The following is a 56,650-nucleotide window of genomic DNA, read 5'->3' as shown; positions in this document are numbered from 1 at the left end:
GATGGGGCTTATGAGCTTATAGGCTGATTGCTGGTGATAATGTGCGGATGGTGATAGTTGCTAACGTAATGGTGTGGCTCCGGTGAACGGCATTGATTATAAGGTAACCACCTTCCCGCCTCCAGCCCACTTTCCAGGAATTCAGGGGTCCTTTGCTCCTCAGTTCTGCCACTCTGACCGCCTGTACCATATTTAGCGGGATTTATCCCTTTGAATACTCATTCTACGTGTACATTAAAAAAAGCCCCACAAGCAACCACCTTTTATAGTGGGCCGCTTGTGGGGAAGTCTGGGGGGAGAACAGAAAGGTTAGCTAAGTTAGCTCACTTACAATTACATGCTCTTGGTCAGTGTAATGGACTGATCGGCGTTACCCCATTGTACGTTCCAGCCCAGTAATTCGGTGATGAAACGAAGGGGAACTACGGTTCTGTTGTCGTCGTTCACAAAGACCTTGGCGCCGACGGATTTCCTCATGCCGTTGACTTCCATGAAGTCTTTGTTCATCCAGAATACCAGGGTGTCACTGCCTGCGGTAATGGTAACCTGCTGCGCCTGCTTATCCCATTTCACTTCTGCCCCGATGCCTTCACTCAGGTAGCGAAGCGGGATATAGGTCATTCCGCTCCAGATGAACGGCTTGGTATCCATTTGAGTTACTTGTCCGTTAATGTTCAGGACGCCGCTGCCCACCTTCATCCAGACTTTCATCATGGAAGCAGGATCTGCTGGTGTTGCAGGTGCGGGTGCTGCTGCATCCTGGAACTTATCGTTGAACTGCGTAACAATCGCATTGCCCAGCGCTTGGCCTACCCCGAACATCGTCTTGTAGCCCTCGCGGTTCGTCTTGTACGATGCGTCATAGTTGCCCGCTGCATATTGCGTAAGCACCTGCTGCACTTGATTCTCGTGGGTGGTCAGTGCGGATTGCCCCGCCGACTTCGGCAGGTTGCCTGCTGTAGCCGAATCAAGGAAGGCTGCAAATTCAGTGGTGAAGCCTGCGATACGCGCTTCTACTGCTGCTTTTGCCGCTGCATCATTGTTCTTCACTGCCGCTGTGAAATCAGCCTGGGCATTCACATGATTCGTGACCCAGATCTTCTCAAAAGCCGCTGCCCCGTCTGCACCATAGATGGAGGCAATCGCTGCTTTGAAGTCGGCTGTATTCATGGCTTCGGCTGTAAGCAGCGCACTGGAAGCGGCTCTTCCGTCATATTGCTCCTGCATTTGCAGGACGGACAGAGCGAAGTGTTCACCCGCTAACTGGTTGAGTGCGGATCTCAGATCAGCAGCCTTGGTATCTGCCTTGGTATTCTCGAATTTAGCAGGCATTTGCGTAGTAATTGCACTGGACAAGGCCTTGCTGATGCTGAACATCTCAGCATACCCCTTACGGTAGGCTTCATAAGCGCCCTTGTAATCGCCGGCTGCATAATCCTCGAACACTTCCTGGACATGGTTCTCATGACTGCGGATAACCTGCTTCGCGGCAGCTGCCGGAAGCTTGCCCTCTGTTGCCGTGCCGAGGAAATTCCCGAATTCGTCTACAAAACCGCTTACTTTATCTTCTGCAGCTTTGACGGCTGCGGTGTCCTTGTTCTTCGTCGCCTTCACCAGATCGTCGGTGTACTTGTTATGAGCGCGGAAAATCCGTTCAAATTCAGCTGCACCTGCATCACCGTACAGTGAAGCAATAGCGGGCTGCATATCGAGCGCGTTCTGATCAAGCGCCTGGTAGGCCGCTGCCGCATCCTTGGTCCCGTCATAGGCCTTCGTCATTGCGGTTACGGCAAGGGTGAAATGCTCGGAGAGCAAATAATCCAGGCCCGCTCTCAGCTCAGCTGCCGGTGTATTCACCGAAGCCTTCATCACTGTGGCTGCCGGAGCTGCCTCTGCACCTGCCAGCGCAGGGATCATCAGGGTCAAGCTTAACATCGGAACGACTAGCTTCTTCATCTTCATCTCACTTCACTCCTTGGGTTGGTGTAATATATTGTGTTCACGTTGCTTGTCTGCCTGTTTGCCTGTACATACACTGAAACGCAGGGGATTCAGGTTTGGATCACCATCCCGCAAAAAAAAGCTGCCCGCCGGTATAAAGCACCGGAACGGGCAGCCTCTTGTAATGATATAACCTGCCAGCAGAACGCTGGTTAACCCAGCAACGCGCGTACGCCTTCACTCAGCGGGGTAAGCGGACGGTTCAGCAGCTTCGCAAGGTCGCCACTCTCGATATTCAGCGCGCCATCACGGATAGCTGCCTGAATGGCAACGACGATCGGCAGCGCCGCTTCCGGCACGCCTGCACCTGCCATAATCTTCGCATAGGCGGTGTCATCCACCTGCTGCACGGCCACCTCCTGGCCCAGAACCTCGCCGACCACCGCTGCCAGCTCTGCCTGGGTAAGCGGGGTGCCGGATAATTCGTAGATGACACTCTCACGGCTCTCTCCAGCCAGAACAGCCGCCGCCGCTTCAGCATAGTCGCTGCGCAATGCCCAGCCTACCTTGCCGTCTTCGGCAGAGGTCAGCCATGGAGCGCCGGCCTTCACGGCCTGAATGGAGCCGACTTCGTTCTCCAGGTACCAGTTGTTGCGCAGGAAAGCATACGGAATGCCGGATTCACGGATGAACTCTTCTGTCGCACGGTGTACCGGCGCCAGGAACAGGGAGCTGTTATCGGCATCGCCTACACTGGTATAGACGATGAAGCCTACACCTGCACGGACAGCTGCGTCTACAGCTGCCTTATGCTGGCGGATACGGGTGTCGTTGTCGAGATCAGCTGAGACGATCAGCAGGCGCTCCACTCCGGCAAAAGCGGTGTCCAGCGTCTCCGGCTGATCGAAATCACCATGACGGACATCGACGCCGCGCGCCTTCAGGGCTTCTGCCTTCTCCGGGTTTCTGACACTGGCTACAATATTCCCAGCGGGTACGGTCTTCAGCAGAGTCTCTGCTACGATGGAACCAAATTTGCCTGTTGCTCCTGTTAATGCGATTGTCATCTCATATTCCTCCATTTGGGTTCTTGTATTTCAATCTCAGCTATAAGCTCTCGTTGACATCGGTAATCATCACTCATGTAACCATTGTAGTTACAAGTTGACCGGATGTCAAATAGATTGTTCAAGATTCACCCCACCGTCTTGAAATAGCGGTAGATCTGCTCCAGCTTCTTGCTATGTTTCCCCTTCTTGCTCTCCATGTTACCGAATTCGAAGAACTTCACCTTACGGATGCCCACGTAGTTGAACAGGGCTTTGCGCATCAGCATCTTATGCGAGTTCCCCAGCCATAGCAGCGGGTAGTGGGTCGGCCCCTTCATGCTGGAGATGCAGATCACGCTCTTCCCCTTGAGCAGCCCCTCCGGCAAAAGTCCGCCCTTATCCCGGTAGGCGAAGCCCGATGCAAACATCCGGTCGATGTAGCCCATCAGCATCGCTGGCGGGCGTCCCCACCAGATCGGATAGACCAGGACGATCTGATCGGCCCACAGCAGCTGCTCCCTGTACTCTGCCAGCTCCGGTTCCCGGTACATATCCCGTCTGCGCCGATTCTCATTGAACATGAGAACCGGATCGAATCCGGCCTCATACAGATCAAGCACCTTCACTTCCGTAATCTTCGCATTCTCCTTGCTGCCGCGCAGCACCTCCTCCAGGAAAGCGTAGCTCAGGCTCTTATGGTTCGGATGGGTGTAGATCACAAGTGTATTCATCAGTGGTATTCCCCTTTAGTTGTCATTTGATAACCAAAACATAGCACAGCCGCGAATTACTTGTCAAATGATAATTGTTTTTTGATAATTATTCTGGTATCGTGACCTCTGAGGTGATCTTATGGACAACAACCATCTATTCCAGAAATTCATAGCCTTCACTGCCGCCGTCCATCAAATAACGAACAATATTTCCAAAGATGTGAATTCGGACGGCTTAACGCCGCTGCAATATAAGATTATCGAATATATCGCCGTCAGCCAGCCCGTTACGCTCAGCGAGATCAGCGACTGCATGAACATGTCGATGCCCAATACGAGCCGGGAGCTGAAGAAGCTCAGCGAAAAAGGACTATGTACCCGCATCACCGACCCCGCTGACCGCCGCAGGCAGGGAATTACGCTCTCCGCCGCAGGCGAGGCGTTGATGAATGAGGCATTCTCGCAGATAGCCGTGCGGTTCGAGCAGCGCATCGCCGGCCTGAGCGCTAAGGAACGCAAAGAGACCGAGCGGGCGCTCGATCTCTTACAGCAGAAGGTATTTTATTTGAGCTGAGGAACTATCCTGTCTCCATATTCCTGCCAACAATTGGCACAAAACCAATTCACACCAATCGCGTCTAACTGGAGAGAGTTAAATCTATCCATAAGGTGATGAATCCATGACAACAAGAACGACTATGCTGCTGTCTCTGCTTGGACTGGCCCTGTTATTGCCAGAGCGCGTCCATGCAGATGCAGCCCCTTCACCCCAGCCCATCTCCATCTACCTGGACGGGCAGCAGCTCCAGCCGGAGACCCGGCCGCTGAACATCAGCGGGACTGTACTGGTTCCTATGCGCGGGCTGTTCGAAGCCCAAGGGGCCGAGCTCTCCTGGGACAATGCAAGCAAGACGGTAACTGCCGTCAAAGGCGGCACTGCACTCACCTATACCTTAGGCTCGTTCACAGCTCTGCTGAACGGGAAGACCTCCCAGCTGGCTGTACCGGGACAACTGTCGCAAGGCTACAGTATGATTCCCCTGCGCTTCGTCAGTGAAGCCCTGGGCAGCGAGGTGAGCTGGGAGCCGGCTTCGGGCTCCGTCCTTATCTCCTCGGCGGCTGCCTATGAGACCTCGGTCACCTGGGGGGTCAACCTGCGCAGCACCCCGGATGCCGGGAGCAGCGCCACTAGCTTAGGCCTGCTGCCCGCCGGAAGCAAGGTTCATGTCATCCGTGAGATTGATGCCCTCTGGCTGGAGGTGCGGACCGCAGATCATTTGAGAGGATATGTATCTTCCAAGCCGAAATTCACGGATTACAGAAGCCCCTCGCTGCTCCAGAAGCAGGGAGAGGCAGTGATTAAAGAGGGCCGGAAATACCTGAATACCCCTTATGAATTCGGCGCTTCTCCTGACCAGACGGATACGTTCGACTGTTCTTCTTTTGTGAAGCGTGTGTTCGGGGATACGCTCGGGATTGAGCTTCCCCGCGTCTCTTACGATCAGGCACAGGAAGGCCGGAAAGTTGGCGTGGGCGAGCTGCGCACCGGAGATCTGCTGTTCTTCACCGCCAGAGGTCTCGACATCGGACATGTAGCCATCTATGCCGGAAATAACCGGATCCTGCATACCTACTCCAAGGAACAGGGTGTACATATGGAGGATTTCAGCAGTAAGTGGAAGCAGCGGTTTGTTACCGCGCGGCGGATTCTATAACGGGGGAGAGATTAGGCAAACCATGTAACGGTTGGTTTTTCTACACTTGCTGTTAAGCAAATGCCCCATTCAGGAGTGACAGTTGGAAAAAAGGCACTTAATCTGACCAAACGTGGCCGATTCTATGAGATTCGGTGAATCAGGTGTACTTTTTCCAACTGCTTCTTCATATGACTCCATTCCGCCAGAAATAAGTGCCTTATTTCCATCTCTTCCGCCTGCTTCATGCTATGCCTTGCGCACAAACTCCGATTTCAGCTTCATTGCGCCGAACCCGTCGATTTTGCAATCGATATCATGGTCGCCTTCCACCAGACGGATATTCTTCACCTTGGTGCCTATCTTCAGAACGGACGAGCTGCCTTTGACCTTGAGGTCCTTAATCACCGTTACGGTGTCCCCGTCAGCCAGTACATTTCCGTTAGCATCCTTAACTACCTTCTCTTCTTCACCGCTTGCACTTCCTGCATCCAAAGACCACTCATGTCCGCATTCCGGGCAGACCAGAAGCGTTCCGTCCTCATAGGTGTACACAGAGCTGCACTGCGGGCAATTTGGCAATTCATTCATGATTTCTTTTCTCCATTCCTGCTTAAGCATGTGTTATAGGGATAAGTCTGTCTAAGTTTAACATATAACTTGATTTAACTCCGCCCCCTGCCTGATTCAACCTGATAACCAGATGGATGTCTACGGGAAGCAGTTTGGATGAGCGATGGAAGTGGTAATAATTAGAAGATAGCTTGTATACGTTATAAATGACCGTGAAGGAGTGAATGAGGGCATGAATGAATCGGAATCGGAGCACAGCAGCAGCCAGCCTGCCGCAGACACCGGGGAGCATACAGCGCTTGCCGCTGAGGCTGTAGATGCCATAGAGAACCTGTCCGGTATCCATCCCGGATACCGCCGCGCCCATGCGGCGGGAGTCTGCTGCCGCGGCTTCTTCCGGCCGAGCGGGCTGGGAATGGAATTCACGGAGGCTGCGCATCTTCAGGAGCAGCAGGTGAATGCCATTATCCGCTTCTCGGGCAGCTCGACTGATCCGGCACTTGCGGATCTGCTATCCCCTGCCAAGGGGATGGCTGTCCAGTTCATCCTGCCGGATGGCGGGGTTACGAATCTGGTTGGAGTGACCGTCCCTGTCTTTTTTGCGCGGACCCCGGAGTCCTTCATCGACATTGTGCATATGGCCCACCGGCTGCGGACCGGGACACTCGGACCGATTGAGCTGATGAAGGAAATTGTCAGCCACTTCAGCGAGAGCAAGGAAGCTCTGCTTGCTGTGCGGCGGCTGAAGCCGCCTGCCAGCTACGCCGAATGTCATTACTACTGCATACATGCTTATGTGCTGGTCAATGCAGAGGGCAGGCAGCAGCCTGTCCGGTTCGAGTGGGTTCCCGAGACGGGCGTGCGCACACTGACACTGGAAGAGGCTGCGCAGCAGCCGGACCGCTATCTGGAGGATGAGCTGGAGCTGCGCTTCAAGGATGAGCCGGCTATCTTCCAACTGGTCGCTGTTCTTGGAGAGGAAGGCGATGCTACGGATGATCCTACCCGCGCCTGGCCGGAGGACCGCCGCAGAATCGATCTCGGGCGGCTGCATATTTCAGAGATCTGCCCCGATCCGGCATATCTGCTCATGGACCCCACGATCCTTACAACTGGTATGCTCCTCTCGGATGATCCGATTCTTAAGTTCCGCAGTGCGGCCTACGCCGAATCTTATGGGCGGCGGATCGAAGGAAGATAGCTTCTGCCCGCTGTGGCAGCTATACACCGGCCCAGCGCCAAAGGGACACTGCGCCCTTTGGCGCTTTTGATTCAAACGCTATACTTAGTTGGTTAATGGATATTAATCCGGTTACAAGAGAGAGGAGTGCAGTATGCAGCAGGCCATGGTCATCATGAACCCGTCGTCCGGCAAGGCAGAGGCGCGGGATTATATTAGAGCAGCGGAAGAGGTGCTGCAAGGCGCAGGGTATCAGGTTACCGTCCAGGAGACCGCAGGGGAAGGAGATGCAACCGCCTTCTGCCTCCAGGCCTGCGCCGAGTGCTATGATCTGGTGGTTGCCATTGGCGGAGACGGAACGCTCCACGAGACGATGAACGGCCTCACAGATCAGCAGCACCGCCCTACACTTGGCATTGTGCCAATGGGCACCGTCAATGATTTCGCCCGCGCGCTACAGATTCCGCTTGTTCCTGAAGAGGCAATCCAGAGCCTGGCTTCGCCCCGGACCCGAAGAGTCGATATGGGCCGGCTGAATGACCGGCTGTTCGTCAATGTGGTGGCCGCAGGCTCTCTGGCAGGCTCCCTCTCCTCGGTTAGCTCCGAAGACAAGAGCCGGCTCGGGTTCCTTGCTTATCTAAAAGAGGGCATTAAGGAGCTGGCCAGCAATACTGCACATACCCTGACGATTACTCACGACGGGGAGATCTGGGAAGGCTCCTCCCCGCTGTTCATTGCTGCACTGACGAATTCCGTGGGCGGCTTCGAGAAGCTTGCCCCTGCCGCTGCCGTAGATGACGGCCTGCTCCATTGCTTCATCGTCAAGGACCTGCACCTGCTGAATTCCGTTACGGTCAGCATCTCCCTGCTGCTCGGCAATCTGCGGAATCATAAGGATGTCATCTACTTCACAGCCAAGGAGGTCACCGTCCGATCCGCCGAGCCGGTACAGACGAATGTGGACGGCGAGCAAGGTCCGCCGCTGCCGATCCGCTTAAGCACCATTCCGCGCCACATTCAGGTCGTGGTGCCGGAGGACTGAGCTGCTCCGGCGCCTCAGGTGCTCCAGGCTGCAGAATACAGGAATCCGGGAGAAGCCTCTTCCTTAGCCGATTCCGTGCAGCTCTGCGAAGTCCTCACCGAGTGTCCATTCCAGACGTCTGACCCATTCACGCTGCACCTCCTTGGGCGCGATCTGCAGGCGGTGCAGGATATTCCATACCCTGTACAGACTCGCCGCCTTCATCTGCTGCGGCGTGAAGGAGAACGGGTTAACAGACAGATAGCCCTGCATGAAGGCAGTGTTGAGCAGCGAGGATTGTACGGGATAATGGTGCTTCGTGAACCAGCAGACCCAGGCTACATCATTCAGCGGGCTGCCCCATTCCGCCCATTCCCAGTCCAGCACATGCAGCAGATCATCGGCTTCACAGAGCAGATTATGTACTCCGTAATCGCCATGGGTCAGGACCCACGGAAGCTCCCCGGCCTCCGCCGCAGACAGCAAGTGAAGCGACTGCCTGCCGAGAGCGGCGGGAACGAATTCCAGCTTCTGAATCACCTGACTCAGTGCAGACCTGTTGCTGAGCCGGATCTCTGTCTCTTGCGGCTGATAAGGGCGGGAATGAATCTGGGCAGCCAGCAGCTGCCCCATTCTGCTGTAGATCCGCTCGGCTCTTGTCCAGTCCCTGGCATCCAGAACGGATTGGGCGTTCCCGCCCTGCATGCAGTCCATGATGATGATGCGCTTCCCGTCCATCTCTGCCACCTCATGCACCACCGGGGTATCACAGCTTCCCTGCACCAGCTGCATTACCTGAACCTCATTGAGCGTATCTTCATTGGACAGATTTGTTATTTTGGCTACAAGCGGCGGCTCGGCCCCCGCCATCAGATAGGTGAGATTCGTATATCCCCCTGTCAGCCGTTCCAGCCGGCAGGCATATCTTGCTTCCAGACCTCTGATGATGTTCTCAATCATGATATGAATCCCTCTCTTTTTCCTTCTGTAAGCCTTTATTCCAAGAATATCACATGCTCCATTTCATTACAGATTAAGCTATTCTGCACAAGCAGATCCATGCTGGCGGCCCTCACTGTATGTATGACAAAGAGACCGGCGAGAGAATCCGGCCAGTCTGCTGGAGCCATGCCTCATAGCGGCATAGCGGTCTCCTGCACAGCCAATGCCTGCCCTGGAAGGGGCTTATGCTTGTGGCCTGGCCGGGACGTACAGCTTGTGGATCAACACCATTTGACCTATATGATAGGCATTATGAGTTGCCGCATTGCTGATGATCTCCCACCATGCAGCCGGTACCGGGAACCCGTTCACCTGCTCCTCCAGCCCTTCCTCAGACAGCAGGCTCTGCCAGTTCAAGAGCGTCTGCAGCAGCCTTCCGCGCAGCTCGCTGAACGCAATATCTGCCGGAAGCCTGAAGCTGAGGTTATTATCCTTCACCGGAGGCACAGCGTCCATACGCCCCTCGCGGTACCGGCTCTGCCAGGCTTCATTCCAGTACAGCAAATGCTGGGTAAGCTCAGCTATGCTGCTGACTCCTTCACCGGGCTTCCAGAACGCTTCCTCCTCGGTCACGTTCTCCACAGCCTGCATATAGGGAAGATGCCAGCTGGGATCGTTGGCCCCGGCAAGCAATTGATTGGCAAGCACATCCTTGGCATGAACCATTCCTTCACTCTCCTCTTCTTCGCATTCCGTTATATTTGAAGTGAAGCCCCCTTCCCTACCGGGAACGAGGACTTCTCTACTGGCTGGAGGGCTTGTATTCGCTCAGCTTACCGTAATAGACCAGATGCAGCCGGTCGCTCTGCCGGAAGTCATCCGGGGTGACGAGCGCAGGCAGCTTGTTCCACAGCTTAATGCCGGAGCGCTCCAGAATCTCGGCCACGAACTGTGAGCAGAAATACGAGTTGCTGAACTCTACCGGCTCCTTCAGTGCAATGCCGATGACACCGAGGATATTGTAGAGATATTTCTGGCGGCTGCGGATGAAGACCTGGAGCACCCGCTTCATTTTCTCAACCTCACGGTCCGTAACCTGAAGCTCGTAGATGACGCAGGTCGTCTCCGGGTATTTACTGTAGGTGCCTGTGCGGATATCCTCCTTCACGAACCCGCCGTTCAGCGGATTGGCCGGATGCTTCCTTCCAAAGCTGTATAGCTCGGACAGCTCCCGGTTAAACGAGATCGAGGCATGATTATACGGCGCTTTGGTATAGCCCTGAATGAGCTTCGTGAACAGCGTTCCCGTATTGGTGAGCATGATGTACACCGATGGATCTGCTGACATTTACAATATTTCCCCTTATCAAGTCGGTTGTTTTGCTTCATAATAAGCTGGACGCTCTGTCTATTTTAGCATAAAATCCCTATATTGAAATGATACCCGAGACAAGTTGGTGATTGTAATGAACCGTTCTTTATTCACACTAGTTCTGATCTTTGCAGCTCTATCGGTGATCCATGTGCTGTATCTTGTGGTCAGCAAATTACAGAAGGACAAGGATTATACCGGAATCGGCTTCCGTATCCGAACCTGGTGGGGTATGCTGTTCATCTTCTGCCTGGCTACCCTGTCCAACGCCCTGGTCTCTCTGCTCTCCCTGATGGTCCTGAGCTTCTTCGCCCTCAAGGAATACTTCTCCATGATCCGTACCCGAAAAGCAGACCGCAGGCTGTTCCTCTGGGCGTACCTGTCCATTCCGCTGCAATTCTACTGGATCTACGTGGAATGGTACGGGATGTTCATTATTTTCATTCCAGTCTATGTGTTCCTGCTGCTGCCGATTCCCCGGCTAATTAACAAGGGAACGCTCGGCTTCCTGCGCGGTGTCAGCGCGGTGCAGTGGGGACTGATGCTGATGGTCTTCGGGCTTAGCCATCTGGCCTATTTCCAGTTCGCCACGCCGGAATACGGCGCAGGGCTGGTTCTCTTCCTGGTGGTGCTGACCCAGCTCAATGATGCTGTGCATTATCTGGCCTCGCTCTACATCGGCAAGCACCGGATCGTCCCGACCGCCAATCCCCATCTGACCTGGGAGGGCTTCGTCTGCGCATTCGTGGTGACGACAGCGGGCTCTTACCTGATCTATTCTCATCTTACACCGCTGAATCCGGCCTTTGGCTATCTCTCCGGCATGCTGATCAGTCTCAGCGGCTTCTTCGGCAGCCTGACAGTCTCCGTCCTGAAGCGGGACCTGCTGATCGGGGACGATGACAAATTCGCTGCCCTTAAGCAAAGCTATCTGAGCCGCGTAGACAGTCTTGCCTACACCGCACCGGTATTCTTCCATGTGATCCGCTACTATTTCGACTTCATGTAGCCGATGATTACAATCGTTCTTGTACCAAAACAGAGACTATCCGCTAATGGATAGTCTCTGCTCTGTTGTCCCGCTTAATTCGTGCTTGTACCTGCACTGTCTGGAGCTGTAGTGCCTGCATCGGCCGGCTTCGTGGTGCCCGCGTCGGCTGGCTTCGTGGTGCCAGCGTCCGCAGGCGGCGTTCCTCCCTCTCCGCCTGGTCCGCCTCCGGCTCTGTTGCCTCTGCCGCCGCCGAAGCCTCCCGGCCCGCCCATACCGCTGCCGCCTGTGGTTACACCCGATGCATTCACCCAGGTCACTGTACTGGTGATGTCAAAAGCAACGAATTTGCTGCCCCCGCTGTACGTTCCGCCGGTATACAGTCCATCCGCAGCTGTTCCAGTAGAGCTGCCTCCGGTATAGACGGTATAAGAGCCGTCCTTCAGCTCTGGTGCGCTGACCACTACGGTCTGGAAGCTCTTCGCCGGAGCGAAGGTCAGAATGGTATTACCGTCAGCGTCTTCCAGATGAACCATCGTTCCGGCCTGCTGAGTAGCTGCGAATTCCACGCTTACTGAATACTGGCCGGAGTCCTCGCCCGGAGCCTGTGCCATGCCGGAAGCGCCTGCGGCTACCAGGAATCCGCCTGTGATGTTGAAATTCCCGTCATAATCCAAGGCTCCGTTGCCGGAGTTCTCGGGGCCATTCACAATGACGTTGCCCCCGGTCATAGTTACCGAGTCGTTGGAGTCCAGACCATCGCCTGCGGCATCTACAATCAGGGTACCGCCGCTGATGGTCAGCAGGTTGCTGCCGGTGCTGCTGAACGAATCCTGAGCCCGCGTTCCTGCTGCCGTATTGGTATCGTTGCCTCCGGCCACATTGACGCCATCGTCTGTAGCTGTCACATGGATCTCACCGCCGGATATGGTGATGTCCGCCCCTTCTATCCCTTCATAGCTCCGCGTAATATTGACGGTGCCGCCCGATATCGAGACCAGAGCATCGGCGTGAAGCCCGTCATCCCCTGTAGCGATCTGGAATTCCCCATCCGTTACAGAGAGGCTGCTGTTGCTGTGCAGCGCATCATCTGCGGCGTCCACCGTGAAGCTTCCGCCGTTCACCGTCAGGTTGCCGCCTGCCTTAATCCCTTTGGCGCTGACGGATTCTGTCTCCGCCGCTGCTGTGGTGTCCGTCTGTGCCGCTGAAGCGGTGTCTGACTGCGCCACGGCTGCGGTGCCACTCTCCGCTGCTTGGGGCTGGTCAGCCGCCGGCCCAGCATCCATCGCAGGCGGCGTACCCCCTTCTTCCCCGGGAGCAGGGAAGGCTCCACCCTCCGGACGCTGGCCGAAGCCGCCGCCCATTCCCGGCCCTCCCTGATCGCCGGTCTTCACTTCGGCATTCACATAGCCGCCGCCAGTCACCAGCGTATAGGTGCCGCCGTCGATGACAGCAGCGGTCTCCGCTTGTATCCCGTCATTACCGGCCGTAATATCAAAGGTCCCGCCTGCAATGGCGATGAAGCCCTTGGCGGCATCCTTATCGTTGGTTGATTTGATGCCATCCCCTGCTGCTTGAATCGTTAGATTGCCGTCCTGAATGGCAATCATGTCTTTGCCGACAATACCGTCATCTGCTGCCTGCACTTCGAGGGTGCCGGACATGATTTTGAGATTATCCTTGCCGGTGATGCCATCGTTATAGTTGCCGGTGACCGTCAGCTTGCCGGTGCCGTTAATCGTCAGGTCTGCTTTGCTGAAGACCGCAGCGCTTGGCTCATCCTCAGCTCCGTCTGCGAATACATACGCAGCTCCATCTGTCACACTGTTATCCGTGCCGTCCTGCAAGGTGATGACCACTTTGCCGGCTTCCTTGATGTAGACCGGGGCACTATCGCTGTCCGTCAGGTGAGCGCCGTTCAGCACCAGCCTTACGGTCCCTTTGGCCTGCTCATCTACGATAATCTGGCCGTCACTCAGTGTGCCGCTAAGCACATAAGTGCCTGCTTCCGTAATGGTTACTGTGCCTTCTTGCGCTGTGGCGCCTGCACCGTCCACCACAGCAGCAGTGCCAGCCAGAGTTATAGCGGTCGAATCTGCTGCCGTCCAGGCGGTTACAGCATCCTCTTCCTCCCAAGTCACAAGATCTGCCGCCTTCACACTTGCCGGCTGCACAGCGGCAGAGGAACTGCTCTGCACGGCCGCAACTGATGTACCCGCGTTGTTACTTGTATCTGATGGCGTAGCGGCTTTTGCACTGCATGCCGACATGACTGCGGCGCATAGCAGCATAAGTCCGATTTTACCGGCTGTTAATCTGTTCTTCATCAGTCATCATTCCCTTCCTGTAGCGGATTAGTATTCATTCATGACAGGTGCCATGGTTAGTGAGAGATCCAGGTTCCCGTTACGTGTGCGGATGGCGTCCAGCAGCTCCTTCTGGCTCGTCTGCTCATTAATCGTTACTGCGTAGACCAGCTCATACAGGCTGCCCAGCTCCGTGGTTCTGATCTTCTTCAGCTCGTAGGCGACATTAAAGGTATTGAAGACCTCCGCGAAGGCCTCCTCATAGCCCAGATTCTCAGGGATCGTTACCTTCAGTGTCTTGTGCATCGACTTCTTAAGTCCAAAGCCCGTACGGTTAAGCACGGCCATCAGAGCGCAGAGGATAAGGGTGAAGAAGACCGCGTAACCGAAGGCCCCTACCCCGCAGGCCAGCCCGGAGGCCATGGTGAACAGGACAAAAGTGATATCCTTCGGATCGCCGGGAGCGCTTCGGAACCGGATGATCGAGAAGGCACCCGCCAGGCTGAAGGCCCGGGCCACATTGCTGCCAATGAGCAGAATAATGATAGCAACAATCACCGGCAGCAGAACCATGGTCAGTGTGAAGCTCTGTGAGTATCCGGCGGGGCTCGTCTTCATGTAGGTGAAGCTGATTAGCCCGCCGAGTATAATGGCGATGACGATGGTTAAGGCAGCATTCGTGAACGTTAGTTCTGAAGTAGACTCCGCTACGGCAAAAATCGAATCAAGCATATAGAACACTCTCTCTTTCTGATTGGCTGTTTCGCAGCATCTTTTTATATTCGTTGCCGTATTTGGAGAAGCTGGTGCGGTACATCTGATGCTCCGACAGCATCCTGGCCAGCCAGACCGGAATGGTCTTCTCCGCCTTCACTTCCATCAGCCATTGCCCCGGCTCCAGCAGCTCTTCGCCATACACGCCGTGCTCCAGCTTCAGATCATACCGGCGGCAGCGGATGTTAGTGTCGAAGGTGATGCGCAGGTCCCTGTTATTTTTACAGAACATAGCCTTACGGTCATAGGACAGATACAGCTTCGGCTGCAGATCATAGCGGGTCAGCAAGTACTTGATCTCTTCGATCACCTGCTTGTTCATATAGCTCTCGAATTCAGGCTCTCTGCCGCTCTCGATGAACGCATAGGCCTCTTTCAGCGTCAGTGAGGTTCTCCTCTTGTTGACCAGACCCAGCACCTTCTTCTTGATCTCCAGATAGACTCTGGTGTCGCCTTCAGGAATGCCGTAGGCCCGGATGCGGAGCTTCTCCCTATACTTCGGCTTCGCCAGGCTGCTGCGGATCAGGGAATTCTGCGGGGTGTCATAATACAGATTGGTGATAGAATAAAATTCGTGCTGCTTGTTGTATGCATCGGGCTCCATATATTCCAGCAGTTCGTCATAGAGCTTCAGATAAGATTCGTGGTCGAACAGATACTTGTTCTCGTAGCGGTTGAAGACCTCGATCGCCATAGGGTTCAGATCCTTTCGGGTGAGTATGGGGTGCACTTGCTTATGAATGTATCTTAGCCCCCGAACCTTTAACGAATCTTAAATGGGTTAAGGTTGATTAAAGGTCCCCTTGATATAATGGCACCAGCAGCAAGTACCTTACTTAGGAAGAGGATGAGCCATCCCATGAGAATATTAATTGTAGAAGACGAGGTCCATCTGGCGGAGGCCTTAACCCAAATCCTCAAAAAACACAATTATTCGGTAGATGCGGTGCATGACGGCAGAGCCGGTCTCGATTATGCGCAGAGCGGGATCTATGACCTGCTGCTGCTGGATATTATGATGCCGGAGCTGGACGGAATCAGCGTGCTGAAGACCCTGCGAAGGGACGGAGTCTCCACACCGGTCATTATGCTTACCGCAAAAGGGGAGATCACCGATATGGTGACCGGACTCGATCATGGAGCAGACGATTATATCGCCAAGCCGTTCGCTTCAGAGGAGCTGCTGGCCCGTATCCGGGCTGCGCTGCGGCGTAAGGGCGAGGTGATTCCTGACGATGCCCTGAAGTTCGGGGATCTGGAGCTGAATACGGCTAACCCGAAGCTGACGGTGAAGGGCAAGGAGATGAAGCTGAATCTCAAGGAGACGGAGCTGCTGGAGCTGCTGATCCTAAGGAAGCAGGCGGTCACCTCGAAGGAGCAGATCATTGAGAAGCTGTGGGGGTTCGATTCCGATGCGGAGCATAATAACGTGGAGGTCTATATTTCTTTTTTGCGTAAAAAGCTGGCCTTCCTGAACTCGGAGGTGCGCATCAGCACGATTAGGGGCGTAGGGTACGTGCTGGAGGGGAGTGCCTGATGTTCAATAAACTCCGAACCCGGTTCCTGATTGTCAATCTGGTCACCATCTCCATCATCATGCTGGCGGCCTTCGCCGCCATCTACATCTTCACGTACCGCAATGTGCAGGGAGACATCGATATGGCGCTCCACCGGATTGCGGATATGCAGCAGCGGGGTCCGGGCGACGGGCAAGGTCCGCGCGGTCCGGGAGGCGGCGGGGGGGCCAGCCCCATGGATAAAGGGCCGATCGACCCTTACCAGCCGGAGCGTTCCGTCTCGTTCACGGTACAAACAGATGCCAGCGGCGCGATGACCGGCAAAGAATCGAAGTTCACGATGGACGATGAACTCTATACCGCCGCACTGAAGGAGGCTCAGGGTATCGGCAAGGATACCGGCCGGTTCACGCTGGACGGCAGCCGCTGGATCTTCATGGCCAAGCCTGTAAGCAGCGGACAACAGTATGTCTTCATGGACATCACCGCCCAGCAGCAGATCCTGACGAACCTGATCTATACCTTCGCGGCTGTCGGCCTGCTGACGCTGGTCATCCTCTACTTCACCAGCCGCTACTTTGCGGGGCGTTCGATTGCGCCGGTGCGGGAGGCTTTTGACAAGCAGAAGCAGTTCATTGCCGACGCCTCCCATGAGCTGAAGACGCCGCTGACGATTATTAACACCAACGCGGATGTGCTGCTGGCGAACAGTGAGGATACGATCCGCAATCAGGCAAAATGGCTGCAATATATCAAGTCCGAGACGGAACGCATGACCCGGCTGACTAACGATCTGCTGTACCTGACGGAGATGGATGACTCCCGGACCGGGAAGCTCCACAGCCGGTTCAATATGAGCGAGGCAGTTGAGAATATTATTCTGACCATGGAGGCAGTCATCTTCGAGAAGAATCTCTCCTTCGACTACGATATTCAGCCCGGGCTTACCGTGCTGGGCAACAACGAGCAGATCAAGCAGGTGGTCATGATTCTGCTCGATAACGCAGTGAAATATACGAATCCCAAGGGCTCTGTACACATCTCGCTCTATAAGCAGAACAGCGATGTCCTCCTCTCCGTCTCGAATACAGGGGAAGGCATCGCGGCGGAGCATCTGGCGCGGATTTTCGACCGCTTTTACCGTACGGATACCTCCAGAGCACGCAAGCAGGGCGGCTACGGGCTGGGTCTGTCTATCGCGAGGTCCATTGTGGACCAGCATCAAGGAAGGATTTACGTAAAAAGTGTGGTTGGAGCGTCCACGACGTTCTATGTACAACTGCCCAGAATGGCGTAAAGTCTATAATTCCATAAACCAGCCACTTCCTTACGGGAAGCGTGCTGATTTATGGACTATCCTTAAAGGTAGGGGTTCCTTGTTAACCCCGCTGCCGGCATTGTGCACTCTTCTGCCTCCGCCCCGCTGGTGCGGGCCGAGTCTTCAGCGGCACTCTCGTCTGTCTTCATCAATACAATCATGAATTCGCCGATCCCGGGAACGTAGATCCGGGATACAGAATTCTCCCGGTCCATGCCCGACAGCTGTATCATGATATCTTCGGGTGATGTTATTTCCATCCTATGAGTCACCTCGCTCGTTAAGATAATAGCCTCAATTGGCATGGCACTGGATTCCTGTTCCTGGCCTCCTACGGATTGACGCCCACGGAGAACGGACGCGCACCGACCGGTATGACACTAATTACAGCCTGGGTGACCCCATCAATGACCGATACCGTATTATCATCCTGATTGGTAATATAGATGCGGTTCGTCAATGGATTAGCGCCCGCGCCGTTGGGATTATTTCCAACTGGAATGGTAGTAATCACCGTATTCGTTAACCCGCCAATCACCGATACATTGTCGTCATCCCGGTTTGGTACATAGATGGCATTGGTAGAGATGTTCACTCCCGGCTCAGCCGGAGTCGTGCCGACAGGCACGTTGGTGATCACCGTATTGGTCGCACCATCAAGAACGGATACGGTGTTGCTGGTGAAGTTCGCGACATAAATCCGGTTCGTCAAGGGATCAACAGCCAAACGGAACGGGTTCACCTGCACGGGAATCTGGGTAATAACCGTATTCGTAGCCCCATCAATGACGGTAACGATATCCGAGTTGAATTCAGATACATAAATAGTATTGGTTAAGGAATTCACACCGATCCCCGTTGGAAAAGGAGAACCTCCGGCGGGAATAATGGTAGTCACCACAGTGTTGGTTAATCCGTCAATGACAGTGACCGTATTATCATTGAAATTAGCCACATAGATGGCATTGGTAGCGGTATTCACCGCAACTGCGCCCGAACCATCCCCGGCAGGAATGGTGGCCAGCACCGTATTGGTTAACCCGTCGATAACGGATACATTGTCACTGTTCAAGTTAGCGACATAAATGCGGTTGGTTAACGGGTTCACAGCTATTCCAGCAGGATTCACTCCTACAGGGATGACTGCGATTACTGCACCTGTAGCACCGTTGATCACAGAAACATCATTGCTGTTGAAATTGGCAACATAGATACGGTTGACGGAGCCTGTGACTCCCCCCTCTTCAGCACCCAGCAGCTCGGCTGAGACCAGACGGTGGGCGGTAACCAGCTGTCCGGCAGAATCCTTGCCCCACACGGAGACTTCGGTCTGCAATTCAGCAGGACCCTCCGTTGTAAAGACAAACTCATAGGCATCCAGATTGGCAAAGTAATTCCTTGTGATCACCTCGTCCGGGGAAACCGTAATAAGCTCGCTTACGTACAACGTTCTGGTGAGGGTCAAGTTGTACCCTTGGATCAGAATCGCAGACGGATTCACCGCATTCCGGTTATCAATCTTGACCGTCACCTGTACCGTAGGCCTTACACCGTTCACTGCATTATTCTCAATAGGCCCTGTTGATAGAATAGCCATTCCAGCCAAGCCTCCCTTACTAAGAGATTTGCAAACTACCAGTCTCTCATAAGATATGTAGGAACTGGAGTCCCGATTGGACTATACTATAGCTAGAATCAAATCATGGCCCGTCTGCCCATTCATGTGAGAAAGGTGTGATCCTATGCATGCTACAGGACCCAATCCAAATGACATCCATCCGAATCCCCAGATCAGACAGGTCCGTTTCATCAAAAATAAGCTGACCCGCCCCAACATCATCGCCGGAGACTTCTCCTACTATGATGATCCCGACGAGTCGGTGACCTTCGAGAGCCGTGTTACCCATCACTATGAGTTCATCGGCGACAAGCTGATTATCGGCAAGTTCTGCGCCATCGCCAGGGGTACCGAGTTCATTATGAACGGCGCCAACCACCGGATGGGCTCCGTGACCACCTACCCCTTCAACATTATGGGCGGCGGCTGGGAGCAGGCCACTCCTGCACTTGCCGACCTGCCCTACAAAGGCGACACCGTCATCGGCAACGATGTCTGGATTGGCCAGAATGCCACCATCATGCCCGGTGTGACCATTGGCGACGGGGCGATTATTGCCGCTAATACTACTGTCACCAAGGATGTTCCTGCCTATCATATCGCCGGGGGCAATCCCGCGCGGATTCTGCGGCAGCGCTTCGATGACGAGCTCATTGCCCTGCTGCTGGAGCTGAAATGGTGGGACTGGAGTCCGGAGAAGATCACCGCCAATCTGGAGGCGCTGTGCAGCAGTGATCTGGAGCGGATCCGGGCTCTGGCAGGCCGAAGCTGAACCAGAATAAGGGGGTGCCCCGTCAGCTATGCGATAGCTGGGGCACCCCCCTTCAATTTTGTAGCTTTAGTTAATCTCCAAATAATCAAGGTAAGCATCCCAAGTACCGTCATCTGCGGTAACCACCAGCTCAATCACCTGATTGCCGGTTCCATGGCTGACATTGCTGATCGTATAGACTGCAGGGCTGCTTCCGCCATAGTAGAAGGTCCCCTTCGTCACCCCGCCGATCTTGAGGTCCACCCTGGCCATATTGGCGTTATTGGAGGCCCCGCGGAGCGAGAAATTATGCGTACCGCTGGTGAAATTCTGGGTGTACTTCACAGAATCATTATTAGCGTATAAGGCAACTCCGGAGAAAGGGGAGCTAATATTCGCGGCATATTGACCCGCCTTGGTCATGCTCTCCGCCTCTACCTTCGTTACAGCGGGACCAGGACCATTGCCGCCATCAGGCGCAACCGCCCTCCCGGTGCTTGGCGAGATCATGCCTGAACACAGGCCGCGATTCTTAAGATTCTGTGCAATCTGCGGAACCGCCTGGAGTGTGGGCTGATACTGGTCATGCATCAAGATGACATCCCCATTCTTCATCGTGCCCACAGCGGCCACGATCTGGGCGGTTCCCGCTCCGTTCCAGTCCTGGGAATCCACGTTCCAGAGCACTTCGGTAAGGCCATTCTGGGCCTCAATGGATTTGAGAGTCGCGTTAGTCGCCCCGTACGGCGGACGGAACAGCTTCGGAGCAGTGCCGGTAATGGATTGCAGCGTCTGCTGCGTCTGCGTAATCTGAGATGTGACCTGGGAAGCGCCCAACTGTGTCAGATTAGGATGCGACCAGGAGTGGTTGCCGATCCACATTCCTGCGTTCTTCTGGGCCAGTACAAGCGAAGGATTGTTCTGCGCATTCTGCCCGATATTGAAGAACGTGGCGCGCAGGCCATTCTGCTGCAGAGCATTCAGCAGATTCGTCGTGGTGCTTGGATTAGGCCCGTCATCATACGTTAGAGCCACGTAGCCGGCCGAGCAATCAGCGGCGAACACCTTCTCCCCGCCCAACGCCAGCGACCCCATAAATAAAGACACGACAAGCGATCCGACAGCTGCCCATTGTATAGCTTTGCTTTTAAACATTCTTCTAATCTCCTCTCGAATGAAATAGTTTCCTGACTGTAACCGTTAAGCAGTAAATCTTAAGGATGAAGCCGCTAAGACTATAACCGTATGTATACGCTCCGTTGTTATCAATCGCTTACATTAGTAATTATAGCAATTATTCCCTTTTTAAGCTAGATGTGATTCTTGTGATTTATGATAATGATTTGCGGGGAAAAGGCGGGATATGAGGGAACTGATTGTCTTAGAATACAAAGTCAAATAGAAAAGCCCGATAAAGGTAATCCTTTATCAGGCTTTTTTCTCCGATATAACATATAAGATACCATTTCAAATCAGCACTTCTATAGGCTTTTCAAATCAGCTATAACGATGGAGCAGTTAATTTTGCTTGTTCAAGTTCATTTGCAAATTGCAAAAGAAATTCTTTATTGGTTTTTAACGGAGGTAGAAATAAGCTTTGATGTTCGAAATAGAGAATAAACGAATCTGTGCCATATTCATGAACCCACTGCACTCCAAACGACTCATCAGAATGTGTAAATTCCCCAGTATATTTTCCGGGAAAATCCTTCAGTAAATCAATAAAGGCATTTAAAGTGATATTAGCCCAACCTAATGTAAAAGATTTCACCATCTTCTCATCATGTACAAAAGTGATATTGAGTTTACTGCCTTCAATATCTTCAGGTATATGATATATGAAATCAATATTAATATACATTGAAAATGTCAAATCCTGATTATGCAGTTCTGGCATAAGATCCCCCTTAAAAAATTCCGAATATCCATTTTGCTTTTTTCCATGTCCCATTAGCAATTCTTCTCTTTGCGGATTGATCAGTATCTCTATAAACAGTGATGATTTGATTTGTAAATCTATCAAGAACCACTACATTTTCACTACCAGCGTCATAAATAATGCGAGAATTTTGAGCAACGTCATCAAAATTTTGAACAACAAACATAGGGCTTTCCGGTTTACCACTAAGCAAATTGTCTAATACTAACTCGCTGATTTCCCACTCTAGTGCTCTTTCAATTGCATGTTTTGTTAATATGGTAGTGACATCTCTAGATGTAGCCTTAACTGTGTGCTTAGTTCCTGTCTTTACCAAGTCTTTATATGGATATATATGGATATATTTAAAAATACCCTCACTTAAATAATATTGAACATTTTTTATATAATTATGTTTTTTATAAAACAATTGCTTTATAAAGCGCTATTAACCAACTGTAGATATTCATTCATTTCGAGTGAACACAAAAGAACTAATATTCTCATTTTTAAGTAAAATTCCTTTTTTACATTCTGTTTCATTCAATAATTTTCCATAATTCAGACCCGTCCAGGATGAATAGGTTTTCATTTTACCCGTATGATATAAAGTTCGACTTTATCAAGAACCATATACGAGGAGGAAGATGAATGACCTTTGGTTTCAGGACACTGGGGACAATGCTTTTGGCTCTAACACTGCTTGCAGGTACCGCCGCTATTGCCGCACAGCCGGTGAAGGCTGAGGGGGCAGGGAAGCTTTTTTATCACACCTCGGGCAGCCGGATTGTAGACTCGCAGGGGAACCCGGCCGTGTTCAACGGACTGAACTGGTTTGGCTTCGAGACGCCGAACTATTCCCCGCACGGATTATGGTCGCGTTCCATGGATGATGTGCTCGATCAGGTCCGCGCAGAAGGGTACAACTTGATTCGCCTGCCGTTCAGCAGTCAAATGTTCGATCCGGCTTCCCAGGCCAACAGCATTGATTATGCCAAAAACCCGGACCTGGCCGGTCTGACTCCCATCGAAATTATGGATACCTTAATTGAAAAAGCCGGCCAGCGCGGCATTCAAATCTTCCTGGACCGGCACCGTCCCGATTCCGGCAGGCAATCGACGCTCTGGTATACCGCCGCTTATCCTGAATCCCGCTGGATCAGTGACTGGGTGATGCTGGCTGCACGGTATGCGAATAATCCTACGGTGATCGGCGCAGATCTGCATAATGAGCCTCACGGCACGGCAAGCTGGGGGACCGGTGATCTCAGCACAGACTGGCGGCTCGCGGCCCAGCGGGCAGGGAATGCCATCCTTACGGTGAATCCGCACTGGCTGATCATCGTCGAAGGGATTGAGCAGAATGTCCAGGGTAACACCAGCAAGTACTGGTGGGGCGGCAACCTTACCGGGGTGCGGAATTATCCGGTAACGCTTACCGTACCGAATCAAGTGGTGTATTCTCCGCATGATTACGGTCCCGGGGTGGCGGAGCAGCCGTGGTTCAGCGATCCGGCTTTTCCGGCGAACCTGCCTGCTATATGGGATCAGACCTGGGGTTATATCAGCAAAGAGAACATCGCCCCTCTAATCATGGGTGAATTCGGAGGCCGCAGCGTGGACACCCTCTCGGTTGAAGGGAAGTGGCAAAATAAACTAGTCGATTACATCGGCACGAATGATCTGTACTGGACCTACTGGACACTGAACCCCAACAGCGGGGATACCGGCGGTCTGCTGCAGGATGACTGGGCAACCTGGAACCGGCCGAAGCAGCTCATGCTGAACCGGATTATGAAGACGGTCACCTTCCCTCCTATTGAACAACCTGGAGGCCCCGGGACAGGACCTGTGACCGCCACTCCGCTCTACCGCAGTGATGAGACCGGCAACAACGTGGGCTCTATCCGGGCGAGTCTCCAGCTGAAGAGCACTTCCACCGTCCCCGTCCCGCTCAGCCAATTCACAATCCGTTACTGGTTCACCCAGGACGGCAGCACTGCCCATACCATGGAGATTGACTACGCCGTCGTCGGCAAAAATAATATCCAGACCACCATCGTCCCGCTCGCGGTCCCGGTCCCGAACGCGGATGCCTACGCTGAAATCTCCTTCAAGGATGGGGCGGGCAGCCTGGCAGCTTCCGGCTCGACCGGAGAGATCCAGTTCCGTATTCACAAGGATAATTATGCGAATTACAGCCAGGCCAACGATTACTCCTTCCGGCCGCTGCTGACCAGCTTCACCGCCAATGACCGGATCACAGTCTACCATAACGGAACGCTCATTTACGGGGTAGAGCCGTAACCAAGCGGAAACGGCTACGAGGCTGTCCCAAAAGCAGGTTTTCTACGGCAGAAGACAGTTCTCTTCATTCTTAAAACCACAAAAAGTGAGCAGAGCAGCGATCCTCCAAATGGGAGAATCGCTGCTCTGCGTTTTTGGTCATTGGGGGCTCATGGGAAATCCGCCCGTGATCAGCGGCATTACCCGCTCCGCCAGTTCGGAGGAAGACTCTGATCTTCCCTCCAGATTCCAGCGGTAGGTTACGCCATATAAGGACCAGCTTAGCAGCGTGGCGGCAGTTGCAAGCGGCTTCGAATCTGTAGCCGCAGCTGATCCGGAGATCAGCTGCAGGATAAGTTTCTCGAGATGCAGCTTAATATTCTCCTCCAGCAAGAGAGCTACAGAATCATATCTTTTGAAACAGCGGTGACTGGTTTCATGATAATTACATAATGCTACTATCAGCTCTTGAAGCGTCTTCTCGGTCAACGGTCCTTTGGCATCGACTTTATGGAGGACCATATTCGTAAAGGCATCTAACAAAAAAGCTTCGAACAGCGCATATTTATCCTGGAAATGGGCATAAAAGGTGGTCCTGTTAATCGTAGCTGCTTTGGTAATGTCGCCGACGGTTATCGAGTTGAAGTCCATAATATTCAATTGCCGGACGAAGGCATCCAGAATTAATTGACGGGTCCGAATCACCCGCGGGTCGTTCGGATTGGGGGGAAGTATGCCAGCCATCCAAGGAGCACCCCTTTCAGAAGAGATTATAATCCTCTTATTATAAACATGTGCTCTGTACACAACAAATAGGATCTGCCAATACGACAGTTTTTCCGGCTTCTAGCTTAAGCAACAACTTGCGCAGTTTGTTGGTTGAAGGGTGGACTGGAGCTTGTTACTATTGCATTCATACCCCGCTTTGAGAATAATCATTCAACCTACAGGAGGCGTTAACCATGGCTAAACAACAGGAGCAAATCCACTCACTGGAGACCTTATTTGAACCGTACACGGTTCAACAATTAACTATACCCAACCGGATTGTAATGTCACCGATGGCGCGTGCTTTTTCACCGGAGGGAGTACCGGGTGAGGATATGGCAGCGTATTACCGCCGCCGTGCTGAGAATGGGGTGGGGTTAATCATCACCGTTGGTATGATTGACCATCCGGCAGCAAGCAGTGATCCGGGACTGGCTAATCTCTTTGGTGAAGCCGCTCTGAACGGCTGGCGTGAAGTCGTCAGAGCGGTTCATGAGGCCGGCGGTATCATTTTTCCGCAGTTGTCACATATGGGAATGATTCGGCCCATGGGTTCCCAGCCCTACCCGGATTCACCATCGATCGGGCCATCAGGACTTGACATGCAGGGGAACAAGATAAGCGGGCCGATGACAGAAGAAGAAATTGCGGGGGTCATTCAAGCCTATGCCGATGCGGCAGTGAATGCACAGCAAGCGGGCTTCGACGGAATAGAGCTCTCCGGCGGCCACGGCTTGTTGATTGACCAGTTCTTCTGGGAAAGAACCAATCAGCGGACGGACCGCTACGGCGGCGATTTCCTGAAGCGTACCCGGTTTGCAGCCGAAGTTGTCCAGGCCGTCCGCGCTGCAGTCGGACCGGATTATCCGATTTCCATCCGGTTGTCCCAGTGGAAGATGACGGATTACACGGCGAAGCTGGTGGATACACCGGAGCAGCTGGAGCAATTCCTGGATGTGCTGGTACAGGCAGGGGTGGATATCTTCCACATCTCGACCCGCAGGTTCTGGGACCCGGAATTCGCGGGCTCGGAGCTGGGTCTCGCCGGATGGGTGAAGAAGCTTACCGGGAAGACAACGATTGCCGTTGGTTCCGTAGGCATGGCCAATGATCCCGCTGAAGGCGGGGAAGCAGATCATCAAGGGATGGAGGAGCTGCTGAAGCGGCTGGACCACCAGGAGTTCGATCTGGTAGCGGTTGGACGCGCACTTCTGGGTGATCCGGCATGGGCGAAGAAAATCCGTGAGGGCAGGCTGGAAGAGATTCAAGCTTTTACTCCAGAGGCGGCGGCCCAATTGTATTGAATCATAGATCATCTCCAAGAACCGCTCGAATACCCTTTCTCTGCCAAATAAAACGCACGGGAATGAGAAATTCTCTCTGTACCCGTGCGTTTTTTGGATTGGTAACCCAGGTCACTCTGCCTGTTCCTCCAGCCTCGCCCGCATCTGCGCATAGGCTTCCGGGGTGCCGACATCCTCTATCGTGCCCTCCGTATAGTAGGCCCGCATCTCCTGACGGGCATGCAGCCACTCGGGGAAATAAGTCGGCGCATCCGGGTTGCCCCCTTCCGCCAGATAACGGGAGAACAGCGGCAGCGTAGACCGTTTGTAGATATACAACGCGAATACGCCAATGTTCGAGCGGGGCGCCTGCGGCTTTTCCTCCAGGGACAAGACCCGATTCTGCGCATCCAGCTCCGCCACGCCGATACTGCGCAGCTCTGCCGGATCATTCACCCTACGGACAAGAATACAGTCGGTACCCACCTTATGAAAATAGTCCAAGTACCCCTCAAGGCCGAATCCCAGCACATTATCGCCTGCCAGAACCAACAGATCCTCCTGCGGCTGCTCCCGCTCCAGCACAAACTGGATATCGCCAATCGCGCCTAGCCGCCCCTCAGGAGAAGAAGTGCCATCATTCAGAACGCGAATCGGCTTCATACCCTTATACTGCTGCTGCCACTGTTCAAAAGCATTGAAAAAGCGGTCATTCGTCACAATGAGAATCTCCGAGATCTCCTCCAGCACCTCCAGACGGGCGGCCAGCAGATCCAGAATCGTCCGGCTTCCTTGAACCGGGAGCAGCGGCTTCGGTGTGTCTAACGTTAACGGATACAGGCGGGTCGCATACCCCGCAGCCAAGATTAATGCAATCATCCCTTGCTCTCTCCTCTGCCTGGCTCCGGTGCGGTAAACAAGGATCGGGCCAGCATAGCCATGGTTTGTTTGTATACGGTATGGGCTGCTTCGGCATCGCCAAGAAATCCGCCCATATACAGGTGAATTACACCGTGTAGCGATGACCAGATGGCGGCGACAAGTGCCCCGGTCTCTTCCTGGTCCGAAATAATTCCCTGCTGCTGGGCGGTAATGATTAGAACCTGGAGTCGGCGTATGGCGGTCAACGTTCCCTGCATACTCTCCGCATCCGGCTTGAACTCGGCAAAGGCCCCTCCGAACATCAGCTTGTAGTAGCTGCTGTGCTCCTGTCCAAACTGCCAGAAGGCTTCGCCTAGATCCAGCAGATGCTGCCGCAGATTAGCGGACGGCGGCACCTCTTCAAACTGCCGGGCCAGCAGGCTGCAGCCCTCCAGATATAATTGCTGGGCCAAACCCTCTTTATTGACGAACAAACTATAAATAATTTTGGTGGAACAGCCCATCTTTTGCGATACTTTACGCACCGTAACGGCCTCTGGCCCCTCTTCCTGCAGAATGGCTGCGGCGGCATCCACCACCAGCTTACGGAGATTTTCCGTATTTTGCAGACGGGCTTCCTGATAGGTTTTTAAGGTACGGCCCGTGAACGGCGAGGACTTGTCTTCGTTATGGATAGGAATCACCTTCATTCGGTTATCAATGTTATTGACCAGCAACAGGGTTGCCGGGTTCTAACAGGAATTCTAAACATTCGAACATAGGATGTCAATTGAACCCTTACGCGAAAAAAACAGATTGACACAGCAGTATTCTTTTGGTTACTATGATTCATATAAGAAACAGTGTTACCAATTGTATTAACGCCGCCGAACACGGACGTATACGGCTGAGAAAGAACTTATGCCACTACGAACGAACTTATGCCCGCTAGGATCGGTCATATTTTTTTCGCAATTCGGTAACGTTGTTTCCATTATAAAACACCGTTGTAGAAGGAGCAAAACTATGAATATTAAAGGAAAATGGTCGTTAATCACCGGAGCCTCTTCGGGAATCGGCGAACAGTTCGCCAGACAACTCGCCAAGAAAGGCAGCCATCTGGTGCTTGTAGCCAGATCCAAAGGAAAACTGGATGCGCTCGCAGCCGAATTGACCCGAAGCCATGGAATACAGTGTCGGGTAATTCCCCAGGATCTATCGCTTCAAGGTGCTGCCGGAGAGCTGTATCAGACCTGCCAGCAGCTAGGCCTGAGCATCGATCTCCTGATTAACAATGCGGGCTTCGCCACCCACGGACTGTTCGAGCAGGTCTCCGGGGAGCGCCAGCATGATGAGGTGATGCTGAACGTCGCCGCTGTAGTGGATATGACTCATTTATTCCTTCCCGCAATGCTCCACAATGGGTCAGGCGCCGTTATCAATGTCTCGTCTACGGCAGGCTTTCAGCCGCTGCCTTATATGGCCGTCTATGGGGCGACCAAAGCTTTTGTCTTGTCCTTTACCGATGCCCTCTACTGGGAGAATCGTGATCGCGGTGTGCAATTTTTCGCCCTGTGCCCAGGCTCAACAGAGACGGATTTCTTCAACGTAGTGGGTACGGAGGATGCTTCCGTCGGCGGCGCGAAGGACTCGCCTGAGCGGGTAGTGGAAATTACACTGCGCGCTATGGCCCGAGGAAAACAGTACATTGTCCCCGGATTCCGCAATTACCTGGGCGCCCAGATCTCCCGCTTCATGACCCGCAGACAAAGCCTGCGGCTGGTCGGCAGCATGCTTCGCCCGGCAAAGCCTAAGCAAGTTTAGTAATACACGCCATTATGGTGATTCCAACCATACAGGTCTTGTCCCCCAGTCCTCTATGTAGAAGAATTGCCTTTTACAATCTGTCTCAACACATTTTTAGCTAACTGGACCTTATCGCTGTTAGACTCCTGCAGCATCTCCAGAATCTCCTGAATGCTATGTTCCTGTTCAGTACACTCAGTTTCTTCATCCACATAAGCAAAGAGCTGAGTCAGATTAACGTCCAGGGTCTCAGCGATTGTGGACAGATTCAGCAGCGATATATTCTTCTCCCTACGTTCAATCTGCCCTATGTAGGAAAAATAAAATCACACACCCACTTCGTGTGAGCTAGATTATAATTTTTTTCCTATTTTTACCATCATCCCACTTGAGCCTGAACATCTCAATTCTATAGAAATGTCCTTAGTGTCAAACCCTCGCTCCCTTCACCCGTATAGTTGGTGGTTTTTTGTTACCCGTGCTTCACGTACTCAACTGACTAAAGCCATAATCAGGACCACCCGTCCAACGGGTGGTCTGCTCTTGGGGTATAACCCCTTGTTGCCAAACTGCGCCTAAAGACGCTAGCCTGACAGCAATTCTGTTCAGGCTCAGTGTAATTTGTCATTTTCACTTACCCGTTAAACGGGCTTATTTCTTTTTGTTTCTTTTATCACTAAATGGATCTTCGTACTCTTTTACACTCAGCTTATCGATCGCCTGGTCATGTGCTTCTTGTTCACGAATATATTTGGCTACTGTGGCCTCATTCAGACCTACTGTGCTTACATAGTATCCTTCTGCCTAAAATTTCCGATTCCCGTATTTATACTTGAGCTGGGCATGCTTTTCGAATATCATTAGCGAACTTTTTCCCTTTAGATATCCCATGAACGTTGATACTGCTATTTTCGCAGGATCGCTACCAACATGTGTACATGATCCGGCATCATGTGGCCTTCTAGAATTTCGACTCCCTTGTATTTACATAGACGTCTGAATATTTAAATTAAATCTTTCCTCACTTGATTATAGATTTCTTTCCGTCTATACTTCGGGGTAAACACGATATGGTATTTGCACATCCACTTCGTGTGAGCTAGGCTATAGCTCTTATTTGCCATCTTTGACCATTCCTTTCGTTTGAGCCTGAACATCTCAATTCTATCGGAATGGTCTTAGTGGTCAAACCCTCGCTCCCTCCACCCGCATAGCGGGTGGTTTTTTGTTTCCCGCGTTTCACGCGCTCAACTGGCTAAAGCCATAACAAAAAGAGCCGCCTTTAAGCGACTCTAGTTTTTCTAACTGTTAAACAATTTAACTAGTCCTAAATATAATAACATGAGAATAATGACAACACCTAAGATGACATTTACTACTAGTTTTTTGTTTTTCATGATTTTTACAAGATTCTTTCGCTAAATGTACCATGACCAGTTTTATCGCCAGTAATGGTTTGTTCAATAGTACCTATGGTTGCTCCTAGACCCTTCCATAGGAAGTTCCACTGCCAAGTTACTAATTTAGTTGCTCTGTACTTATCATCAGAGATGAAAGGGTTAATGGCGTTGTTTATTGTTAAGTTTGCTCCTGGATAATAGTTTTGCAATAACGCCCCATATGCATAATTTATGGCAATTACTTGTGAAGTATTTGTAGCTACTGTTTTAACTTGGATTTGTAAATATATTCCTGTTTTAATGAAATCTAATCCAAATAGTGTATATGGCTGATCATTATGAAAAGTATAGGGCCAAGAATCTCCCACTGCTAATGGAGACAGTCCAACGCTCGCTAAAGTATTACTTAAAATAAACTCAGAAGCTTTTAAAGATTCGTCAGCTACTAATTTTGAAGACCCAATAGACAGATCACCGTTGTATTTTTCAGTGAGCGCTTGTTTTTTCTCCGGTGTATCTGCAGCAACAATACCTTCTAAAAGTTCAGGTCCACTAATATATTCAACGAACTTCTCTTGTTGTTCTCTAGGCAAATTTTTAAATTTGTCTATGAATAATGAAGTTTCGGTTGCTTCGCCATTATTTCTATTCATATCTAGAGATTGAACTGCTTCTTTTGATTCCAGATAACTGATATAGTCTTCAGGGGTTTGAATCTTTGAATTATCTACACCCTCTGCTCCGACACTAGATATCAACGTTAAAGAAAGAACGAATGTTAATACTAATCCTAGTACTTTTTTCAATTAAATCTCTCCCTTATTTTGATTTCCCTGTTTGTAAAGCCCGTCCCCCTTCACTATTGTTACATATTCCCATAGAAATCATAACATAATGAAACTGACATGTCCATTTTTGTAATAATAACCCTTTTCTTTCTCTCAAAACTATTAGCCCAGTAGGGGAGAACAGTGGATGGCAGGCATCCAGCGGATCAATGAGGTAGCGACGAAGGACGCTGCCGAAAATATTTGAAGCAGGCCAGTGAGTACATAGTTACGGACTACATACCAGAAAAAGTAAGCGTGAACCACTCCATAAGCGCCACACTTCGTAGCTACACGGGCCAGACAATCGATCATTTGGAATATAGTCACACAACATAGACGAGCCAGAGCGCCGCAGACGGCACGTGGAGCGGGCAATTAGGAGGCTGGGTTTCACGGCAGCAGAAGCTTATCAGGTTTCGCTATATAGAGGATTATGATATTTTAGATATTGATGCTGCCGAAGAGCTAGGTTTAAGTAATCGTCACTACCAGCGTATTAAATCGTTGGCGACTTCTTGATCGGCTAATATTTCCCAAACCTCTATTCCCGCCACCTGCTCTTCCATAAAATAGTGCCAAAACAGAGCTTGTAAAAAGAATCGGAGAACGCATTCGAAGATTACGCAAAGAAATGAACCTCTCGCAAGAGCAGCTTGCAGAACGGTCAGGTCTTCATACTAATTATGTGGGTCAAGTTGAACGCGGAGAGAAGAACCTCACGCTTGAGACCTTGGAGAAGGTCGTTACAGGGTTAAACATATCGCTTGAGGAACTGTTCCGCTATATTGGACCCATGGAACAAAAGGATGCTCTTAGTCAGATTATAGAGTTACTGGTTGAGCGCCCCTCAGAAGATCAGAAAATGGCGCTTAGTTTGCTAAAATCCGTTTTAGAGTGGGAAGAGAAGAAACATGACCTCTGATAATACTACGCTATGACAGATTTACGGAACACGGTCGGAGATCGAATGCGCGCAATAAGGAAGGCCCAAGGATTAACACAACAGCAATTAGCGAAACTATCCAATTTGGATGATGCATACATAGGGGCAGTTGAACGTGGAGAACGTAATTTTTCTATTGATACACTGGAGAAGATTGTAATTGCTTTAAAAATTCAGCCGCTGGAGTTATTTGAAAAACATAAAGATCTGAATGAAGCCGAAGCGGCCCAGCGAAGAGCAATTGATGAATATGCGGTGACTGTAAGTGAGTTGAGTGTGAAGCAAATTGAGATTTTGAAGAGGGTTGTTAAAGAGGTAAGGAGTGTTTGAGGACTAACCGGGTATATTTCAAAAAGCAGGTCCACCTTAAGTGTAGGTGATACCATGAATTTACCAGAAAGTGTAGGAAATCGGATACGTGAACTCAGAAAGGCCAAAGGATGGACACAAGAGCAACTGGCTGAGACCGCATCGCTGCACTACAGTTACATAGGTGGTGTTGAACGGGGAGACCGCAACATTTCTTTGGAGACACTTGTAAAAAGAATCGGAGAACGTATCCGAAGATTACGCAAAGAAATGAGCCTCTAGCAAGAGAAGCTTGCAGAACGGTCAGGTTTACATACGAATTATGTGGGACAAGTTGAACGTTGGCTGGGCGGTTACGGACACCCAGCCTTACATTCTCTAGAGTCACGGCAATCCCAGAACAGCCACCATAGGATCACCCATCATTGTTCCTCTGGAATATCCACAATAATATAATTTTCCTTCAGTTTAGGTTGAGGAACCTCGGCTTCTTTATAAATAACCTCATTCCAGTTCTCCTTATTAATCAAACCATACCCCGTGGAAGTAATATGAGGCATCCAGCGAAAGCTTGCGAAGGTCGTAGCTGTAAAATCCGGTAAGGAACCATCCTGCTGCGTAAAAGAGCGGCCTATGAAATAAAGGTTCTCTTGCTTACCGGCCTTGTCGCCAGTGAGAGCCTGCCACTTAAGGTAAGCCGTGTTCTTCGTCAACTGATAATAACGGATTACATTATTATTAACCTCGATGAACCGGTCCTTTGTAGTTGCCGGAAAATAATATTGAAGACTGGCGGTTTCCAGCGAGGGCTCAAAGTCCTCCTTGAGCTGTGAAACTCTGGGAAGATTAATCGCAGCATTTCTTGCAGTGCTTAACTCGCTGCTCTTCACATCAGCCAACAATTTCGCGCTTGGTTTTGACACAAATGCCGTTTGGGTGTCTGGATTCCAAATTACTGAACCGTCCAACGCTTCGGCAACAAAACGTAAAGGGATCATGGTTTTGCCATTATGAATAAACGGAGCAGCGCTTAAGGAAACGGAAGCTCCATTTTTCAGTGCTGTTGTATTATTTATGGTCAACTGCAGACTTGTGCCACTCCCCTCCACGGTTACTTGCTTAGTCGCATTATTCCAGGCAAACGTTAACCCGCCTAAGCTTTGGAGTGAAGTCAGGCTAAAAAACACCTGATTCTTCTTGTTAAGAATGTCTTTGGCTTCTAAATCGTTATTATTCACAACTACTTGTGTTCCTTTGGGACTCTTGCCTGCTGCAGACGCCTTATGTGCTACCGGTGCCAGAAGCGCAGCACATAGAACAATAGATGAACATAGGATCAACTTCCTCATCATACAACCTCCTGAATTTTACATTCTATATATGAGAGACGCAAAAAAATCCAAAAAGTTCCTCGAAAATACCCTTATAACAATACAGGACCGCCCTATAATACAGGCAGTCCCGTTATTGTCTTATCCGTGCTAGTCCAGCTCCGCACGCGAGAACAAATCGCGGATGAGCGCGTCATCCTCGCAAGCCTGCTTGAAGGCAGTCGCGAAGGCGATAAGCGCATCGCCGTCAGATGAATAGGCGCAGAACATACCGGCCTCCGGGTCGAACTGGACAACACCCGCCAGCGCAGGCATCTTTTCCTCCAGGAATACCGCTGCCAGAGATGCCCAATCATATCCATTGCCCTCGAAGCCCTCCTCCTCCCGTGCAGCGAATACCTCTGTCTTATAATTGCCAACGCTCAGAATGACCGACTTGCCGCCATTATCCTGCTCCACGATTATAAAAGGCTTCAGATCTACAGCTCCCCCTACTTCTGCTTCCTTCAGCTTCTCAAGCAATTGTTCCTTCGCCTCATCCGTGAACCGGAGCGTCCCTTCAGTCTCTACAATCCTTCCCTGCCGGATCCGCTCATCCAGCCAATCCGAGATGAAGCCCGGGGCATATCCGCCTGTGCTGAATTCACCGCCGAACGCGATCATTTTGGAATAAATCTCAAGATACTGGTCACGGCCCGTATTCGGGTAAGCGCTGGTATAGAGCCAGAACTGGAGATCATACATCAGGGTGGATTCTTCGTCCACATGAAGTGAGAAATGGCCCTTCTTCTCTACAATGCGGGTGCATATCTTGCGGATAACGCCCTCTATATCGTCCATTTCCGTAACCTGGTCACACAGCTCCTGAAGCAGCGGAGAGAACGGCGCGGACGCTACCTTCTGCAGATCCTCCTGCTTATCCTCCTCCGAGGTATCGTAGACCTCCTCATTCACCAGCCCGCGAATGAAAGTCTCAAAATCCGGGGCCAGGAACGTAATCTCATAGTTGCTCTCCTGGTCCACATGGATCACCTCAGGTTCCCCTTCCGGGCCGCAGTGACGGTAATCCAGCATGATGACATCATGTCCAGCGGAAGGACAGTCGCCGAAGACCACTCCGATATCGGGGTAGCCCCACTCCTCAATCATGAAACGGCTGCCCAGCTCCCCGCAGAGGGAATAAAGTTTGTCGCGGCCGATCCCCGCAATTCCCGAAATTGCGACATGATCTGCTGACCAGGAAGTGGGTTCATTCACAGGAAAACACGTATTGAGTGGAACTCCGCCGTTATGCTGCTTCATCATGGCGATGTAAGAGGCCGGCAGCTTATAGCCCAGCTCCTCCTCCACAGAAGCAATCAGCTCGTCACTGGGCAGCGGAGAGACATAAGACTTCAAGGCATAGTCACTGTCCTCCCAGAAATCCGCGCAATAGTCGAGGAATGCACCAAGGTCTCTACCGCCCCCCTCTCTATTCACCTTCAAGGCCTTCAGCGCTTCGGCGCGTCTTGCCTGCTCTCTTGTCTCACGCTGGGCGCCTTCCCGGCTCCACTCCAGCATTCTTGCGGTATCCCCGTCTCCCGGCTCCAGCTCCTCCGCACGTTCAAAGGCATGAATAGCCTGCTCATACTGCTTCAGATGATAGTAAGAATACCCTATGCGGAATTGCCACAGCGGATCCTCCCCGCCTTCCTTGGAGATGCTGAGTAGCTGCTCCAGCGCCTGCCCATATTCACCCAGGTTATTGTAGGCTCTGCCTAATTGGCCGATACACTCATAATCTCTTGCATCCGGCGGAATCTCCAGAATACGGTCCACAATCTGCTGATATTCATCTTCTTCATGCCAACGCTTCACCTGTTCCAGCAACGCCTCATCCATGCCTTTAGCCTCCCTAATTGGACACTGCAAGACAAGCCTGTCCCCTATTCCGAAGGACTGCTTCTTGTCAGTATATACGCTATTACCCATTCACCGGAAAATCACAAGATTAAACAGGTCTCCGGCTACGAAGGCTGACGCCCCAGTTCAAAAAAGAGGCTGCCCAGCATTGCGCAAAGCATAGAAATTCTTAACTTCGAACAAACAGCCGGGAATCATCCTCCCGGCTGTTCAGCTTCAAGTCTATTCAATTCCGGTCGCCTGCCTGCTAACCCTGCTTAATCGGCGCTGCGAGAATCATCTTCCCGCGCGGGGTAACGCCCGCACCATCCGGCTCCAGCGTAACGGCTATGGTATCATAGGCCTTCGGGTCAAAGGAATAATACAGTGCCCCGTTTCCGTCCTGTGAGATGAAGGTGCCCGCATTCACCGGCTTGTCCCCCTTGATCAGCCATACCTGATAGACCTCCGTGCCGGTAAGCTCGGGTAGCTCTTCTGCCTGAAGTACGAGATGGGTGCCGGTAGGGTCTGCGACAATCGTTGCTGTACCCTTGGCGGTAATCCCTTCTCCCGCCGGACTAAGTGCTACTGCCTCATTCACCTTAAGCCCCTGGAGCGGTCCGGTGCCGGAGGCCAGCTGCTGCTTCAGCTCAGACACATTTCCGCGCAGCTGGCCAGTGTAGACGACCAGGAGCAGTACAGCCACAGCCAGTCCAAGGCTCAGGTACCCCCAGAAGCGGGTTCTCTTGGGCTCCGGGATGTTTAATTGGGGCAAGCCCTGCTCTGCCGGAGGAGTCCTCGCTGGCTCTTGCTCCGCAGCCCGCTCTGCATCAGGCTGGATATTCAGCAGGCGGGTCTCCGGCCGGGCTGCCGGTGCGCCCGCATTCCCGGACTCCAGCACCCGTGACAGGATGCGCTCCTTCATGCCGGAGGGCGGGTCTACCGGCTCAGAGGCAAGCGGAAGATGGTCCAGTACCTGCCGGTATTCCTCTACCAGTTCTCTGCATTCCGCGCATTCTGCCGCATGGGCAGCGAATTGCTGCATTTCCTCCGCCGTCAATGCGCCCAGCGTATATAATTCGGCCAATTCACAGAGTTCCTCATTGTGTTCACTCATGCGCATGATCCCTCCTTCCCCAGTGCCGTAACGATTTGTGAAGCTGCTTCATCGCCAGCCTGACTCTTCCCTTGACCGTGCCCAGCGGGATTGCTGCAAGCTGTGCTACCTCCTGCTGGGTGTAGCCCTGGTAATAGATCATATCCATTACCTGTTGCTGGTCGCGGCTTAATCCCAGCAGCGCCTCTCTGATCTGTTCCCCCGCCATCTGCAGCTCAACGAGATCCTCGGTGAGCGCGCTGTGGTCCTGAACCTGCTCCAGATTCCCGGAATCGGCGGATTGCCGCGGCAGCCTGGCGTCCCGCTTACGGAGATAATCGATCGCCAGATTGCGGGTCACCGCGAACATCCAGGTGAGCAGCTTGCCTTTGCCGAAGTCAATCTGCCCCGCATTCTTCCACAGGCGCAGGAACAGCTCCTGCATAACCTCCTCGGCAGCCATCGAATCCTTCACGATCTGGTAAGCAAAGCTATAGATGACCCGTTCATACCGGTCATAGAGCAGTTCGAGGGCATTCGAGTCTTTCTGTGCAATAAGCAGAATTAACTGCTTATCGTCAGCTGTGTCATTCAATTGCCATCCCCCATTCAACAGACAATATAGTAGTACCAGTGGTGCCATACTGAAAAACCTGCGTCCACTGAGTATAACCGCTTTGCACAACCGTCTCAACCTGCCGGGCTGACGGTTGCAGGCATTCGGCAGCCGTTATTGAAGCCTTGCCCGCTTCCATATATGATAGCTATATCATATCCGCAAAGGGAGGATCATTACCGTGGCCGTACTGATGAATGAACAGATTAAGGCAGCCGAGGTCGAGCTGACCGGGCTGAAGGGCGAGAAGCTCGGCACCGTATCCAGAAGCGAGGCGCTGTCCAAGGCCAGAGCCGCAGGGGCCGACCTGGTCTGCACCTCGCTGATGAGCAGCCCGCCGCCCTGCAGCCTGGTCGCCAAGGGCAAAGGCAAGGCGGCTGCGCAAGCGGCCCGCAAGGATACTACCCGTCCGCAACAAGGCGGCGGAAGCACCCGGGAGAAGGTGAAGGAGCTGCGCTTCACCGCCCATATTGAAGAGCATGACTACGACACGAAGCTGCGTCAGGCGGACAAGCATCTGCGCTCCGGCAAGCCGGTGCAGCTCGTCGTGAAGTCCTCCGGCGCCAAGGAGGCCGCCGCTGCGAAGGCAGTGCTGGAGCGGCTCGTGGCCGATCTGAAGGAAGCCGGAACCAAGGCCTCCGGCCTGCAGACCAGCGGCAAAGGCGCACAAGTTAGAGTTAATCCGCGGACGAATTAGCTGCATCCAATAGAAGCATAGTAGAGCACCAGAGTAACATTTGTGATAGCTACTTTAACCAACCGCTTGCTAAGCGTATGCCATGCCCTGATTAGGTGCAAGCGGTATGCTTTAATTGTAATTCGTACAGCTAAATCATCAGATGTACCGCCAAATGTGCAGTTAGCTGTATTTCCTACAACTAAATCGCCCAATTTACCCGGATCTCCCCCATTCGAGCAGATTTAGTTGTACAAGCTACAGTTAGAAGAGGAAAACCATCCTTATCAGGGTTTTTAAATGCACGGAATACAACTATCTCTGAATGTTCAAATCGAACGTGCCAGATTCCGCCGATTAATCAAAACTACTGCATTCTATACAGCTGCATCCATCACGCATAAACGGGTGCCATCCCCCTCAGGGACGGCACCCGTTATTTGTTCCAGCTAAATTTGTTCCAGTTACTCCAAGTCACCTTTAAGCCGCTCCAAAAACCACTCCTTCCTCAGCACATGCAGCAGCTCCCCATTGCAGTCCTCATAATCGCCGGTTAATCCGGCCAGCTCCTGCTCCACCCGGAAGCCCAGCTTCCGGAGCACCCCGAGCGATGCGGTGTTGCGCGGATCTGCCTTGGCATATAATTGCTCCAGTCCGATCACACCGAAGGCGTAGTCCGCCATCGCCGCAGCGGCTTCGGTAGCATAGCCCCGGCCCCAGTGTTCGCGCCCGATCAGATAATACAGCTCCGCATCCGGCGCCCTGAACTCCAGCACGCCGGTCCCGCACCAGCCGATCAGCCGGCCGTTGGCCTTATGGCAGACGGCGAATGAATACTTGAACGGCAGCTCGAACGGCGTATGATAGCTGAACATCAGCCAGCGGAACATCCCCTCATACTCATGCAGCGGCATGACCTCCATATGCATGAAGGCCAGCACCTCCGGGTTCTGCATCAGCTCGAGCGAAGCCATCAGATCACTTTCTATATAGGGACGGATGATTAACCGCTCTGTTTCGAGCCTCATCCTGGACAGTACCGGATTCATAATACGCATACCCTCACCTTCAAGTTCTATCTGTCCCCAGCATAGTTCAGGCCCAGGATCGTCCACAAGGTAAAAGATAGTTTAATCCGTTTGCCCCCTCCCGTTATTCCACAGCGTACGGAAGGACGGGCAGTCCCGGATCAGGGAATCGAAATCCCCTTCCCCCGCCAGCCTGCCTTGCTCCATGACCAGAATCTGGTCCACGCCGCTGATGAAATTCAGCCGGTGCGCGATAATAATGACCGTCTTATGCCTGAACTCCGCGAACACCGTCTCCATCAGGCTGCGCTCCGTAATGTTATCCAGGGCCGATACCGGCTCATCGAGGATGATCAGATTCCGCTTCTGCAGGATCGCCCGGGCAAAAGCCAGCCGCTGCCGTTCCCCGCCCGACAGCTTCAGACCGCGCTCCCCAACCCGCGTCTCCAGCTTCTCCGGCAGCTCCAGTACCTTCTCCTTCAGATGAACCTTGTCCAGCACCGCATACAGCTCTTCATCCGGGACGTCCTGCTCGAACACCATGTTTCCCCGGATGGTAGTGTCGAAGATCGGACTGTCCTGTGACAGATAAGAGATGTGATCATAGTAGCTGTCGAGACTCAGCTCATCGATATCCGTGCCGTCTACCAACAGCTGGCCGCCGCTTTTTTTGAGCAAGCCCGTAATCAGCTTAATGACCGTTGACTTGCCGCTGCCGCTTAAGCCGACCAGAGCCACTGAGGTTCCGGGCGCAACCGAGAAGGACAGCCGGTCCAGCACCTGTACCTCTCCGTAGCTGAACGATACCTCCTTGAATTCGATGCTGCCCTGTAGCTGTGCAAGCGCCTTGCCCTGCTCCAGATTCCGGTCCTCGGGGGCATTCAGGAATGCCTCGAACCGCTGATAGGTCACCCTGTTCAGCTTATAGCCGACGAATAATACGTTGAAGATGGCGATCGGCGTATAGATTTTCTCAATGAACATGAACAGCGCGACCATGACCCCGACAGAAGCCTGCCCGGAGACCACATTCTTCACACCGTACAGCAGCACGATCACCTTAATGACCGTAATGAACAATTCGAATAAGGCGAAGAAGGATTCATGAATCATCTGCAGCTTCGCGCTCTGCCTGATGATCTGCTGTGCCGCCTTGTTCAGTCTGCCGATCTCCTGCGCGTACTTCTTGTTGGTGCGGAAGACGACCAGCTCCATGAAGCCGCGGACCCCGTACCTGGACATGGCCTCCTGCTGCGTAAGCACCGATTCCTTGATCCGGTAGAGAACTTTGAGCAGAACATTCGTTAACAGGAAGATGACCACGTACCCGCCCGCAATCACCAGCATGATTCTGAGGTCATAGTAGCTGATGAAGAGCAGGCTGAAGAGAATGGTGGGCAGCAGCTCATGCAGCGTCTTCAGGATAAAAGAGAACAGAATGCTGTTCCCGGCCGCCGCGCCGTTCTCAATCACCTTGATCATCTGGCCTGTGCCCATGTTCTGATAGGCGGAATAATCCATTCTGGAGATTTTGGACAAGGCCATAATCTTCAGTCTTTCTGTGATGCTGTTCGATAGATAGGCGCTGGGATATTCATCCGCATAATTCAGCAGGACATTCAGGCCGAGCAGCATCCCGTAGAAGACAACCCCGTAGAGGATTTCACGGAAGCCCGTTCCCGCCACCGCCTGATCCAGAATCCGCTGAAAGACAACAATGCCCAAGCTGCTTAAGAGCTGAATGGCGAAGCCTAGACCTATATACAGAGCGGCCCACCCTCTGAGGTGGACAAGACATTTTTTTAACATGATCACAATCTCCAATCTTATTCATAAGAATATGGCAAAAAAGCCGGGAACTCTCCTCGCCACTCCGCGCCAAAGACTCCTGCCCCGGCAGTATAGTCTTCAAGCGGAATAACTCAGTGTCCCGGCTCATAAAGAATGACCTTCCAGGCACCGTACAAGAATCCAGTTAGCTGTGACCAAGAGGACAGACCTCCCCCTTGGTGGCTGGTACGCGTTCTACCCAGCCCGATAACTAGTTCCTTGCGACGGTACGGAATGGCATCCATTTCACCTCTTTGATAAGATTGACTTTCATTGTAAGCTTCGGCCAGACCGGCCGTCAAGCCCTAGTGCTTAGTCTCTTTTGCCGCATCCGAATCCCTATCTGGACTGGCATCTGAAGCGGAATCCGCTTCGGCAGCTTCTTCTGCATCCTCGCTATCCTCGTCCGCAGTGGCCAGCGCCGCCTTCTCACTGCGGCTCCATTCCAGGAATTCGAGGGTATCCTGATCCTCAGGGTCCAGCTTATTTGCCTTCTTGAACGCCTTGATCGCCTGATCGTACTCGTCCAGATAATAGTGGGCGTAGCCGACGCGGAAATGCCAGAGCGGATCTTTTTTACCCTGATCCGCTGCCTTGTTGAACCATTTAAGCGCTTCCCGGTAGCGGCCCAGATTGTTGAGCGCCCGGCCCAAATGTACCGCCAGCTCTTCATCGATCAGCGGTGTCGGCACCTCTTTGATGCGGGATACGATTTCTTCATATTCGTCCGCCTCGTGCCAAGCGTTCAATTGCGCGATTAATTCTTCTCTCATTACCCATAGCCTCCCGGTTAATAGTTCCAAGTTCTCTTAGAGATACTTTATCATTTTCACACCAAGTTTCCCACTGTTGCCGTGCGCTAGGCCGGGATAATGATCCGGAAGACGGTTCCCTTGCCCTTCTCGCTGGTGACCTCAATACGCCCCTTGAGCTTGTTAATCGTGTTATAGGCCATGACCATTCCGAGCCCTGTCCCGTCTGCCTTGGTGGAGTAATACGGCTTGCCCAGGCGCGAGATCTCATCCTTGGTCATTCCGACACCGGTGTCGCGGATGGTAATGATAATATTCTGCCCGCTCGCGAAGACGGCAATAGACAGGACCGCATCCTCCACCCCATCCATCGCTTCAATCGCATTCTTGTACAGATTAATCAGGCATTGCTGCATCTCATTACTGTCATAATGGGTGCTAAGCGGGTTGTTGAAGCTGAATTCAACCGCAACCTTGTGGATCGTGGCATACGGCAGGATCACATTCTTGGTGTATTCACATTCAGCCATCAGGTTGGAGTAGACCCGGCTCTCCGACTGCGGCTTAGCAAAAGACAGATAATCGCTGATGATCTTCTCCGCCCGGTTCAGCTCCAGCAGTGACAGCTCGACGTACCCCTTCTCCTCCGGTGTGAGGTTCTTGGAGAGATTAAGCAGCTGGAGAAAACCGCTGGTCACGGTTAACGGATTGCGCATCTCATGGGAGACGCTGGCCGCCAGCTCACTGACCACATTCAGCCGCTCCGACTGCATAATCCGCTCACGGTTCCTGAGATTCGCCAGGATCTGCTCCAGCAGGATCATTAGGATCACCATGACCACCGCATGCGTAGTTAAGGCATAGAAGGCAAGCGTCCAGAACTGGGTATCCAGCTTATCCATGATCCGGCCCAGAATGATCAGATAACAGCCCATAGTCAGGACCACGATGGAGGTAGCCCACAAGATCCGTCCCTTGGGCTTAGAACGGAGAAATCTGGCGCTTATGGAAGGAACCAGAATGAGGACTGCTGTCGAAAAAAGTAAGGATTGGACGGTTCCCTCACCGCCTATGTAGAAACGGTACACATTCAGAATCACATATAAGGGCAGGGTATGTTTGTACCCTCCATACAAGGCCGCAATCACAAACGGAACATACCGCAAGTCAAAGATGAACCCGGTCTCCAGCCGGATCGGCTTAGCGATACATAGGATCATGGTGGCGGCGATGAGCAGTACAAGAATCTTATGATTGTAGGCGTGGGGCCTGTTTTCGAAGAAAATCAGAAATATCAGCACCGGAAACAGCATAAACAAAAAATTGAGCAGCAGCGTCTCAAACAAGGCTAACTTCCTTTCGGTTCTAATGCTGGTGTCAAGAGATACGTTTGTATTCTGAGCACTATACTTAGAACATTACGCTAACCTGATATTAGAAGTAAAGGAATTATTGTATGCGTTTTTTCTCCCGGAATTCAAGGATACCCGCGAGAAGTGTCGAATACGTATGCTTTGAAGGCATGATGCACAGAATTGCATAACTACAGCTACCGAAGGAGCGGGTATCCATGGCTTTTACCATTAATAATCTGAAGGACAATACCAACGTTATCATTAAAGAGCAGCTAGGCGGCTTCAGCATCATCGAATACAAAGAGGATCTCAGCACCACTACCCGGTATGAAGCAGAGACCAACTTCTTCATGAGCAAGAGCAATATGCGCAACAAGCAGCTGATGATTGAGCTGAATAACAATGAGGTGATGCTCAGTGCCGGAGCCATGCAGTATATGATCGGCAATATCGAGATGACCTCCGGCATCAAAGGCGTAGGAGGACTGATGCGTAATATGCTATCCGGGGCGGCAACCGGAACCAGTGCAGTCAAGCCGCTCTACAAGGGAACCGGAACCATTCTGCTGGAGACCACCTACAAATACCTCTGGCTGATTGATGTGGACAACGACCATATCGTAATCGATGACGGCATGTTCCTGGCTTGTGAGACTACGCTTGATATCTCCGTTGCAGCACGCAAGAACATCTCCTCTGCCGTCCTCGGCGGTGAAGGGCTGTTCAACCTGAGCGCGCGCGGCAAAGGGATTCTTGCCCTCGAAGCTCCCATTCCTTCCGAGGAGGCTGTCGTGGTCGAGCTGCAGAATGATGTGCTGAAGGTGGACGGGAACTTCGCCCTCATGTGGTCCAACTCTCTGGACTTCACGGTCGAGAAGTCAGGCAAGACCCGTCTGGGCTCCGCCGCCTCAGGCGAAGGCCTGGTCAACGTGTACCGGGGAACCGGCATGGTCTGGCTGGCCCCGCTCATGAATTACAGAAACAGCCTGCTTCAGGGCACGCCTACTTCATAATGATGCTGGGGTACCGTCCCACCCGCATGAACCCAAGCGAAAGGAGGCCCTGTCTTTATGTCCATTCAAGCTGTGCTGTTTGATTTCGATGGAACCCTGGCAGACACCTTGCCGTTATCCTTTCGTGCCTTCCAGGCTGTATTTAAGCAATATGACCAGAGAGAGGTCACCCGCGATGAGCTTGTCGCGATGTTCGGTCCCACCGAGGAAGGCATCATCAGCGGAAATTTCACAGAACCGGCTTCGGTTCCACAAGCGATAGAGGATTATTATTCAATATATAAGCTGGGACACACCGAAGAATTCCAGAATAATGAGCACATCCATGGATTACTTCAAGCCTTGAAGGCTCAGGGAATGAAGCTTGGAGTCATTACCGGTAAAAGCAGACGGGCCTATCAGATATCGGCCGGAGCGCTGGATCTGGAGCATTTCTTCGATATCTCGATTACCGGCGATGATGTCGCGAAGCCAAAACCTGATCCCGAAGGTATACAATCGGCATTGCGAACACTGGGTATTGAACCATCCCAGGCCATATTCGTAGGGGACAGCAATGCGGATATTCTCGCAGGCAAGGCTGCCGGAATGCGGACCTACGCTGTCCGCTGGCTACCCACCTTCCAGAGTCAGGCCTATGATCTTGCACCGGACGGCATTCTGGAGAATGTTGCGGAGTTCCAGCGGCTTCTCCAATTGAATAACATTATGCCAATGACCTACCATTCCAAGCAGCAGGCAGCGGACATTAAGACGTTAGAGCAGCAGTGCAGCCAAGCCGATTCTATCCAATTAAGCTCAGACCTGGAGCATCTCGTAAAGGAAGACGGCGACCATGCCCTGCTCTGTTACTGCGAAGATCAGCTCATTGGCCTGCTTAGCTGGTTCGCTGCGGACAGTGATTATGCACAGATCAATGCCATGGTCCATCCGGATTACCGCCGGCAAGGTGTGTTCCGCAGCCTTGTAAAACGTGCCAGAGCAGACATTGAGCCTCTTGGCGTACACCTGCTTAGCTACAAAATTCCCGCCGGCTCGCAGACAGGACTATTGGCGGTGCAGGCCCTGGGCGGGGATTTTGACCGGTCAGAATACGCCATGTCCTACGCCGGTATGAATTCCGCCAGCCCGCTTCCTTCAGAGCTAGTACTGCGTCCCGCTGCGCCTGATGATTTCGAATTCATAGTCTCCTGCTCCTCCCAGGCCTTCGGAGAATCGGAAGACGATACGCGCAAGTACTTCACACAGACGGATGAGCCAGAGCGGATAACGTATATCGCTTGGACAGGGAGTGAACGAATCGGCCTGATCCGGGTCAACTATATCAATGAGGATACGGCTTTTATTCATAATTTCTGTATCCTGCCTTCCCATCAGGGGAAGGGGGCTGGCGGGAAGGTGCTAAGACAGACCGTCGGTATCCTGTTGCAGAAGCCTTACCCGGTTATTCGCCTAAGTGTTGTCACCGGGAATGTCCGGGCGCTGAATCTCTATCTCCGTGCCGGATTTAAGATTAACTCAGAGTACAGATATTACAGCGGCAGCCTGTACCTTGAACCGTAATTGCAGCTTTAACTACAGTCAGCACATGCCAAAAAAGATCCTCTTTCTGATTAAGAAAGGGGATCTTTTGCAATGCGGCATAAAAATCTTAGAGCGCATGCTACGACTTCTGCTTACCCGCCAGCTGCTCCTGTGCCAGACGCACCATCTCACGAACCATGGAGCCTCCGATGCGGCCGCCAATCTGTCCCGCCGATTCGGTCGTCAGCTTACCGTTATTACCGGCCTGCAGCGGGATGCCCAGTTCCTTCGCCACCTCGTATTTCACATCGTCCGGGTGATTCGGATCTACGTGATATCCTTCCTGCCGCATAACCTCCGCTTTGAACGTCTGCATTCCCTGGGCGGACCCTGGTACAGCATACTTTCTGCTTCTTCTCGCCATTTAAGGACACACTCCCTTGCTGTCTTTCCTCTAAGTTGCCCAGGAGTGTGGGCCTTCATTCCCTGTCGTCCTTTAAGACTGCATCCCGTCCTCAATCCGCTGCATGAATTCTTCCACCGCGCTGTAGCCCAGCTGCTTGAGATACCAGTTGTTCGCAGCCGCTTCAATCAGACCCGCTACATCGCGGCCCGGCTGAAGCTGGACCTCGATATGCGGGATCTGCACCCCGAGATATTCGGTGAACTGGGGCACCAGCTCCAGCTCATTGTTCAGTGAATTCTCCTGCCAGGGGGCAAGCTCGATATCCAGCACAATCCGCGTCTCATCCTGGAACGCCCGCCGCCCGTACTGCCGCACGACGTTGATCAGGCCGATGCTGCGCAGGGCCAGGAATTCACGTGTGGTCTCATTGTGGGTCCCGAGGAGCGTCGCCGGACCCAGCTTCTTCAGCACCACAATATCATCAGCTACGAAGCGGTGGCCCCTGCGGATCAGCGTATGCGCCGTCTCGCTCTTGCCGATTCCCGACTTGCCCCGCAGCAGAATTCCTATTCCCGATACGTTAACGCATACCCCGTGGATCGACAGCTCCGGCGCCAGCGTCTTCACCAGGAAGCTGTCCAGCTTGGCGATGAACTCGGTGGTCACCTCCGGCGTACGCAGCAGCGGAATGCCTTCCTGGTCACAGAACAGCGTCAGGTAAGGAATCTCCTGCTGGCCGCTGGTCACGATGAAGCAGGGGGGATGGTATTTGACAATGTTGCCAATATGCAGCATCCGCTCCTCTACACTCAGCGTTAACAGGTAGTTGATCTCTTTACGTCCAAGGACCTGCACCCGCTCCATCGGAAAAAAATCAAAATAACCGACAAACTCCAGACCCGGTCTGTGCGTCCTTGGACGGGTGATGTTCCGGTCCATCCGGCCCGCTCCGGCGAGCACCTCCAGATGGAATTTCTCTACAAGACTCTGCACGCTAATAGACTTCATGTGGTCCCCTCCCAATCCAATATTTTCCGATAGATTTATCTAAAAATCTTGTAATCTGCACACGCTAATTATATATTAAAAACAATATATAAGACCTAAGACCCACAAAAATCAATAAATACTATTAAAATCAAGAAGGTGTAACATATTGGCCTTAGCCTCTTGGATTGACCTGATTATGTGCTTCCTTCTGTTCCTGCTGCTCATCTATATCGTGGCTACGGTCACCATTACCAAGCTGCACAAGGTCTATTTAGGGTTCCATTTCTCCATGCTGATCTGGCCTTACTGCCAGTTTGCCATAAGAACCGTTGATGATCCTCTCTATCAGCTCTTTTATGTGAAGCTTGCCTTCGTGGATGCTTCCCTGCTGGGCCTGGGCTGGATCTTCTTCACGATTCTGCTTGCGGGACAATCCCAGTTCCTGAGTAGAAAAATAGTGTCCGCGCTGGTGATCCCTGCAGTACTGACCTCCCTCGGAGTGGTGCTCAATCCTTATGGATGGTTCGTCCGTCCGGTGAACGGAGGGTATGTGGAGCGGATCTACGGACCTATTTTCTGGATTAGCATAAGCGTACTTGCGATTAACGCCATCATGTCCATGTATGTCATCTACGTGGCTCTGACCTCTAATCAAGCCGCGCGGATCAAGAATCAGGTTATGTATATGCTCAAAGGCATTACAGCCCTATGCGTCTTCCTTATGATCGATGTGCTTCTCAATGTCATTCTGGATGACTATCTGCCGGTAATTCCGGGCTTCACTTCGCTGGGTATCGTGGTGTCGGCTACGTTCTTTGTGATTACGATCCACCAGGACAAAGTATTCGATATCGTAACTATCGCCCATCAGGATATTATCAATACCATGGAATACGGAATTCTCGTGCTGGATGACCAGGAGCAAGTCGTAGAGATCAATCATGCCCTGCATCCCTATATCCCGCTTGTGACGGGTGCGGCGTTCAACATGAGCAGCTATCTGCCGGATGACCCTGCCATGAAGATCGAGTCCTTCCTTGAGAAATACCATGGGTATCCGCTGGAGACGGCCGAGCTGGAAATTCTGTATCCCCTTATCCAAATGGTTGTCAGTATTCATGCAGCACCCATTATGGTGAGCGGCAGCCGGGTCGGACGGATTGTCACCTTCCAGAATGTAACCGAGATCCGGCGGCTCATCGATGAGACGAACCAGCAGAATGCCATCCTGAAGGAACGCAACGATTCGCTGGTGAAGGTACAGGAGGAGCTGTTCCAGACGAACGGCAAACTGAGGAAGCTGGCGATCACCGACAGCCTGACCGGCTGCTTCAACCGGCATTATCTGATGCAGCAATTGGAGCAGGAGGCGCTGCGGGTCAGCGATACCCGGACACCTTCGACTATTATACTGATCGACATCGACTTTTTCAAAAAAATCAACGACCAGCACGGCCATCTGGCCGGAGATATGGTCCTGTGCAACACAGTGGAGCTGCTGCAGCGCAGCCTGCGGCCCTCCGATATTCTGGCCCGCTACGGCGGAGAGGAATTCATTATCTATTTGCCGGATACGGATGGAGTCGAGGCGCGGCGTCTGGCGGAGCAGCTCAAATCCGAGGTTGAACATAACACTATCAATATTGATTATATCGATGAGCCCGTGTCCATCACCATCAGCATGGGGCTGCTCAGCATCGCCGAATTCAAGATCCCGCCTGCCATGGATGCGACCACCTACCTGAACGAGCTGTTCAAGTCTGCCGACAAAGCCCTGTACGCTGCCAAGCATCAGGGCCGGAATCAGATTGTTGCGGCGGAGGTATAATTGGATGTTATCCTTGTATCATGAGCACTAGCCGCATAGGCAGTGCTTTTTTTGCGTTTTTTTATGATTTTGATTATTTTATTTTTGCTGGAACCTTTTTGACTAAGCTGCCGTCTAAGATCACAAATAAACCACAAACTACTCTTGCGAGGTGACTGGACATGAAGAAGACATTCAAGATGATAACCCTATCCGCAGCAGCAGCTCTGGCGCTCAGCTTCACAGGACAACAATTCGCCTCGGCCGCAGCCTTCAAGGATATCCATAACGTGCAGGATAAAGACAAGATTATCGCGCTTCAGAACAGCGGACTGATTAAAGGCATCAGCGCGGATCTGTTCGGGCCGAACCTCAGCATCACAGCAGCCCAGGGGGTGCAGATGATCGTGAGTGCGCTTGATCTGAATCTGGATACGATCCGGTTCGTGAAGGAGCCGCATGCCACCGACTATTTCAAGAACGCGAGTGACTCCGCCTGGTATGCACAGGCGCTGATTATTGCCAGTGTGCACGGCCTGGACCTGCCAGCGGACTTGAAGCCTGGTGAGAAGCTGACCCGCGAAGAATTTACCTACCAGCTCATTGATGCGATGGAGAACACGAACCGCCTGCCGATGATTAAGCCAGTGGTGGTGGAGTATGCCGATCAGGATCAGGTGCAGGTAGAATACTCCGGTGCCCTGCAGCGTGCGCTGAATTACGGTATCCTGAAGCTGGATGGCAGCGGCAAGCTTAACCCGAAGCAGGAAATCACCCGTGCAGAAGCGGCAGTAGCCATCAGCAATGCACTCGCTTATCTGAAGGCACATCCAGCCCCTGCTGCTACGGATGAGGTCCTGACCGCAGAACAAGCTGTGCAGGTTATTAAAGAAGCGGTCGGTCCTGAAGCCGGCCTGCAGATCAAGATTGCTCCGGCGGCCAGCATGTCACGTGAAGCCTTCACGTATCTGTTAATCCATACGTTACAGACCAGCGGTCAACTGCCGATGATTAATGTCATTCCAGTAGACGTGAAGGACGGCGATCAGATCGACATCCTGAACTCGGGAGCTATCCAGACCGCCCTTGCTCTTGGCTTTGTGGAGCTGGATGCCGACGGGAACTTCAATCCAAAGGCGGCAATCACCCGTCCTGAGGCTGCTTCCATCGCCGGAAATGCCATGAATTATTTGAAGGCCCATCCGGCACCCGGTGCTGTAAGCAAGACAATCACCGCAACCGAGGCCGTCCAGTTCATCAAGGATGCTGCCGGGCCTGAGGTGAATCTTCAGATCAAAATCGATCCGAATATGAGCGTAACCCGAGAATCGTTCACGTATCTGCTCATCAACACGCTCCAGACCAGCGGCCAACTGCCGATGATCAAGCTGATCCCGGTGGAGATCAAGGATAATGACAAAATCAATATCCTGAACTCGGGGGCCATTCAGACCGCGCTTGCCCTTAAGATCGTGAAGCTGGATCAAGACGGGGGCTTCCGTCCCCAGGACGGTGTCACCAGTGCTGACGCAGCGGCAATGGTCAGCCAGGTGAAGGCCATCCTGAGCGGAAAGTCTGCGAAGTAAGCAACATATGTCATTTATCTTACCCCTTCTGCGAACATGCGGGAGGGGTTTGTGCTGTGTTCTACAGCATCAGCACCATCAGATCCTCGTCCAGATACTCGCTGCCAAGCTTCATCGCCCTTGGCTCTGTGCCGTAGCAGACGAATCCAAGGGATTCGTAGAGCCTTTTGGCCGGAGCGTTATTGGAGGTTACGGTCAGCGTAAGCTGCTCCAGCCCCGGTGCGGCCTTTGCCCGTGCAATCAGCTCCAGCATCAGCGCGTAGCCCACGCCATGTTTGCGGGCAGCCGGATCTACATATACTGCATAGACATTAGCTTTGTGCTGAATCTTGGGCCTGCTCTCCCGGAACAAGGTTGCCATTCCCGTCAGCCTCTGCTCCCCCTCCAAGAAGGCGCCCAGGGTGAAATGCTCATCGGAGGAATCCAGCCTAATCCGGGTAGTCTCGATAGACAGCTTCGCTTCCGATTCATAAGAGCTAAGGAAAGCTTCCGGGTGCAGCTGCAGCGACTGCAAACGAAGCGCCCGGTAGCTTTCGGCGTCCGAGGGGGCCAGTGTTCTGATGTACATTTCCTTCCTCCCTTACAATATGGATGCAATAAATTGACAAAAGGCTAATATTTGGTTATATTTAGGTTTGTAAAATTATATTTTGCGCAATGTAAATTCCTATCACTTGAAAAGAGGGACTTCTTATGATGACTGTAAGTTTAATTCTTGTTGCCTTAGTAGCACTTGAGCATGTGTACATACTTGTACTGGAGATGTTCCTGTGGACCACCCCGAGAGCACAGAAGGCGTTCGGATTGACCCCTGCCTTCGCACAGGAGACGAAATCGCTGGCAGCCAATCAGGGCTTATATAACGGCTTCCTGGCAGCCGGTCTAATCTGGGGGCTGCTGCATCCAAGCGCGGACTTCGGGTACCAGCTGCAATTGTTCTTCCTGATCTGTGTGGCGGTTGCGGCCATCTATGGCGGACTCACTTCCAAGAGATCTATCCTGCTGATGCAAGGCCTCCCTGCCTTCCTGGCACTGGCGGCCACATTGATCGCACATCTGTAAAATTCGCGGAGCGATGCAGGCAGCTTCCGCTCCGCCCTAGCCTCACAGCTTCTGAGCGAACTGGTTCAACTGCTCCGACATTGCCCGGATCTCCTCAATGAAGCTGGACATCTCTTGCGTTGAAGCTGCCTGCTCTTGCCCCACTGAAGCAATCTGACCGATGGATTGGCCGATTCCTTTCATCGCTGCCTGGATCTCCCGCAGGGTGTCCCGTATCCGCTGCGCGGATTGCTCGGTCTCCTGTGAGAACTTGCGGATTTCTCTGGCGACAATGTCGAAGCCCCGGCCCTTCTCTCCGGCATGGGCGGCCTCAATGGCCGCATTAATTCCAAGCAGATGCGTCTGGTCGGCAACCTTCCTCAGAACGGCCAGCACCTCATCGCTTTTTTGGACACTTGCAGCAGTGGTCTCAGACTGGACCAGCAGCTTCTGAGAGAAGCCGGCTAGCTGGTTAGACCCGCCCGCTACCTGCATGATCCGCGCATTAGCCTGATTCAGGGACAGTGCCATCCGATCGGCAATTTCCCGCAGCTCGGTCTGTCTGCGTACCTGAATGCATACCGCCCCACAGACACGTTCATCCTCTCCATGTACCGGAAGGACCGTACCCACAAATTCGTATCCATAATACTCTTTGGGAACGTTGGCCCTTGAGTATTTATCATTTTTTAGTGCGTGATACAGAGGTTCGTCCGCGTGAATAATCTGCCCGGCGCGAATCCCCAGATCGATGGAATCGCCGGGGTAATAGGCAAGGAACTTCACGGTATCACAGACAGCAATCGATATATCATATGGAAAGGCAGCTTTCAGAATCGGTGCCAGATTCACTATATCTTCAAGAGAGCGGACGATGTTTTTCATAGGTGTGAGTCTCCTTTTAGTCAGGTGGCTTCAGGGTACAGCGAAATCAAGAGTTAAGTTCGACATTTTATGACAAACCTCCTTTAATCAAAAATGAATAATTAAAAATTGATTTTCTCCGCCTACTTGCTGGCGTGCCCAGTGTGGGCGGTTTTTCGACCACATCTGGCCCGCGCGCCTTCGGCGTACCTAGTGTGGGCGGTTTTTCAACCAAAAAAAGCCGAAGCCCGTCAGTCTTTTGCTGACAGGCTTCGGCTTTCCTTCGCTCATTGCGGCTTAACTCTATTGTACTCCTGCCGCTATTGCATCCTTCAACCGGTCCAGCTGCAGCAAGTGATGGCGGTAGTGCATCTCGATCAGCAGATACCATTCTGCCGCAGACAAGGGGCCGAACCGGGGATGAGGGACGGTACTGTGCTCAGGTGCCTGCGCAAGCTTCGGCAGGGTCTCCCGCATCCGTTCAACCACCGTGTTCAGGCCCTGGATCAACTGCTCCTTGCTCTCCGGCTGCACCGGCGTATACTGCGGTGACGGCGGAACATGAACACGTACAGGCGGGAAGCTGCCCCCGGCAAAAATTGCTTTACCCTCCGGGGTCATCTCTGCTTCATTCCCCGCCGCTTCCCCGTTCCCGGCCAGACACTGATGAATATTACGCTGAATATACACAACCGCTCCTGACAACGTTATGTCAGTAGCGTTCAAGCATTCTCGCCGCTTCGGCCCGTACAAGCTTACGCAAGGCTTCCGGCTCCAGGACAACCGCCCCCGCTCCCCAGCCAAGCACCCATTGCAGCAGGTCCTCGGGCTGGCGCACGCGGAAGGTCATAAGCCTGCCGTCTGCCCGGTCCTCCACTTCCTCCAGATAAAAGTTCCCGGATTCAGCCGCCTTGCCCGCGATCTCCGGCTGAACCAAAATGCACACGCGTACATGGCGGTCATCCTCCGGCTGGTACTCGTGCAGATCGAAATCCGCAGGCGCTTCGAACCGGTCATCCAGAATGGTAAGCTCACTCATTCTGGATAAGCGGAAATGACGGATCTCCTGCCGCAGTCCGCACCAGGCCACCAGGGTCCATGCGCCTCTGTTCAAGACAAGTCCATACGGCGAGGCGGTTCGGACACTGTGGTGACTTCCGTCAGCTTCCTGTCTGCCCTTTGTATACCCGAAGCCGATCTTCCGCTGCTCCAGAATCGCGCGTCGGATCTGCTCCATGTACTCCTTCTCCTGTCCTTGCAGCTTATCTTTACTGGTATTCAGCAGCAGGATGCTCTGGCGGAGCCGGGCGGCATTCTCCTTGACATCCTCCGGCAGAACCGCTTCAATCTTCCTACCTGCTGCGGAGGCCTGGTTACCATACTGAGTGTCGAACCGCTGCTCCACGAAATCCGTCCCGATCAGCAGGGTCACTGCCTCCTCGGCGGTGAAGCTGACCGGGGGCAGGAAATACCCTTTTACCAGTGAATATCCCTGACCCGTAGCGCCTACCACCGGCACTCCGGCTTCACTAAGCGCCTGGATATCGCGGTAGATGGTTCTTACGCTAGTCTCGAAGACGGACGCCAGATCCTCTGCCCTTACGACCCCTTTGCGCTGCAGCTCCAGTACGATGGCTAACATGCGGTCTGTCTTGTTCATGCGGCGGCTGCACCCTCTTCATCCTGAAATCAGTTTATGTATTGATTATACTGATTTCCTGATCACTTTTCTCCTTACGGCTTCTAATGGAATACAGAACGAACAGCAGGATGAACCAGAGCGGGGTGAACAGCAGCGCCGGACGGGTCTCGGCAGCAAAGAGCATGATCACAAGAATGGCGGCGAACAGCGTCAGGACGGCATAGTTAATTACCGGGGTGAACGGCGCTTTAAATTTGGAAGCGGCATGTAAGTCCGGGCGGTTCCTTTTATACTTGATATGGCAGACCAGCACAACGCCCCAGACCCAGATGAAGCAAATGGCGCTGATCGTAGTCACGATGCCGAAGGCCTGACCCGGAATAAGCTTGCTGAGCAGTGCCCCGGCAGAGATCACCAGCGTGGAGAGGAATAAGGAATTCGCAGGCACATGATTCCGGTTCAGCTTGCCAAGCTGAGGCGAGGCCTGATTCCGTCTGCTCAGATTGTAGAGAATCCGGCTGGTCGAGAACATCCCGCTGTTGCAGGCGGAGGCTGCCGAGGTTAAGACCACGAAATTGATAATCCCCGCAGCAATCGGAATCCCGACCAGACTGAAGGTGCGCACGAACGGACTTTCAGCCGCGCTAAGCTGGGTCCAGGGATTAATGCACAGCAGCACGAACAGCGCGCCGACATAGAAGAAGAGAATCCGCAGCGGAATTTTGTTGATCGCGGACGGGATGTTTTTCTCAGGATTAGCCGTCTCCGCTGCCGATACCCCCACCAGCTCCACGCCGACATAGGCGAATACCACCATCTGGAAGGAGAACAGGAAGCCCTTCACCCCGTTCGGGAACACGCCCCCGTGCTCCCAGAGATTGCGGACCGACACTGAGCCTGCATCTGTCTTGAACTGGGTCACCAGCAGGACAATGCCCAGGCCGATCAGAGCCAGAATCGTAACCACCTTGATCAGAGCAAACCAGAATTCGAGTTCGCCGAAGCTCTTGACCGTGAGCAGATTGAGCCCGAGCAGAATGATCAGGCAGATCACGGCCGGCACCCACTGCGGAATATCGAACCAGTACTGCACATAGACGCCCACCGCAATCACATCGGCCATCGCCGTCATAATCCAGCAGAACCAATAGGTCCAGCCCGTAATGTACGCCGCACGCGGCCCCAAGTAATCCTCAGCAATGTCTGTAAAAGATTGATACCCCGCCTTCGAGAGCAGCAGCTCCCCCAGCGCCCGCATCACAAAAAACACGGCAATCCCCACGATCAGATACGTGAGCATGATGGAGGGTCCGGCCTGCTGGATCGCCTTGCCTGAGCCGAGGAACAACCCCGTTCCAATCGTGCCGCCGATGGCGATAAGCTGGACGTGCCGGTTTGCAAGCTCTCTTTTTAATTCTGTCTGTGCCATACCTGTTTCCCCCTTAGTGTATATGACGCTGTCCTGCCGGGTAACGCAAAAAGGAGACTGGATATCATCCAATCTCCCGGTTCATAAGAGGTTCCAAATAAGCGTCTGCAGCAGCGGCTAATCCGCACGGCAAAACACAAATTCGGTACTCTTCTGTCCTTTTGCCTGAGATTGTGAACCCTTCGGCGCTGCGGTCTCCCGCAGTCTCTCCAGAAGCTGCTCCAGCTATAGTGTGATCCATAGCCTTCATAGCTTGCGAATATTCAATTATTTGAAGCTGACTTCATGTAAATATTTTTCAATTCTATGCACAGTCCAGACTTCTGTCAATATCATTTGTTACTCTCGTGGTCATCGCCGGGTGTCCTGCACTGCTTCATTGCACGTTATTTCACCGTAATTTTGGTTTCCAGGTCTTTATAATAAGTTTTAGCCCACTGACCCTGCTTGTCTTTGAACATCTTCCCGCTGGCATCTTTGGAATACGTAAAAGGCTTAACGCTAATGGACTTCGGAACGGCTGGGAATGCACTATAGTTCTGTTCCTCGGTACCGCTTGTCCGGACTTTCTCAAACGGCTTGCCCCATGGCGAAATCACATTTCCTTTCTCGTCCACAAGGTCATATAACATTCTTTCCGGGTTGTTCACCTTGGACTTGGCCGCTGCCGGAACTTCCCCCTTAAAGGTCACCTGCAGAGACATCGTTAACGCGGTCATCTCGAAGGAATTCACCGTATAATTGAATTTGTTGTTCTTCTTGGAGACGCCCGGCTTCAGGCTTAACAGGGTCCCCAGCTTGTTCACTTGAACTTTGAAAATAAACGGCTCCTTCACCCCGTTGGCGTATGCCTTCAGCGTCAGGTCGAATTTGTCCGGGATTTGCTGCTTCATGGCTCCCTTACTCAAATAGATCAAGGCTGTGTCCGTATCTTTCAAATTGGGAATGATGGAAGTATCAAACAGCAGCTTTTTCCCATTGATTAACACGTCCACAATCCTGGTCTGGTCCATGAAAGAACCGTTCTTGTCCACCGTCCCTCCCTCCTGCCGGATGCCTGCGATAAGTTGATTACTGTCATAGATCAGATCGGTTAGTGTCAGGGTTACCCCCTCCTGGGTCACGGCCTGATTCGGAGCAGCAGCAAGCCCTTTCTGGAAAACAGCCTTCAGAGTGGCGTTGTCGCTGGCCGCGAACGCGCTGTCAGCCTTAGCATCCTTGTTGACATTGGCTGCCGCCGCTACGGGTACAGTGAATCCCCCGCCGACAACTGCCCCTCCGAGTACAGCAGTTACTGCTGTTGCTATCATTGCTTTCTTCATCGTATTTAAGCTGATCGTGTACATAGTTTCTCTCCTTTGCTTATTAAGAATATACAGGTATAACGTTCCCCTGCTGCTATTTTGTGACAGGAGCGCAGAATAACATCCTACCTGCACAAAGTCATTTTTGAATAAACAGGGTCATTTGCAAGAGAGAATTCGGTTCAACCGCTCTACTATAATAAATTCATCCAGAACAAGTAGAGTGAGGTTAGAACTTATGGCAAATCCCGCACCACAAGCTATGAACAACAAGTTAGCGACACAGCCCCAGGGCCGTTTCGGCCGTCTGCTGCACAA

Annotated in this window: 55 protein-coding genes, 2 pseudogenes and 1 riboswitch (1 of these 58 running past the window's edge); of the genes and pseudogenes, 21 read left to right on the top strand and 36 right to left on the bottom strand. The window is 52.5% G+C overall.

Translation table 11 applies throughout. The features are described from left to right. Nucleotides 1-333: 333 nt before the first annotated feature. The 3 genes from NSS64_RS30035 to NSS64_RS30025 form a co-directional block, all read right to left on the bottom strand. Nucleotides 334-1,962: a copper amine oxidase N-terminal domain-containing protein gene (locus tag NSS64_RS30035; protein WP_341142503.1), complete on the bottom strand. Its 1,629-nt coding sequence runs from the start codon at nt 1,960-1,962 to the stop codon at nt 334-336. Between the two features lie 191 nt (nt 1,963-2,153). After that, nucleotides 2,154-3,008 carry an SDR family oxidoreductase gene (locus NSS64_RS30030; protein ID WP_341142502.1) on the bottom strand — a complete coding sequence of 285 codons (855 nt, stop codon included), beginning with the start codon at nt 3,006-3,008 and terminating at the stop codon, nt 2,154-2,156. 128 nt (nt 3,009-3,136) lie between these two features. Next, nucleotides 3,137-3,721 (bottom strand): NAD(P)H-dependent oxidoreductase, encoded by a 585-nt coding sequence (locus NSS64_RS30025; protein ID WP_341142501.1) that lies wholly within the window; start codon nt 3,719-3,721, stop codon nt 3,137-3,139. A 121-nt stretch (nt 3,722-3,842) separates the two neighbouring features. Here NSS64_RS30025 and NSS64_RS30020 point away from each other — a divergent pair, with 121 nt between their 5' ends. Together NSS64_RS30020 and NSS64_RS30015 are read left to right on the top strand one after the other, a co-directional pair. Further along, a complete protein-coding gene (locus NSS64_RS30020; RefSeq protein ID WP_341142500.1) occupies nt 3,843-4,277 on the top strand; it encodes a MarR family winged helix-turn-helix transcriptional regulator in 435 nt (144 codons plus the stop codon). Between the two features lie 106 nt (nt 4,278-4,383). Beyond that, on the top strand, nt 4,384-5,418 hold the full coding sequence (locus NSS64_RS30015; RefSeq protein WP_341142499.1) for a C40 family peptidase: 1,035 nt from the start codon (nt 4,384-4,386) through the stop codon (nt 5,416-5,418). A gap of 228 nt (nt 5,419-5,646) precedes the next feature. Here the strand turns inward: NSS64_RS30015 and NSS64_RS30010 are convergent, their stop codons facing one another. Then, a complete protein-coding gene (locus NSS64_RS30010; RefSeq protein ID WP_341142498.1) occupies nt 5,647-5,988 on the bottom strand; it encodes a zinc ribbon domain-containing protein YjdM in 342 nt (113 codons plus the stop codon). A gap of 214 nt (nt 5,989-6,202) precedes the next feature. Here NSS64_RS30010 and NSS64_RS30005 point away from each other — a divergent pair, with 214 nt between their 5' ends. Together NSS64_RS30005 and NSS64_RS30000 are read left to right on the top strand one after the other, a co-directional pair. Then, on the top strand, nt 6,203-7,171 hold the full coding sequence (locus NSS64_RS30005) for a catalase family peroxidase (protein ID WP_341142497.1): 969 nt from the start codon (nt 6,203-6,205) through the stop codon (nt 7,169-7,171). 133 nt (nt 7,172-7,304) lie between these two features. Beyond that, on the top strand, nt 7,305-8,192 hold the full coding sequence (locus NSS64_RS30000) for a diacylglycerol/lipid kinase family protein (protein WP_340946231.1): 888 nt from the start codon (nt 7,305-7,307) through the stop codon (nt 8,190-8,192). A 63-nt stretch (nt 8,193-8,255) separates the two neighbouring features. Here the strand turns inward: NSS64_RS30000 and NSS64_RS29995 are convergent, their stop codons facing one another. The 3 genes from NSS64_RS29995 to NSS64_RS29985 form a co-directional block, all read right to left on the bottom strand. Further along, complete coding sequence (locus NSS64_RS29995; protein ID WP_341142496.1) at nt 8,256-9,131, bottom strand: phosphotransferase family protein; 876 nt, start codon at nt 9,129-9,131, stop codon at nt 8,256-8,258. A 225-nt stretch (nt 9,132-9,356) separates the two neighbouring features. Next, complete coding sequence (locus tag NSS64_RS29990; RefSeq protein ID WP_341142495.1) at nt 9,357-9,839, bottom strand: DinB family protein; 483 nt, start codon at nt 9,837-9,839, stop codon at nt 9,357-9,359. Between the two features lie 76 nt (nt 9,840-9,915). Continuing rightward, on the bottom strand, nt 9,916-10,461 hold the full coding sequence (locus tag NSS64_RS29985; RefSeq protein WP_036691837.1) for a hypothetical protein: 546 nt from the start codon (nt 10,459-10,461) through the stop codon (nt 9,916-9,918). Between the two features lie 118 nt (nt 10,462-10,579). Between NSS64_RS29985 and NSS64_RS29980 the strand changes: the two genes are divergently transcribed. Further along, nucleotides 10,580-11,494 carry a phosphatidate cytidylyltransferase gene (locus NSS64_RS29980; protein WP_340750926.1) on the top strand — a complete coding sequence of 305 codons (915 nt, stop codon included), beginning with the start codon at nt 10,580-10,582 and terminating at the stop codon, nt 11,492-11,494. A gap of 74 nt (nt 11,495-11,568) precedes the next feature. On the opposite strand, the gene NSS64_RS29975 is transcribed toward NSS64_RS29980, so the two are convergent. The 3 genes from NSS64_RS29975 to NSS64_RS29965 are packed head-to-tail and all read right to left on the bottom strand — an operon-like array spanning nt 11,569 to nt 15,247. Then, nucleotides 11,569-13,800, bottom strand: coding sequence for a carbohydrate-binding domain-containing protein (locus tag NSS64_RS29975; protein ID WP_341142494.1), 2,232 nt, complete (start codon nt 13,798-13,800; stop codon nt 11,569-11,571). A gap of 27 nt (nt 13,801-13,827) precedes the next feature. Continuing rightward, entirely contained in the window at nt 13,828-14,511 is a 684-nt protein-coding gene (locus tag NSS64_RS29970; protein ID WP_341142493.1) for a DUF4956 domain-containing protein, read from the bottom strand. Continuing rightward, entirely contained in the window at nt 14,504-15,247 is a 744-nt protein-coding gene (locus tag NSS64_RS29965) for a polyphosphate polymerase domain-containing protein (protein WP_341142492.1), read from the bottom strand. The genes NSS64_RS29970 and NSS64_RS29965 overlap by 8 nt, the downstream gene beginning before the upstream one ends. Nucleotides 15,248-15,412: 165 nt before the next feature. Here NSS64_RS29965 and NSS64_RS29960 point away from each other — a divergent pair, with 165 nt between their 5' ends. Together NSS64_RS29960 and NSS64_RS29955 are read left to right on the top strand one after the other, a co-directional pair. After that, on the top strand, nt 15,413-16,090 hold the full coding sequence (locus tag NSS64_RS29960) for a response regulator transcription factor (protein ID WP_341142491.1): 678 nt from the start codon (nt 15,413-15,415) through the stop codon (nt 16,088-16,090). Further along, a complete protein-coding gene (locus NSS64_RS29955; RefSeq protein ID WP_341142490.1) occupies nt 16,090-17,367 on the top strand; it encodes a sensor histidine kinase in 1,278 nt (425 codons plus the stop codon). Before NSS64_RS29960 ends, NSS64_RS29955 begins: the two co-directional genes overlap by 1 nt. Before the next feature lie 62 nt (nt 17,368-17,429). Here NSS64_RS29955 and NSS64_RS29950 read toward each other — a convergent pair whose 3' ends face one another. Together NSS64_RS29950 and NSS64_RS29945 are read right to left on the bottom strand one after the other, a co-directional pair. After that, nucleotides 17,430-17,648, bottom strand: coding sequence for a hypothetical protein (locus NSS64_RS29950; protein ID WP_341142489.1), 219 nt, complete (start codon nt 17,646-17,648; stop codon nt 17,430-17,432). 71 nt (nt 17,649-17,719) lie between these two features. Further along, nucleotides 17,720-18,985 (bottom strand): YncE family protein, encoded by a 1,266-nt coding sequence (locus tag NSS64_RS29945; RefSeq protein ID WP_341142488.1) that lies wholly within the window; start codon nt 18,983-18,985, stop codon nt 17,720-17,722. A 145-nt stretch (nt 18,986-19,130) separates the two neighbouring features. Between NSS64_RS29945 and NSS64_RS29940 the strand changes: the two genes are divergently transcribed. Further along, entirely contained in the window at nt 19,131-19,778 is a 648-nt protein-coding gene (locus tag NSS64_RS29940; protein WP_341142487.1) for a Vat family streptogramin A O-acetyltransferase, read from the top strand. A 66-nt stretch (nt 19,779-19,844) separates the two neighbouring features. Here the strand turns inward: NSS64_RS29940 and NSS64_RS29935 are convergent, their stop codons facing one another. The 3 genes from NSS64_RS29935 to NSS64_RS29925 all read right to left on the bottom strand — a co-directional run bounded on the left by NSS64_RS29935 (nt 19,845) and on the right by NSS64_RS29925 (nt 22,105). Further along, nucleotides 19,845-20,912, bottom strand: a complete 1,068-nt coding sequence (locus NSS64_RS29935; RefSeq protein ID WP_341142486.1) for a polysaccharide deacetylase family protein — start codon at nt 20,910-20,912, stop codon at nt 19,845-19,847. Between the two features lie 346 nt (nt 20,913-21,258). Beyond that, nucleotides 21,259-21,654, bottom strand: a complete 396-nt coding sequence (locus NSS64_RS29930) for a hypothetical protein (RefSeq protein WP_341142485.1) — start codon at nt 21,652-21,654, stop codon at nt 21,259-21,261. A 10-nt stretch (nt 21,655-21,664) separates the two neighbouring features. Continuing rightward, entirely contained in the window at nt 21,665-22,105 is a 441-nt protein-coding gene (locus NSS64_RS29925) for a hypothetical protein (protein WP_341142484.1), read from the bottom strand. Between the two features lie 221 nt (nt 22,106-22,326). On the opposite strand from NSS64_RS29925, the gene NSS64_RS29920 reads away from it, so the two are divergent. Continuing rightward, entirely contained in the window at nt 22,327-23,982 is a 1,656-nt protein-coding gene (locus tag NSS64_RS29920) for a cellulase family glycosylhydrolase (RefSeq protein ID WP_341142483.1), read from the top strand. Between the two features lie 138 nt (nt 23,983-24,120). Here the strand turns inward: NSS64_RS29920 and NSS64_RS29915 are convergent, their stop codons facing one another. Continuing rightward, complete coding sequence (locus NSS64_RS29915; RefSeq protein WP_340994939.1) at nt 24,121-24,705, bottom strand: TetR/AcrR family transcriptional regulator; 585 nt, start codon at nt 24,703-24,705, stop codon at nt 24,121-24,123. 218 nt (nt 24,706-24,923) lie between these two features. Between NSS64_RS29915 and NSS64_RS29910 the strand changes: the two genes are divergently transcribed. Further along, entirely contained in the window at nt 24,924-26,033 is a 1,110-nt protein-coding gene (locus tag NSS64_RS29910) for an NADH:flavin oxidoreductase (RefSeq protein ID WP_341142482.1), read from the top strand. A 111-nt stretch (nt 26,034-26,144) separates the two neighbouring features. On the opposite strand, the gene NSS64_RS29905 is transcribed toward NSS64_RS29910, so the two are convergent. Then, complete coding sequence (locus NSS64_RS29905) at nt 26,145-26,891, bottom strand: nucleotidyltransferase family protein (RefSeq protein WP_341142481.1); 747 nt, start codon at nt 26,889-26,891, stop codon at nt 26,145-26,147. Continuing rightward, nucleotides 26,888-27,583 carry a TetR/AcrR family transcriptional regulator gene (locus NSS64_RS29900; RefSeq protein ID WP_341142480.1) on the bottom strand — a complete coding sequence of 232 codons (696 nt, stop codon included), beginning with the start codon at nt 27,581-27,583 and terminating at the stop codon, nt 26,888-26,890. The genes NSS64_RS29905 and NSS64_RS29900 overlap by 4 nt, the downstream gene beginning before the upstream one ends. 316 nt (nt 27,584-27,899) lie before the next feature. Here NSS64_RS29900 and NSS64_RS29895 point away from each other — a divergent pair, with 316 nt between their 5' ends. Beyond that, complete coding sequence (locus NSS64_RS29895; protein ID WP_341142479.1) at nt 27,900-28,697, top strand: SDR family NAD(P)-dependent oxidoreductase; 798 nt, start codon at nt 27,900-27,902, stop codon at nt 28,695-28,697. Nucleotides 28,698-29,330: 633 nt separating this feature from the next. On the opposite strand, the pseudogene tnpA reads toward NSS64_RS29895, so the two are convergent. Continuing rightward, nucleotides 29,331-29,803 (bottom strand): annotated as a pseudogene (tnpA, locus tag NSS64_RS29890) (IS200/IS605 family transposase). 278 nt (nt 29,804-30,081) lie between these two features. Further along, on the bottom strand, nt 30,082-30,885 hold the full coding sequence (locus tag NSS64_RS29885) for a hypothetical protein (protein WP_341142478.1): 804 nt from the start codon (nt 30,883-30,885) through the stop codon (nt 30,082-30,084). Between the two features lie 622 nt (nt 30,886-31,507). On the opposite strand from NSS64_RS29885, the gene NSS64_RS29880 reads away from it, so the two are divergent. The 3 genes and pseudogenes from NSS64_RS29880 to NSS64_RS29870 all read left to right on the top strand — a co-directional run. After that, complete coding sequence (locus NSS64_RS29880) at nt 31,508-31,831, top strand: helix-turn-helix domain-containing protein (RefSeq protein WP_341142918.1); 324 nt, start codon at nt 31,508-31,510, stop codon at nt 31,829-31,831. A gap of 45 nt (nt 31,832-31,876) precedes the next feature. Further along, the gene (locus NSS64_RS29875) at nt 31,877-32,182 is read left to right on the top strand and encodes a helix-turn-helix domain-containing protein (RefSeq protein ID WP_341142477.1); all 306 of its coding nucleotides are present in this window, start codon (nt 31,877-31,879) and stop codon (nt 32,180-32,182) included. 54 nt (nt 32,183-32,236) lie between these two features. Continuing rightward, a pseudogene (locus NSS64_RS29870) lies at nt 32,237-32,401 on the top strand (helix-turn-helix domain-containing protein); the annotation flags it as partial. Nucleotides 32,402-32,583: 182 nt separating this feature from the next. Here the strand turns inward: NSS64_RS29870 and NSS64_RS29865 are convergent. From NSS64_RS29865 to NSS64_RS29850, 4 genes are all read right to left on the bottom strand, one after another. After that, complete coding sequence (locus NSS64_RS29865; protein WP_341142476.1) at nt 32,584-33,510, bottom strand: copper amine oxidase N-terminal domain-containing protein; 927 nt, start codon at nt 33,508-33,510, stop codon at nt 32,584-32,586. Nucleotides 33,511-33,642: 132 nt separating this feature from the next. After that, nucleotides 33,643-35,373, bottom strand: coding sequence for an Imm51 family immunity protein (locus NSS64_RS29860; protein WP_341142475.1), 1,731 nt, complete (start codon nt 35,371-35,373; stop codon nt 33,643-33,645). Nucleotides 35,374-35,641: 268 nt separating this feature from the next. Beyond that, nucleotides 35,642-36,490: an anti-sigma factor domain-containing protein gene (locus NSS64_RS29855; RefSeq protein ID WP_341142474.1), complete on the bottom strand. Its 849-nt coding sequence runs from the start codon at nt 36,488-36,490 to the stop codon at nt 35,642-35,644. Next, the gene (locus NSS64_RS29850; RefSeq protein ID WP_036691711.1) at nt 36,483-37,064 is read right to left on the bottom strand and encodes an RNA polymerase sigma factor; all 582 of its coding nucleotides are present in this window, start codon (nt 37,062-37,064) and stop codon (nt 36,483-36,485) included. The genes NSS64_RS29855 and NSS64_RS29850 overlap by 8 nt, the downstream gene beginning before the upstream one ends. Nucleotides 37,065-37,266: 202 nt before the next feature. Here NSS64_RS29850 and infC point away from each other — a divergent pair, with 202 nt between their 5' ends. After that, nucleotides 37,267-37,782, top strand: a complete 516-nt coding sequence (gene infC / locus NSS64_RS29845; protein WP_341142473.1) for a translation initiation factor IF-3 — start codon at nt 37,267-37,269, stop codon at nt 37,780-37,782. 443 nt (nt 37,783-38,225) lie between these two features. Here the strand turns inward: infC and NSS64_RS29840 are convergent, their stop codons facing one another. The 4 genes from NSS64_RS29840 to NSS64_RS29825 form a co-directional block, all read right to left on the bottom strand. Then, a complete protein-coding gene (locus NSS64_RS29840; protein WP_341142472.1) occupies nt 38,226-38,819 on the bottom strand; it encodes a GNAT family N-acetyltransferase in 594 nt (197 codons plus the stop codon). 72 nt (nt 38,820-38,891) lie between these two features. Then, the gene (locus tag NSS64_RS29835; protein WP_341142471.1) at nt 38,892-40,598 is read right to left on the bottom strand and encodes an ABC transporter ATP-binding protein; all 1,707 of its coding nucleotides are present in this window, start codon (nt 40,596-40,598) and stop codon (nt 38,892-38,894) included. 326 nt (nt 40,599-40,924) lie between these two features. Then, nucleotides 40,925-41,392, bottom strand: a complete 468-nt coding sequence (locus tag NSS64_RS29830; RefSeq protein ID WP_341142470.1) for a tetratricopeptide repeat protein — start codon at nt 41,390-41,392, stop codon at nt 40,925-40,927. A gap of 86 nt (nt 41,393-41,478) precedes the next feature. After that, nucleotides 41,479-42,717, bottom strand: coding sequence for an ATP-binding protein (locus tag NSS64_RS29825; RefSeq protein ID WP_341142469.1), 1,239 nt, complete (start codon nt 42,715-42,717; stop codon nt 41,479-41,481). Nucleotides 42,718-42,941: 224 nt separating this feature from the next. Here NSS64_RS29825 and NSS64_RS29820 point away from each other — a divergent pair, with 224 nt between their 5' ends. Together NSS64_RS29820 and NSS64_RS29815 are read left to right on the top strand one after the other, a co-directional pair. Next, entirely contained in the window at nt 42,942-43,739 is a 798-nt protein-coding gene (locus NSS64_RS29820; protein ID WP_340994951.1) for an AIM24 family protein, read from the top strand. 57 nt (nt 43,740-43,796) lie between these two features. Beyond that, on the top strand, nt 43,797-45,302 hold the full coding sequence (locus tag NSS64_RS29815) for a GNAT family N-acetyltransferase (protein ID WP_341142468.1): 1,506 nt from the start codon (nt 43,797-43,799) through the stop codon (nt 45,300-45,302). A gap of 100 nt (nt 45,303-45,402) precedes the next feature. Here NSS64_RS29815 and NSS64_RS29810 read toward each other — a convergent pair whose 3' ends face one another. Together NSS64_RS29810 and hprK are read right to left on the bottom strand one after the other, a co-directional pair. Beyond that, nucleotides 45,403-45,687 (bottom strand): alpha/beta-type small acid-soluble spore protein, encoded by a 285-nt coding sequence (locus tag NSS64_RS29810; protein ID WP_036722845.1) that lies wholly within the window; start codon nt 45,685-45,687, stop codon nt 45,403-45,405. Between the two features lie 72 nt (nt 45,688-45,759). Next, the gene (gene hprK, locus NSS64_RS29805) at nt 45,760-46,677 is read right to left on the bottom strand and encodes an HPr(Ser) kinase/phosphatase (RefSeq protein ID WP_076080767.1); all 918 of its coding nucleotides are present in this window, start codon (nt 46,675-46,677) and stop codon (nt 45,760-45,762) included. A gap of 148 nt (nt 46,678-46,825) precedes the next feature. Between hprK and NSS64_RS29800 the strand changes: the two genes are divergently transcribed. Together NSS64_RS29800 and NSS64_RS29795 are read left to right on the top strand one after the other, a co-directional pair. After that, a complete protein-coding gene (locus NSS64_RS29800; protein ID WP_341142467.1) occupies nt 46,826-48,487 on the top strand; it encodes a histidine kinase N-terminal 7TM domain-containing diguanylate cyclase in 1,662 nt (553 codons plus the stop codon). A gap of 161 nt (nt 48,488-48,648) precedes the next feature. Further along, entirely contained in the window at nt 48,649-50,052 is a 1,404-nt protein-coding gene (locus NSS64_RS29795; RefSeq protein ID WP_341142466.1) for an S-layer homology domain-containing protein, read from the top strand. A gap of 61 nt (nt 50,053-50,113) precedes the next feature. On the opposite strand, the gene NSS64_RS29790 is transcribed toward NSS64_RS29795, so the two are convergent. Then, on the bottom strand, nt 50,114-50,620 hold the full coding sequence (locus tag NSS64_RS29790) for a GNAT family N-acetyltransferase (protein WP_341142465.1): 507 nt from the start codon (nt 50,618-50,620) through the stop codon (nt 50,114-50,116). A gap of 125 nt (nt 50,621-50,745) precedes the next feature. Between NSS64_RS29790 and NSS64_RS29785 the strand changes: the two genes are divergently transcribed. Continuing rightward, the gene (locus NSS64_RS29785; protein ID WP_036722850.1) at nt 50,746-51,114 is read left to right on the top strand and encodes a DUF1304 domain-containing protein; all 369 of its coding nucleotides are present in this window, start codon (nt 50,746-50,748) and stop codon (nt 51,112-51,114) included. Between the two features lie 42 nt (nt 51,115-51,156). On the opposite strand, the gene NSS64_RS29780 is transcribed toward NSS64_RS29785, so the two are convergent. The 5 genes from NSS64_RS29780 to NSS64_RS29760 form a co-directional block, all read right to left on the bottom strand. Next, a complete protein-coding gene (locus tag NSS64_RS29780) occupies nt 51,157-51,978 on the bottom strand; it encodes a methyl-accepting chemotaxis protein (protein WP_341142464.1) in 822 nt (273 codons plus the stop codon). 282 nt (nt 51,979-52,260) lie between these two features. Next, a complete protein-coding gene (locus tag NSS64_RS29775) occupies nt 52,261-52,647 on the bottom strand; it encodes a DinB family protein (RefSeq protein WP_341142463.1) in 387 nt (128 codons plus the stop codon). Between the two features lie 22 nt (nt 52,648-52,669). Next, nucleotides 52,670-53,617 carry a helix-turn-helix transcriptional regulator gene (locus NSS64_RS29770; protein ID WP_341142462.1) on the bottom strand — a complete coding sequence of 316 codons (948 nt, stop codon included), beginning with the start codon at nt 53,615-53,617 and terminating at the stop codon, nt 52,670-52,672. A 34-nt stretch (nt 53,618-53,651) separates the two neighbouring features. Then, complete coding sequence (locus NSS64_RS29765) at nt 53,652-55,028, bottom strand: amino acid permease (protein WP_341142461.1); 1,377 nt, start codon at nt 55,026-55,028, stop codon at nt 53,652-53,654. A 143-nt stretch (nt 55,029-55,171) separates the two neighbouring features. Beyond that, nucleotides 55,172-55,251, bottom strand: a riboswitch (glycine riboswitch). 163 nt (nt 55,252-55,414) lie between these two features. Next, nucleotides 55,415-56,374, bottom strand: coding sequence for a DUF5643 domain-containing protein (locus tag NSS64_RS29760; RefSeq protein WP_341142460.1), 960 nt, complete (start codon nt 56,372-56,374; stop codon nt 55,415-55,417). Between the two features lie 196 nt (nt 56,375-56,570). On the opposite strand from NSS64_RS29760, the gene NSS64_RS29755 reads away from it, so the two are divergent. After that, a protein-coding gene (locus tag NSS64_RS29755; protein ID WP_341142459.1) for an ABC transporter permease crosses the window boundary here: on the top strand, nt 56,571-56,650 show its 5' portion. 898 nt of this gene lie beyond the right edge of the window; the window shows 80 of its 978 coding nt (coding positions 1-80); the start codon lies at nt 56,571-56,573; its stop codon lies beyond the right edge, outside the window.

Origin of the sequence: Paenibacillus sp. FSL H8-0122 (assembly GCF_038005345.1) — a bacterium.
GTDB lineage: Bacteria > Bacillota > Bacilli > Paenibacillales > Paenibacillaceae > Paenibacillus_AQ.
Note: the sequence above shows the minus strand (reverse complement) of the source record. Positions and strands in the feature narration are given on the sequence as shown.

What these genes read in the sequence shown, in the direction of transcription:
- NSS64_RS30035 (WP_341142503.1), bottom strand. Translation starts at nt 1,962, where the DNA reads ATGAAGATGAAGAAGCTAGTCGTTCCGATGTTAAGCTTGACCCTGATG.
- NSS64_RS30030 (WP_341142502.1), bottom strand. Translation starts at nt 3,008, where the DNA reads ATGACAATCGCATTAACAGGAGCAACAGGCAAATTTGGTTCCATCGTA.
- NSS64_RS30025 (WP_341142501.1), bottom strand. Translation starts at nt 3,721, where the DNA reads ATGAATACACTTGTGATCTACACCCATCCGAACCATAAGAGCCTGAGC.
- NSS64_RS30020 (WP_341142500.1), top strand. Translation starts at nt 3,843, where the DNA reads ATGGACAACAACCATCTATTCCAGAAATTCATAGCCTTCACTGCCGCC.
- NSS64_RS30015 (WP_341142499.1), top strand. Translation starts at nt 4,384, where the DNA reads ATGACAACAAGAACGACTATGCTGCTGTCTCTGCTTGGACTGGCCCTG.
- NSS64_RS30010 (WP_341142498.1), bottom strand. Translation starts at nt 5,988, where the DNA reads ATGAATGAATTGCCAAATTGCCCGCAGTGCAGCTCTGTGTACACCTAT.
- NSS64_RS30005 (WP_341142497.1), top strand. Translation starts at nt 6,203, where the DNA reads ATGAATGAATCGGAATCGGAGCACAGCAGCAGCCAGCCTGCCGCAGAC.
- NSS64_RS30000 (WP_340946231.1), top strand. Translation starts at nt 7,305, where the DNA reads ATGCAGCAGGCCATGGTCATCATGAACCCGTCGTCCGGCAAGGCAGAG.
- NSS64_RS29995 (WP_341142496.1), bottom strand. Translation starts at nt 9,131, where the DNA reads ATGATTGAGAACATCATCAGAGGTCTGGAAGCAAGATATGCCTGCCGG.
- NSS64_RS29990 (WP_341142495.1), bottom strand. Translation starts at nt 9,839, where the DNA reads ATGGTTCATGCCAAGGATGTGCTTGCCAATCAATTGCTTGCCGGGGCC.
- NSS64_RS29985 (WP_036691837.1), bottom strand. Translation starts at nt 10,461, where the DNA reads ATGTCAGCAGATCCATCGGTGTACATCATGCTCACCAATACGGGAACG.
- NSS64_RS29980 (WP_340750926.1), top strand. Translation starts at nt 10,580, where the DNA reads ATGAACCGTTCTTTATTCACACTAGTTCTGATCTTTGCAGCTCTATCG.
- NSS64_RS29975 (WP_341142494.1), bottom strand. Translation starts at nt 13,800, where the DNA reads ATGAAGAACAGATTAACAGCCGGTAAAATCGGACTTATGCTGCTATGC.
- NSS64_RS29970 (WP_341142493.1), bottom strand. Translation starts at nt 14,511, where the DNA reads ATGCTTGATTCGATTTTTGCCGTAGCGGAGTCTACTTCAGAACTAACG.
- NSS64_RS29965 (WP_341142492.1), bottom strand. Translation starts at nt 15,247, where the DNA reads ATGGCGATCGAGGTCTTCAACCGCTACGAGAACAAGTATCTGTTCGAC.
- NSS64_RS29960 (WP_341142491.1), top strand. Translation starts at nt 15,413, where the DNA reads ATGAGAATATTAATTGTAGAAGACGAGGTCCATCTGGCGGAGGCCTTA.
- NSS64_RS29955 (WP_341142490.1), top strand. Translation starts at nt 16,090, where the DNA reads ATGTTCAATAAACTCCGAACCCGGTTCCTGATTGTCAATCTGGTCACC.
- NSS64_RS29950 (WP_341142489.1), bottom strand. Translation starts at nt 17,648, where the DNA reads ATGGAAATAACATCACCCGAAGATATCATGATACAGCTGTCGGGCATG.
- NSS64_RS29945 (WP_341142488.1), bottom strand. Translation starts at nt 18,985, where the DNA reads ATGGCTATTCTATCAACAGGGCCTATTGAGAATAATGCAGTGAACGGT.
- NSS64_RS29940 (WP_341142487.1), top strand. Translation starts at nt 19,131, where the DNA reads ATGCATGCTACAGGACCCAATCCAAATGACATCCATCCGAATCCCCAG.
- NSS64_RS29935 (WP_341142486.1), bottom strand. Translation starts at nt 20,912, where the DNA reads ATGTTTAAAAGCAAAGCTATACAATGGGCAGCTGTCGGATCGCTTGTC.
- NSS64_RS29930 (WP_341142485.1), bottom strand. Translation starts at nt 21,654, where the DNA reads ATGCCAGAACTGCATAATCAGGATTTGACATTTTCAATGTATATTAAT.
- NSS64_RS29920 (WP_341142483.1), top strand. Translation starts at nt 22,327, where the DNA reads ATGACCTTTGGTTTCAGGACACTGGGGACAATGCTTTTGGCTCTAACA.
- NSS64_RS29915 (WP_340994939.1), bottom strand. Translation starts at nt 24,705, where the DNA reads ATGGCTGGCATACTTCCCCCCAATCCGAACGACCCGCGGGTGATTCGG.
- NSS64_RS29910 (WP_341142482.1), top strand. Translation starts at nt 24,924, where the DNA reads ATGGCTAAACAACAGGAGCAAATCCACTCACTGGAGACCTTATTTGAA.
- NSS64_RS29905 (WP_341142481.1), bottom strand. Translation starts at nt 26,891, where the DNA reads ATGATTGCATTAATCTTGGCTGCGGGGTATGCGACCCGCCTGTATCCG.
- NSS64_RS29900 (WP_341142480.1), bottom strand. Translation starts at nt 27,583, where the DNA reads ATGAAGGTGATTCCTATCCATAACGAAGACAAGTCCTCGCCGTTCACG.
- NSS64_RS29895 (WP_341142479.1), top strand. Translation starts at nt 27,900, where the DNA reads ATGAATATTAAAGGAAAATGGTCGTTAATCACCGGAGCCTCTTCGGGA.
- NSS64_RS29875 (WP_341142477.1), top strand. Translation starts at nt 31,877, where the DNA reads ATGCGCGCAATAAGGAAGGCCCAAGGATTAACACAACAGCAATTAGCG.
- NSS64_RS29865 (WP_341142476.1), bottom strand. Translation starts at nt 33,510, where the DNA reads ATGAGGAAGTTGATCCTATGTTCATCTATTGTTCTATGTGCTGCGCTT.
- NSS64_RS29860 (WP_341142475.1), bottom strand. Translation starts at nt 35,373, where the DNA reads ATGGATGAGGCGTTGCTGGAACAGGTGAAGCGTTGGCATGAAGAAGAT.
- NSS64_RS29855 (WP_341142474.1), bottom strand. Translation starts at nt 36,490, where the DNA reads ATGAGTGAACACAATGAGGAACTCTGTGAATTGGCCGAATTATATACG.
- NSS64_RS29840 (WP_341142472.1), bottom strand. Translation starts at nt 38,819, where the DNA reads ATGCGTATTATGAATCCGGTACTGTCCAGGATGAGGCTCGAAACAGAG.
- NSS64_RS29835 (WP_341142471.1), bottom strand. Translation starts at nt 40,598, where the DNA reads ATGTTAAAAAAATGTCTTGTCCACCTCAGAGGGTGGGCCGCTCTGTAT.
- NSS64_RS29830 (WP_341142470.1), bottom strand. Translation starts at nt 41,392, where the DNA reads ATGAGAGAAGAATTAATCGCGCAATTGAACGCTTGGCACGAGGCGGAC.
- NSS64_RS29820 (WP_340994951.1), top strand. Translation starts at nt 42,942, where the DNA reads ATGGCTTTTACCATTAATAATCTGAAGGACAATACCAACGTTATCATT.
- NSS64_RS29815 (WP_341142468.1), top strand. Translation starts at nt 43,797, where the DNA reads ATGTCCATTCAAGCTGTGCTGTTTGATTTCGATGGAACCCTGGCAGAC.
- NSS64_RS29810 (WP_036722845.1), bottom strand. Translation starts at nt 45,687, where the DNA reads ATGGCGAGAAGAAGCAGAAAGTATGCTGTACCAGGGTCCGCCCAGGGA.
- hprK (WP_076080767.1), bottom strand. Translation starts at nt 46,677, where the DNA reads ATGAAGTCTATTAGCGTGCAGAGTCTTGTAGAGAAATTCCATCTGGAG.
- NSS64_RS29795 (WP_341142466.1), top strand. Translation starts at nt 48,649, where the DNA reads ATGAAGAAGACATTCAAGATGATAACCCTATCCGCAGCAGCAGCTCTG.
- NSS64_RS29790 (WP_341142465.1), bottom strand. Translation starts at nt 50,620, where the DNA reads ATGTACATCAGAACACTGGCCCCCTCGGACGCCGAAAGCTACCGGGCG.
- NSS64_RS29785 (WP_036722850.1), top strand. Translation starts at nt 50,746, where the DNA reads ATGATGACTGTAAGTTTAATTCTTGTTGCCTTAGTAGCACTTGAGCAT.
- NSS64_RS29780 (WP_341142464.1), bottom strand. Translation starts at nt 51,978, where the DNA reads ATGAAAAACATCGTCCGCTCTCTTGAAGATATAGTGAATCTGGCACCG.
- NSS64_RS29770 (WP_341142462.1), bottom strand. Translation starts at nt 53,617, where the DNA reads ATGAACAAGACAGACCGCATGTTAGCCATCGTACTGGAGCTGCAGCGC.
- NSS64_RS29765 (WP_341142461.1), bottom strand. Translation starts at nt 55,028, where the DNA reads ATGGCACAGACAGAATTAAAAAGAGAGCTTGCAAACCGGCACGTCCAG.
- NSS64_RS29760 (WP_341142460.1), bottom strand. Translation starts at nt 56,374, where the DNA reads ATGTACACGATCAGCTTAAATACGATGAAGAAAGCAATGATAGCAACA.